Below are 57274 nucleotides of genomic sequence, written 5' to 3' on the forward strand. Positions count from 1 at the left end.
AGGCGCATTCTACAGCGTTGAAAGTCGCTGTCAACACCTCGGCGATCATCTTCTGGCCGACCTTCTCGGAAGACCGAAGCGACAAGCACTACCACCGCCTGCCGATCACCCCTCCCCGCACCTAACTACAGCTAAGTGCTTGATTTTCAAGCATTTCCGCTGCTTCGTCGCTGGGAGAGGTGCGCATTATAGGGATGCAGAATCTGCCGTCAACACCTTTCTGAAACCTTTTTGTCATTCCGCCTGAAAGACGCGAACACCCTAGGCAGAAAACGCACTACCAGCGGGAGCCTCAACAGCATCAACGAAGTACCAGCAATTGCGTAGCCAGCCCATTCGGCCATGTCGGCACGAACAACCCAGAGCATGTGCAGCAGCGCTATAGCCAGGATGGCGTAAGCCAGCCGGTGCAATTGCTTCCAGCGCTTGCCAAGGCGCCGAATACTGAAACGGTTGGAGGTTACCGCCAGGACGAGCAGACCACTGAACCCCAAGGCGCCCACGAATATATAAGGACGCTTACCCAGATCGATCAGGAGTTGCTGCATGTCCAGACCAAGCAGGAATACGGCATAACCAGTGATGTGCAGCACCACATAGGTAAAGCACCAGAGCCCCAGCTGGCGGCGAACTGCGATCCACCCGCCCCAGCCGCTCAGTTTTTGCAGGGGCGTCATGGACAGGGTCAAGAGCAGCAACCAAAGCGCCGCCAACCCTAGGCGATCGACCAGTACTTTCCCCGGGTCCGGGCCCAGGGCAAATATCCAGGCCTGATAGAGCCACAAACCGACCGGGATCGGCGCTATCAGGAAGACGAACGATCGCCAAAGTCTGAATCGCATCAGTAGTACTTCCTCAGATCCAGCCCGGCGTAGAGGCTGGCCACCTCGTCATAGCCGTTGAACATTCGCGTCGGCACTATGTTTGGACTGAACAGCCCACTAGGAAGTCGTCGCTCATGGGCCTGACTCCAGCGAGGATGGTCCACCTCAGGATTGACGTTCGAATAGAAGCCATATTCCTCGGGGGCGATAGATTGCCATGTAGTTGGCGGTTGCTCGCTGACGAGACTGATCCGCACGATCGACTTGATACCCTTGAAGCCGTACTTCCAGGGCACCACCAACCGAAGCGGTGCTCCGTTCTGATTAGGCAGGACCCGACCGTACATGCCCACCGCAAGGATGGTCAGCGGATGCATTGCCTCGTCCAGCCGCAATCCCTCCACGTACGGCCAGTCGATCAGGGAGAACCCCGAGCGCACCCCAGCCATCTCATCCGGTGCCAGCCGGGTTTCGAAACTGACGTATTTGGCATTCCCGGTAGGTTCGACTCGCTTCAGCAAATCCGCCAAGGGGAAACCCAGCCATGGAATCACCATGGACCAAGCCTCCACGCATCGCAGCCGATAGATGCGCTCTTCCAGTCCGTGGGGCTTCACCAGATCCTCTATCGAGTAAGTACCCGGTTTAGCCACTTCGCCATCTATACGCACCGTCCACGGTTCAACCAGCATCTTACCGGCGTAGCGCGCCGGATCGCCCTTGTTGGTCCCGAACTCGTAGAAGTTGTTGTAGTGGGTCGCATCTTGAAAGGGAGTAATCGACTCATTCCCCGGCATCACCGCCTGCCAATACGTGCCCGCTAACTTTTCGCTAAACCAGGCAGGCCCTTGGGCAGCTTCAACATCAGGATAGGTCGACGCCGCCAATGCATGACCTGGCAATGCAGCCATTGCGGCCAAGCCACCGGCAGCGGCAATCAACTTACGTCGGGAGAGGTAGATGGACTCAGGAGTGACTTCGTGCTCGGGGCACGCGGAGGAAGGGGGGATCTGGATCAGCATGGCGGCTCCGCAATTCGGGCTGGGATGCCCAATGGACTGCGGAGCCGCGAAGAAATTACATCACTCGACCTGCTTGCGACGACGCAGCTGGAGCAAGTATTGCACCGGACCAGATGCGGCGTAAGCCAAGAAGATTAGCAGGAGAATGCGCGGCGGGTCGCTGAAGACGACTGCAAAGGCCAGTACAACAATCAGGATGGCCACGAAGGGTACGCGACCTTTCAGGTCCAGGTCCTTGAAACTGTAGAACTTGATATTGCTCACCATCAGCATGCCTGCGAGGGCAACCAGCAGGGCAACGATGAACGACATGTTCGAACCCTTGATGCCGAAATCGCTGAAAGCCCAGACGGTACCAGCCACCACCCCAGCTGCAGCAGGGCTGGCGAGGCCGATGAAGAATCGCTTGTCCACCTTGCCGATCTGGGTATTGAAGCGAGCCAAGCGCAAAGCCGCACCGGCAACATAGATGAAGGCCACGGTCAGGCCCACACTACCCAAACCGCTCAGTGCCCACTCAAATGCCAGCAGCGCGGGAGCGACACCGAATGCGACCATGTCCGACAGCGAGTCGTACTCGGCCCCGAAGGCGCTCTGAGTATTGGTCAGACGAGCAACCCGTCCATCGAGACTGTCCAGCACCATGGCAACGAAGATAGTGGCGGCGGCCACCGAGAAATTGCCGCTCATGGCATTGATGATGGAATAGAAGCCGGCGAACAGGTTCGCGGTGGTAAACAAGTTGGGCAACAGGTAAATGCCGCGATGCCTAACTTTACGACCCTCAGCGTCCTGGCCTTCCTCGACATGTTCATCGATGGGCAGCAGGCTGTCGTCTTCGAGGGGCTGATTCGGCTCTTCGGGACGTTCACTCATGAACAACATCCTTGCAACGAATACGATATGTGGTGGGCGACCCATATGATGCGTCGCCCGGCAGACAGGCTTTATACCAGAACCGTGCCGCCATAACGAAAGAACGCGGCCAAGGCCGCGTTCTTCATGATCGCATCAGACCTTAGTTCTTGGTCTTGTCGACGATCTTGTTAGCAGAGATCCACGGCATCATCGCGCGCAGACGCTCGCCAACCTGCTCGATCGGGTGAGCAGCGTTGTTGCGGCGGTAGGCGGTCATCGAAGCGTAGTTCGACGCACCTTCCTGGATGAACATCTTGGCGTACTCGCCGTCCTGGATTCGCTTCAGAGCGTTGCGCATGGCCTGACGGGATTCGGCGTTGATGACCTCCGGACCGGTTACGTACTCACCGTACTCGGCGTTGTTGGAGATCGAGTAGTTCATGTTGGCGATGCCGCCTTCGTACATCAGGTCGACGATCAGCTTCAGCTCGTGCAGGCACTCGAAGTAGGCCATTTCGGGCGCGTAGCCAGCTTCGACCAGAGTTTCGAAACCGGCTTTCACCAGCTCTACGCAGCCACCGCAAAGAACAGCCTGCTCACCGAACAGGTCGGTTTCGGTCTCGTCCTTGAAGGTGGTTTCGATGATGCCGGTACGACCACCGCCCACGCCGCAAGCGTAGGACAGGGCGACGTTCTTGGCGTTGCCGGAAGCGTCCTGGTAGATCGCGACCAGATCAGGGATGCCACCGCCCTTGACGAACTCAGAGCGAACGGTGTGGCCCGGAGCCTTCGGCGCAATCATGATCACGTCGAGGTCAGCGCGCGGTACGACTTGGTTGTAGTGGATGGCGAAGCCGTGAGCGAAGGCCAGGGTCGCACCCTTCTTCAGGTTCGGCTCAACCTCTTCCTTGTACAGTTTGGATTGGAATTCGTCCGGGGTCAGGATCATTACCAGGTCAGCCGCGGCAACGGCTTCCGGCACGCTCTTGACGGTCAGGCCGTGGGCCTGGGCCTTGGCAACGGTGGCGGAGCCAGAACGCAGACCAACAGTCACGTCCACACCGGAGTCTTTCAGGTTGCACGCGTGGGCGTGACCCTGGGAACCGTAACCGATGATGGCAACTTTCTTGCCTTGGATGATCGAGAGGTCACAGTCTTTGTCGTAATAAACTTTCATGTTCCTGACTCTTTTATAACGAAAGGGATGGGGTGCGCGCACCGCGACAAGGGCACATTAAGCGATCTGATCCATTGCGTAAAATGATATATTCGCAACGCAATGTGCCGACAGATGAAATGCTCATGGACAGCCAATCCCTCAGGCTCTTTCTTTCGCTGGCAGACAACCTGCACTTCGGCAAAACCAGCCGCGAGCAGCATGTCAGCCCCTCCGCACTCAGTCGCAGCATCAAGCAACTCGAGGACGAACTCGGCGCACCATTGTTCGTGCGCGACAGCCGCTCAGTCCAGCTGACCCGCGAGGGGCGGCAGTTCCGCGAATACGCGAGCGAGGTCATGAGCGGTTGGCATGCCATCCGCCAACGACTCATGCAGGACCAATTGGACCTTCACGGCGAACTCTCCCTGTATTGCTCGGTGACGGCGAGCTACAGCTTTCTCTATGACATCCTGAGCAGCTTCCGCCAGGACTACCCCCGCATCGAAATGAAACTGCACACCGGCGACCCCGCAAAGGCTGTCGAGCGGGTGCAACAAGGGCTGGAGGATCTCGCCATCGGTGCCCGACCCGACAACCTGCCAGCCGGCGTCGACTTCCAGTCGATTACCCGTTCGGAGCTGCGCTTCATCGGGCCACAGTCACCTCAACTGCTGACAGAAGAACAACTGAGGCAGCCCACGGCGCAAAGCTGGAAGGACGTGCCGATGATTCTCTCGGAAGAAGGCCTGGCCAGGACCCGGACCGACCGTTGGCTGAAAAACCACGGCATCAAGCCGCGCATCTATGCCCAGGTGAGCGGCAATGAGGCCATCGTCAGCATGGTGAGCCTGGGATTCGGCATCGGCGTGGTTCCGCAGATTGTGCTCGACAACAGCCCACTGACCGCACGCATCCGCATCTACGATATCCAGCCGCCATTGGCCGCCTACGACATCGGCCTGTTCGCCCTGGAAAAACGCCTCAAGGACCCGCTGATCGCAGCCTTCTGGAATCGCCGCCAGTAAAATCCGGGCAATAAAAAACCCCGCACAAGGCGGGGCTTTTCATGACTGCGATCAGATAGTCAGCACTTTGTCGCCACGGGAAATCCCGGTGACGCCACTGCGCACGGTTTCCAGGATCGAACTGGTACCGATGGCCTGGATGAAGCTGTCCAGCTTGTCGCTGGTGCCCGCCAGCTGAATCGTGTAGACGCTGGAAGTCACGTCGACGATCTGACCGCGGAAGATATCGGTAGTGCGCTTGACCTCGGCGCGCTGGGCACCGGTGGCCTTGACCTTGACCAGCATCAGCTCGCGCTCGATGTGAGCACTTTCCGACAGGTTTACCAGCTTGACCACTTCAATCAGCTTGTTGAGGTTCTTCGTGATCTGCTCGATCACCTCATCGTGGCCGATGGTGGTCAGGGTCAGACGCGACAGGGTCGGGTCCTCGGTCGGAGCAACCGTCAGGCTTTCGATGTTGTAGTTGCGCTGGGAGAAGAGGCCGACCACGCGGGACAGAGCGCCCGGCTCGTTCTCAAGCAGCAGGGAAATGATATGTCGCATGTTCAGGTCCGCTCCGTCTTGCTCAGCCACATGTCGCGCATGGCGCCATCCCGAATCTGCATCGGGTAGACGTGCTCGCTGGAATCGACCTGGATATCAAGGAACACCAGACGGTTCTTCAGCGAGAACGCTTCTTCCATCTTCGCCTTCAGATCCTTCGGATCAGTCACGCGAATGCCGACATGGCCATAAGCCTCGGCCAGCTTGACGAAGTCAGGCAGCGATTCCATGTAGGAGTGCGAGTAACGGCTGTTGTACTGCATGTCCTGCCATTGGCGGACCATACCCAGCGCACCGTTGTTGAGGTTGATGATCTTCACCGGCAGGTCGTACTGCAGGCAGGTGGACAGCTCCTGGATGTTCATCTGGATACTGCCCTCGCCCGTTACGCAAGCGACGTCGGTTTCCGGGAAGCTCAGCTTGATACCCATGGCCGCCGGGAAACCGAAGCCCATGGTGCCCAGGCCGCCAGAGTTGATCCAGCGATTGGGCTTGTTGAAGCGGTAGTACTGTGCCGCGAACATCTGGTGCTGACCCACGTCGGAGGTGACATAGGCGTCGCCCTTGGTCACTTCCCAGAGGGTCTCGATCACACTCTGCGGCTTGATGATGCTGCCGTCGCCCTTGTCGTAGGGGAACAGGTCACCACCAGCACGCCACTCATCAACCTGCTTCCACCATGCAGCGACCGTTTCCTTGTTCGGGGTTTCGCCGATCTCCTTGAGGATGGCAACCATCTCGGACAGCACGCTGTCTACCGGCCCCACGATCGGGATGTCGGCCTTGATGGTCTTGGAGATCGAAGCCGGGTCGATGTCGATATGGATGATCTTGGCGTTCGGGCAGAACTTGGCTGCGCCGTTGATTACGCGGTCATCGAAGCGCGCGCCGACGGCCAGGATCACATCAGAGTGATGCATCGCCAGGTTGGCGGTGTAGCTGCCGTGCATGCCAAGCATGCCAACGAACTGGCGATCGGTTCCCGGGAAGGCACCCAGCCCCATCAGGGTGTTGGTAACCGGCAGGTTGAGCATCTTGGCCAGTTCGGTGAGCTGCTCGGATGCGTTGCCCATGATCACGCCACCGCCTGCGTAGAGGATCGGGCGCTTCGCCGCCAGCAGCATCTCCGCAGCCTTACGGATCTGGCCGGAGTGACCACGAACAGCAGGGCTGTAGGAGCGCAGCTTGACCTTCTTCGGGTAGCTGTATTCGAACTTCTGGGTCGGATCGCCCATGTCCTTCGGAATGTCGACGACCACAGGCCCAGGACGGCCGGATTGCGCGATGTAGAAGGCCTTCTTGATCACCTCAGGGATTTCCGAGGGATGCTTGATGATGAAGCTGTGCTTCACAATCGGGCGGGAAATACCGACCATGTCGGTTTCCTGGAAGGCATCGGTGCCGACCATGTTGCTCGGCACCTGGCCAGACAGGATCACCATCGGAATGGAGTCCATGTAAGCGGTGGCGATACCGGTGACGGCGTTGGTCGCACCTGGGCCGGAGGTCACCAGCACCACACCGGGTTTGCCGGTGGCGCGGGCATAGCCGTCAGCCATATGGGTAGCAGCCTGTTCATGACGGACCAGGATATGGGTCACTTCATTTTCTTTGAACAGGGCATCGTAGATGTGCAGGAGGGCACCGCCCGGGTACCCGTAAATGTACTTAACGCCTTCGTCACGCAGCGAGCGGACGACCATTTCAGCGCCAGATAAAAGCTCCACGTTTATCACCTCTAGAACGCCAGATAACCGCCCGCGACCGGACGGCCTGATTAGGTTTGCCTGCAATCAGCGCGTGAGCGACTGGTGGTCGCCGACTACGTCAGCTACTGACTGAACAAGCATCGGGTCGGCCCCTGAGAGTTGTTGCGGGGCTTTCCCACCCAGCGCGAGGTAACGCGTTGCGGGTGAAACAGGTCGGCGCGGGTATGCACCTCATCGACTGCTACAGCTTCCGACTTGCGGCCGGCCCACTGGAACAGCGAACCTTGGATTCTTCGGATTACCACCGTACAAGTCAAGTAATCCGTTACGGAATCTTGCATGGATTGCTGTGACGCGACGCAGGATCAAGACCCACGGCTTTGGTTATAGTTAGCGGAGGATTCTCCGCCACCAGAAGGAAACCGCATGCACCGCATGATTCTCGCCGGCAGCCTGCTGCTGGCAGTGAGCACGTCCGCCACGGCCGGCCAGGTCTATAAATGGGTCGACGCTCAGGGCATCACCCACTTCGGCGCGCAGCCGCCCGAAGGCCAGCAGGCCACCAGCGTCAACACCTCGGTGCCGAAGCCGCGCCCCGCCCTGCCGCGCTTCGATAGCGAAAACGCCCAGCCGCAGGCGCCACTTCCCGAGAGCGCGCCGGTAGGCGATCAGAAGGCCATTGATGAGAAAGTGAAGGCAGAAGTCGCAACCCAGGAAGCGGAACGTCGCAAGTACTGCGACACCATACGTACCAACCTGGCACAACTACAAAACAACCCGCGCCTTCGCGCAGAGGTCAATGGGGAAGTTCAGCGGCTGACCGAAGAAGAGCGTCAGTCCCGCATCAAGGAAGCCGAGAAGGCAATCGGCGAGAACTGCAACTGAGGCAACGCCTCAGTTCGTCCCACCAATCAACCGGTCGAACGCCCCCAGGGCGTCGAGCAGCCTGCCGACTTCGACGAGCCGCTCCCGGTAAACCTCTTCCGCCATGACGCGGATCCCGGATGCGTGCGGCAACTCCAGGCCATTCTCGAGAATGACCTTCATGCGCGGCAGGAAGATCCACTGAAGCCACTGCTCAAACGCCAGGGTATCGACACAGAACGGTGTCTGGCTGGCAAGTGCTTCCGCACTGGGCGGCGTCTCGACCCACCAGCCCAGCGCACGCAGCTCCCGCTCGATGAGCAGGAGCTGATCAGCCAGGTCAACGCAACGCGGATCCATCAGAGATTGACCTTTGCCTTGTCACGCGCAAGCGCGGCACCGGACGGGTCGCCTTGGCGATCACGGGAACGTGCGATCAAATCCCACAAGCTGGCCTGCAAGGCCGGACGACCATTGGCGTAGGTCAGTGCACGACGAGCGAACTGCTCGGCCTGGGCGGCATCGCCCTGCGCAAGGCGCACTTCGGCCAATCGGTAAAGCACCTGCGGCTCGCGGGGAGCGATACGCTGCGCACGCTCCAGGCTAGCAGCGGCGCCATTGAGGTCGCCGCCGCCCTGTTGCTGCTGGGCAGTGGTCAGCAGCGCCAGCACTGGGCCGTCGAGCTGCTCGTCGGCCGACAGACCGCCTGCGCTGCTCGGGATACCGGTCGGAGCGGCGGGTGCCTGGGTGCTGTAGCTGGGCGAGCTGTAATTGGTTGAGCCATAGCCCGGTGCGCCGGACGCGCCAGGTGCAGTGGCAACTGGTCCGCCGACCATGGGACCAGGGGTGATCCCACCGCTGGTGATACTGCCGCTGATGGGCGCGCTGGATGCCGGAGCGGCGATGGGCGCACCGGAGCTGGCACCCGGTACCATCACAACCACACCGGAGTCTTCGGGGATGCTGCGCGGCGCTGCGGATGCCTGATTGTAGCCGCCGCGATTGGAGGTCCCCTGTTCCAGCTCGGACAGGGGCGCACCGGAGTCGACCACGGGAATGGCGCCTCGCTGCGGGGTAGAACAACCAGCCAGCAAGGCGGCTGCCGCAAGGGCGGGAATCCAGGCTTTACTCACGTTTCATCCTCTCGGTTCATTGCATCCAACCGCGAACCCAGTCCATTACCGAGTCCACGGGTGCTCCAAGGCCGCAAGGCGCGCCTGGGGCGGGTTCGCTGCCACGAATGTACGGCATCTGGACTGCACCGGGGCAGCTCGGGTCAGAACCCTGGCCGCTGTGCGGATCAATCCACGCCTGTGTCACGTTATCCGGCATCGGCATGTCCAGGGGCAGCGGGTCTGCCTTGCGCATGAAGCTGGTCCATACCTGCAACGCACCTGTGGCGCCGGTCAACGGCGTCTTGCCGTTATCATCGCGTCCCAGCCAGACCACCGCCAGGAGGTCCTGACTGAAGCCTGCAAACCAGCTGTCACGCGAGTCGTTCGTCGTGCCCGTTTTGCCAGCCAGTGTCAAGGACGACGGCAACTGGCTATAAACTGAGCGGGCCGTACCTTCGCGCATAACCCGCTGCATCGCATTCTGCACCAGGTAGATGGCGCCCGGATCGAAGCGTTGCTGGATCTGGAAGGGGTAACGCTTGAGCGGCTCACCTTCGGAGGTCAGCACGCTACGAATCGCCCGCAACGGCGTATTGAAACCACCATTGGCCAGCGTCTGGTACATGGTCGCCACTTCCATCGGGCTCAACGCACCTGCGCCGAGCAACATCGAGGGATAAGCCGGCCACTCGCGCGAAACGCCAAGCCTCTCAAGGGTTTTGAGCACATTGGGAACGCCCAGTTCCAAGCCCAGCTTGGCGGTCGACAAGTTGTAGGAGTTGGCCAGCCCCTGGTACAGGTAAATGGTCCCGTGGGCGCGGCGATCATAGTTCTGTGGACGCCACACCTGGCCATCTTGTCCCTTCACCGAGAAGGGCTCGTCAGCGACCCAACTGGTCAGGGTGTACTGACTCGGACGCTCAAGTGCTGTGAGGTAGACAGCTGGCTTGATCAACGAGCCGATGGGGCGTACTGCATCCACGGCGCGATTGAATCCGGCGAAGCGAGGTTGACGGCTACCGATCAGCGCCTGGATTTCACCAGTTTCGGGATTGCTCACGACCATGGCCGACTCAACCTGATCTACGCCCTTGCGCCCAGCCAGACGCTTGAGGGTCTCGTCCAGCGAGGTTTCTGCCTTGGACTGCAGAATAGGGTCGAAGCTGGTGAAAATGCGCAGACCTTCCTCTGTCAGGTCCTCTTCTCGGTAATCCTCGCGCAGCTGGCGCTTCACCAAGTCGAGGAAAGCCGGGTAGGAGCTGTCGGCCAGACTGCCGCGCTTGGATACACCCAGCGGCTTCTCCTTGGCTGCGACGGCTTCCGCTGGCGTGATCACGCCCTGTTCGGCAAGCAAGTCGATCACCAGATTACGACGCTCCAGTGCACGTTCCGGGAAGCGACGGGGGTTGTAATAGGAAGGACCCTTGACCATCCCCACAAGCAGAGCGATCTGATGCACTTTCAATTCAGCCAGGGGCTGACTGAAGAAATACTGGCTGGCGAGGCCAAAACCGTGAATGGCGCGCTGACCATCCTGGCCAAGGAACACCTCGTTGAGGTAGGCCTCCAGGATTTCGCGCTTGTCGTAGTGCAGCTCCAGCAGCACCGCCATCATGGCCTCGGTGGCCTTGCGCGAAATGCTGCGCTCGCTGGTCAGGTAGAAGTTCTTCACCAACTGCTGGGTCAGCGTACTGCCGCCCTGACGCAACTCACCGGCGGTGGCATTGATCCAGAAGGCTCGGGCGATGGACTTGAGGGAAACACCGTGGTGATTGAAGAACTCACGATCCTCCGTCGCTACCAGGGTTTCCACCATATAGGCCGGCACCTGATCCAGCTTGATCAGTACACGGTCTTCATGATGGGCGGGATACAGCCCGCCGATCAGCAGCGGCTCCAGGCGAGTCACCGCAAGGTCGGCGCCACTTGCCTGAGTCAGGCCAGCCACATAGTCGCCGGAAAAACGCACGCGTACCCGCTGCGCCGGCTCGGCACCTTCATAGAACTGGAAGCCACGGGTGTTGAGGTCCACGGCATTGCCGGACACCGAAGCGGCACCCGGGCCGTTGGACACGCTCTCGCGTCGGTAGCCCAGGGCGTCGAGTTCCTTCAGGAAATCGTCCTTGGACAACTTCAGCCCGACGAACAGTTCCAGCGGACGGGCATAGACCTTCGCCGGCACTGTCCAGCGCTTGCCGGAGAATTTCTCCTGCACCACGGCGTCGAGATAGATGGCGAAACCGGCCAGCACTACCAGGCCTACCAGGCCCAGTTTGACGGCCCAGCCCAACCAGGGGCGAAGGCCGCTGGAACGGCGTTTAGAGCGGGATTTGGGAGATCGGGGACGAGTCATGGCGGCGCATTATACGCACTTTGTCCACAGCCAACAGGCACGCCCTGACGGTTTGCAGGGCCGCCCACAGAGGCGATAATGCCGGCCTTCCACAGCGACAGAACAAGGAACGCCCGTGAGCCAGTCCCTGATAGCCGCCCTGCAGAACCCCGCCCTCTACCCCCACTCGGTGGACGGGTTCCAGGTCATCGAGACGCACATCTCCTGGGTGCTGCTGACCGGTAGTTACGTCTACAAGGTGAAGAAGCCTGTGAACTTCGGCTTCCTCGACTTCACCGACCTCGAACGCCGCCGCCACTTCTGCGAGGAAGAACTACGCCTCAACCAGCGCCTGACACGCGACCTCTACCTGGAAGTCCTGCCGATCACCGGCAGCGTCGAGGCTCCCCAGATCAATGGAGACGGCGCGGCCATCGAGTACGTGCTGAAGATGCGCCAGTTTCCCCAGGAAAACCTGCTGAGCGCGTTGCAGGCCCGCGGCGAACTGACCCCTGCCCACGTCGATGCCCTGGCCGGGCAGATCGCCAGTTTCCATCAGGGCGCTCCGCAAGTGGCCATTGACCACCCGCTGGGCACCGCCGATGCGGTGATGATGCCCGTCCGGCAGAACTTCGAGCAGATTCGCCCGTTGCTCAGCGACAAGGCCGACCTGCAACAACTGGATGCGCTCGAAGCCTGGGCCGAGAGCAGCCATGAGCGACTCAAGCCGCTGCTGGCACGACGCAAGCAGGAAGGTTTCATTCGCGAGTGCCACGGTGACATCCACCTGGGCAACGCCACGCTGATCAACGGTGAAGTCGTGCTTTTCGACTGCATCGAGTTCAACGAACCCTTCCGCTTCACCGACGTCTACGCCGACATCGGCTTCATCGCCATGGACCTTGAAGACCGAGGCCTCAAGTCCCTTTCCCGCCGACTGGTCAGCCAGTATCTGGAACACAGCGGCGACTACGAGGGCCTGGAGTTGCTCAACTTCTACAAGGCCTACCGCGCACTGGTTCGCGCCAAGATCGCCCTGTTCAGCCTGGCGCACCAGGCCGATGCGGTGCAGAAGGCCGCCACCATTCGCCAGTACCGCAACTATGCGGGCCTCGCGGAAAGCTACAGCGCCATCCCCTCGCCCTTCCTGGCCATCACCAGTGGCGTGTCCGCCTCCGGCAAGAGCCACGTCGCGTTGCGTCTGGTGGAATCCCTGGGCGCTATCCGCCTGCGTTCGGACGTCGAACGCAAGCGCCTGTTCGGCGAACAGCAATCGGGGGCGCAAGGGCTGCAGGATGGCATCTACAACGCAGACGCGAGCCAGGCGACCTACGAGCGCCTCAACGAACTGGCGCGCGTGATCCTGCATGCCGGCTTCCCGGTAGTAATGGATGCCACCTTCCTGAAACGGGACCAGCGCAAGGCCGCCCGCCAGGTTGCTGAGGAGACCGGAACACCGTTCCTGATCCTCGACTGCCACGCGCCGGAGGCGGTGATCGAAGCTTGGCTGGAACAGCGCCAGACCGAGGGCAATGACCCGTCCGACGCCACCATGGACGTGGTGCGCGCGCAACTGCTGAGCCGCGAACCGCTGGATACCGTCGAGCAGGCGCAGAGCAAGCGGATCGATACCGATCAGGCCGCCAGCCTCGACGGTCTGGTGGAGCTCATCCGCCAGCACCTGCCGGGCGTCTGACCGCACCCTCTCCACGCCGGGCAACATCTGCCGCGGCTTCTATACTGCCGGCTGGGTCGCACTCAGCCGGCAGCTGCAATTTCCCCCTGCTGGTACCCCAGCAGCCGCTTGAAACCTGCGCCGGGAAAAGCGTCCCACTCTATCGTCAGCAGTGATCGTTTTCCGTGCAGGGAGTGCACGAGGATTGAGCGATAGCACAAGGCTACGCCCCGCGATTGGCCGCTACACTTATCCATAGCCCCTCTCGTGCCATTCCATCGCAAGGAGGCTCGATGAACGACGAACTGCAACACATGAAGAATCTGGGCAAGACTTCAGCACAGTGGCTGCATGCCGTCGGCATCCACAGCGCCTCCGACTTGCGCAGACTAGGCGCCGTGAGTGCCTATAAAGCTGTCCGGGCACGGGGTTTCCGGGCCTCCAAGGTCCTGCTCTATGCTATCGAGGGTGCCCTGCTGGACATCCACTGGAACGACCTACCACCCGGCCACAAGGCAGAGCTGAACCACCAACTGGATACTTCGGCCGCCCACAACAAGAGCTAGCTCACAACCTCCACCAAGAGAGATTTACGAGCCGGTCACAGGTCCCTATTGTTTCAGGGACCTTCGTGTGCGACGCCATTCCAGACAGTTCAAGGAATTACTGCCATGTACCTACTCGGGGAGCAACCGGCCTACGCCGACCTGCTGATCAACAGACTGCAAAGCATCCCCGGGCAGTTGCTCGACGGGCTTGAACCCAGCGGCCCCGCACTGCGACTGGACCAGGTCGAAGACCTTTCACCGCTGATGCCAGGCAACCAACTGTTCCTGATCGAGAACGGTCTGATCCACGCCATCGTCGACGAGCGCCCGCTTTTCTATCTCCAGGAGGGCGACCTTATCGGCCTGCGCCAGGGCATCGATCTGCCATCCTGCCGCTATAACAGCGACGAACCCATCAGCCTGCTGCCGTTCAGCCGCAGCGAAGTGTTCAAGCACATCTACGGCAACGAGAAGCGCCAGGAACTGTTCATCCAGTACCTGGTAGGCCACACCGCCCTGCTTTCGGATGCCGTGGCGCGCCTGAAACAACCGGACGTGCGCCCGTCGACCGGTTTCCAACACTTCTCCGCTGGCGAGGAACTGATTCACCAAGGCGACGAAGCCGACCACGTCTTCATCATCATCGAAGGCCATGCGGAAGCCTTCGTCGACGGGCAAAAAGTAGGCGACGTGCAGAAAGATGAAATCTTCGGCGCCATGGCCGTTTTCACCCGCGAACGCCGCAGCGCCACCGTAGTGGCGAGCGAGGCATGCACCGTGATGGTGATTCCCAAGGAGCAGTTCCTCAGCCTGATGCAGAGCAATCCGCGTATAGCCCATAGCCTTATCGAGAGCATGGCGCGCCGCATCGACCTGCTGAACAAGGAAGTCACCCAGCTTCGGCTGTCATCCGAGCGGAACTGATGCAGATAGCAGAAACCCCGGCGAAGGCCGGGGTTTCTGCTTTTGGAGCGGGAGGAATCAGCTTGCGAAGAAAACCCGGAATCCACGCTTGACACGAAAATGATAATCGTTATTATTACAGCAACTGGTCGCGAGATCAGCCGGTAAGCTGGGATTCCAAGCAGTCGGACTCTTCAGATTATCTCCTCATCAGGCTAATCACGGTTTTCGACCCGGCAAATTGCCGGGTCTTTTTTTGCCCGCGACTTTTATCCGACGCGCCTCAGCGTGCCGGTGCCATCTGCTTCTTCAGGTTGGCGCAATGATCGATAGGTGGGAGCGCCGCGGTGTACCAGACGTAGTCGGCAGCGCCCTGCCCCACTGGCTTACCCACCTCGGAGAGGACCAGTACCGCATTGCCATCAGCCTTGCCCAGGTCAGCCAGATGCAGGGGCACGCCCAGATCGCGGCGCACATGGAACGCCCCAGCGAACAACATGGCCGGAGCAGGCGCCGCCAGCAGCCTCTCGGCCATGCGGCGGTCACGTTGCTGCTGCACCGCCAGCATCGCCGGCGTCTGCGATTCAGGCAGCATGCCGCAGTGCGATTCGCGAATCTGCTCCAGTAGCGGTCCACGTACGGAATCAGCAGTGGATAACTTGCCTTTCAGGACCGGGCGATCCTTATAGATGCGCTTGATTTCGCTGCGATCGAGGTTTGCCGCCAGCAGCGGATAGGGCTGCATCAGGGCATGCTGGACAATCGGACCGTACAGCTCCCAACTCCAGTTCTTCTGCCAGGCCAGCGCCTGAGGCAAATCGCTGGGCAACGGCCCCCGGCGCACGGCATCGATCTTGGCCTGCTGTTCGGGTTCGAGCATCTCCAGCAGCAGGCCGCCCTGTTCACGACGAGTTTCAAGAGCCCGCAGCAACCAAAGCTGCAGGGCATGGTGATCCGGATTGTCATGCTGCTCGCCAACCAGCACGCGCGGCTGTGCAGCGAGTCGCTCGACCAGTTGCTCCGGCGTCAATTGCTCCCCGGTGTTCAGGTCACGGATAACACCCAGTTCCGGTCGATTTCGCCCCTCGGGGCTCTGCCAGGCTGGCGGCGGTGGCAGGGTCTGGCAGGCAGCCAGCAAGCTGCAGAGAACAAGCAGGAAAACACGCATGGAAGATCCTTGTTTGATTCAGCGAGCAACAATCAGGGGATGGCCCCGCTCAGGATGGCGCTGCACCAGCACTTCAAGGCCGAATACTGCCTTGAGCGGTTCGGCCTGGAGCACCTGCTCCGGCGAGCCCAGCACATGGGGACGACCGTCGGCGAGCAGTAGCAGGCGATCGCAGTAGCGCGCGGCCAGATTCAGATCATGAAGGATCACCAGCACCGCCACGCCGCGCTCGGCAAAGGTCCGCACAGCCTGCAGGGTCGTGTGCTGGTGCAAGGGATCGAGTGCCGAAGTGGGTTCGTCCAGTAACAGTATCTGCCCGGCACTTCCTGGCCAGAGCTGCGCCAGAACCCGAGCCAGGTGCACCCGCTGGCGCTCGCCTCCGGACAGCGCCACATAGCTGCGACCTGCAAGGTGGCTGGCATCCGCTGCCTCCAAGGCCTGCGCGACTACCTCGGCATCTCGTTCCCGCCCGGTGTCGTGAGGCATGCGTCCCATGGCCACGACTTCTTCGACACGAAACGCGAAGCTCAGCGTCGAGCTTTGCGGCAACACCGCAAGACGCCGAGCACGCTGCGGGCCGCTCCAGTCCGCGAGCGCACGATCATCGAGACTTACTCGCCCTCCCGCGGCCGACACCTCGCCGCAAAGGGCAGCGAGCAGCGTGCTCTTGCCCGCTCCGTTGGGTCCGAGCACACCCAGCACCTCGCCAGGCTGCAGCTCCAGGTCAATGCCCGTCAGCACTTGTTTGCCGCCGCGCAGCACGTCCAGCCGTTCAACGCGCAGCATCAGCTACGACCTCGCACCAGCAGATAAAGGAAGAACGGCGCGCCGATCAGCGCCGTGACGATACCGATGGGCAACTCTGCCGGCGCCAGCACCAGGCGCGCAGCCAGGTCCGCCAGCAGCATCAGGCTGGCCCCGGCCAATGCCGAGGCTGGCAGCAGGACGCGGTGATCGGGCCCCGAAACCAGGCGCACCAGGTGCGGCACGACCAGGCCGATGAAGCCGATCAGGCCGGCCGCCGCCACCGCGGCACCTACGCCAAGGGCGGTGCAGAACACCAGCTCGCGCTTCAGGCGCTCCACATCGAACCCCAGGTGACGGGCCTCAGACTCGCCCAGCAACATGGCATTCAGCGCCTTGGCCCTGCGCGGAAGCCAGACGATGACAAACACAGTGACGATGAGCAGCGGCCACAGCCGCGAGTAGCTGGCGCCATTGAGGCTGCCCATGTTCCAGAAGGTCAGGCTGCGCAGGGTGGCGTCGTCGGCCAGGTAGGTAAACAGGCCTATCACCGCGCCGGCCAACGCCGTCAGGGCGATGCCTGCGAGCAGCATGGTGGCCACACTGGTCTGACCATCGCGACGTCCCAGGCGATAGACCAGCACCGTCACTCCCAAGCCGCCGGCAAAGGCGCACATGGATAGCAGATAGGGCGCGAATGCATCCGGCAATCCACCCAGCGCAGAACCTCCGACGATGGCGGCGGCGCCCCCCAAAGCGGCGCCACTGGAAACCCCAACCAACCCAGGGTCCGCCAGCGGATTGCGGAACAGGCCTTGCATCGCGACACCAGACAAAGCCAGCACCGCACCCACCGCCAGGCCGAGCAAGGCGCGCGGCAGACGGATCTGGCCAACGATCAGCTCAGCCTGCTCGAGACCCTGAGCGGAAAACGGCAGGCCAGCCATGCGCAGGGCCGCGCGCAGGGTGTCGCCCAGCGGCAGGCTGACTGGACCTAGCGCCAGCGACAACCAGAGTGCCAGGAACAGCAGAACGCCCAGGGCAATGAACAATGGGCGGGAAGGGACAGACGCGATCATGGTTGGCTCAGGCTTTTCTCGGTAAGGGCCGGAGCCGAAGGATAGAAGCCTGCGGAAAGCGCAGCCATGCCATCAGGCAGGCGTGGACCCAGCCCGCCCACCAGCAAGGTCGGATCGAGGCTGAGCAGGCGGCCCTCACGAGCGGCACGGGTCGCAGCCAGGGCCGGATTCTGCTTGAGCAGCGCCTCGCGGGCGGCATCACCTTCCAGGCGGCGATCAGCGATCACCACTACGTCCGGGTCCAGCGCAGCAAGCGCTTCATTGGAAATCGCCTTGTAACCCTGATGATCGGCAAGGTTCTGCCCACCGGCACGCTCAATCAGCCACGCTGCGGCCGTGTCCTTGCCGCCCGCCATCGGGCTGCTACCGGAATGCCCCAGCAGGAAAAGTACCCGTGGCGACCTCTGTGTCTGCTGTGCCTTGGCGACCCAGTCAGCCTGGCGCTGCAGTCGCTGGCGGTAATCTGCAAGGGCCCTGGCGGCACGAGCCTCATTGCCCAGCAGGCTACCGATCAGCTTGAGATTCTTTTCAAGGGTGGAGAGGTCGGGAGTGGACTGCAGGCGCTCGATACGCACCCCGGCCGTGCTGATTTGCGCCAGCACCGGCGGAGGCCCCATCTCCTCGGTACCTACCAGGATGTCTGGACGGAGCGAGAGTATGCCCTCCGCCGCCAACTGTCGCTGATAGCCGATGCTGGGAAGGCTTTTCAGTGCCTCTGGATGCTGACTGGTGGTGTCCACGCCCACGAGCTTTTCCTGCCCACCCAGTACCACCACCCACTCGCTGACGGAACCACCGGCGCTGACCCAGCGCTGGGGCAAGGCCCCGGCCGCAGCGGCCTGGTGAGAAAGCAGGATGCCTGCGCAAAGGCTGGCCAGACCGACAACTAGACGCATCGAAAACAACTCCATCGCTGAATGCGGGAAACGCCAACGCCCTGTTAAAACAGGGCGTTGGCCTGGATCTGGGCGCCGTGCTCCCCTGGATGCTCGACCTCAGAGTGCCGGCGCGGCTTCCGCCAGCGCTCGCCAGTCGTCACGCTCAGGAATACCGGGTTTGCGCGCGCCGAACAATTGCACAACCAATTGTCCTTCGGCATCGAAGGCCTCCCAGCTGGTGATCACGCCATCGGTGCTGGGTTTGCGCACACGCCACAGTTCGGTCACGCCGGCGGTTTGCAGGTGCAGGTTGAACTCCGGATCGAGAACATTGAACCAGGTGTCCAGCCACTTCAGGTTGCTAACCGGGCCGCTGTGAATCTGGATGCAGTGGCGGTTTCCAACGAACACCATGATCGGCACTTCACGCGTACCGGCTTCTTCCAGCAGGCGCGGCAACTCGACGGTGTCCAACTGCTCGGCCCACTCAGTACCGGCCAGACGCAGCGCCTGGGTACGCTCGGCTCCATGCTTTTTCAGCAGAGCGAAGAAGTGGTGAGTGTCCTTCAGCGCTGCCCAGCCGTCGCGCAGGGCGTCGACATCGATCTCGGCATCGGGCTTGGCCTGCACCTGTTCTGGCTGCGGGTGCAGATCGATCTCGTCGCTTTGCTCCTCAGCACGGAAGCGCTCCACCAGCGGCTCCCAGGCGGCCAGCTCACTGTCGTCAGTGAGGAAGACCTTATGCACGGCAGTGCCTTGCTGATCGAAGATCTGCACGCTGCGCCGGGTACCACGCGGGGATTCCTCAGCCACGGCGAAAACGCTGGCCCAGCCGCTCATGAAGAGGCGCAGGTCGATATCGGCGGATACCACCAAGCCCATCTGGCCGTTAGCCATGACCGAGACTTCGCGGTAGTAGCCCTTGCGCTCATGCACGCAATGCTCGTTGCGGGTCAGCGCCATGATGTAGCCAAGCTCGCCCAGGGCCGGCAGCAGGCCTGCCCAGTCCGGACGCAGGCGCACGGTATCGACGCCGAGGCGACTGGCAGTCAGTTCGGCCTCGCTCACGGACAGGAGCTGGGCGGCATCGCGGGCGCGCAGTCGCGGCTGCTCGGATCGCAGCGTCTGCCATGCCTGGTAGAGAGGAGAAGCCGGGCTGGTGGTCGAAGTTTGCAGGCTCATCTGAAGCTCCTTGTGATTCAGCGACTCGCCGAAAGGGCGAACTCAATGGGAATGTGCACGCGGCTAGGCACTGGCTGGCCATTCTGGGTTTCGGCGCGGAAGCGCCACGCAGCTACCGCATCCATGGCCGATCTATCAAGGCTCTCCACTCCAGAGGAGCGAAGGAGCCGTATCTCGCGAAGCAGGCCTTTCTCGTCCAACCGCACCTCGACCAGGACAAGGCCCTGCTGGTTACGACGCCGGGCCTGAGCCGGATAAATCGGAGGTTTGGGCGACGTGAGGAACGAAGGTTCACGACTGAAAACCTCGGTGACGACCGGCTTGGCCGTTGCCGCGGGGGCACTGGCAGCGGCTGACGACTCGGAATGACTGAGTGCCGGGCTCGCCGCCACGGCCTGCGGTTGCGCTGGTGCAACGGCTTTGGCTTTTGCGGATTCGACTGGCGCTACAGGCTTGGCAGGTGTCGGGCGCGGCTTGCTCGCCAACACAGGCTTGGATACTGGCCGCTGGACCTTCACCGACTGCGCTGGCTTGGAAGGGAGCACCGGCCGGCGCATTACCGAGGCAAGAGGTTGAACAGGCGCGGGGGCAGGCTCGGGGCTGACCAGCCGGACCATCATCGGCGCAGACGACTGCAATGCCATGCCCGGCTCTTCCTGCAGGTCATGCAGGAGCCAACCCGCGACAAAGTGCAGGGCCAGGACAATCGAAAAGCAGAACAGGAAGCGCGGCATCGCAACGGTCAATTTCTAAATACGAATGCATTTGATTATTATTTGAATTTATCTGTCAACGCCATTATGGTTCTGCACCGATATCAACCTGCGATCACCAGTAAGACCTGACGAACGAGCCCCGAGAAAGGCGGAAAAAATCGCTGGAAACGGATGCCACCACGCCGGAAAGCCACGGCGTTTCCCAGTCAGGGGACTAGTACGCCTTGCTAACAGGAGCCTTGCCATGCCGTTGCGTCCTCCCTTTGCCCGCCGTACCGGGCTAGCCCTGATGCTGCTCTGCCCCTCCCTCGTACTGGCAGCCGAAAAGGCCGCAACTCAGTTCGACACCATGACGGTGACGGCCACCCGCAGCGAGCAGCGCCTCGATGAGGTCCCCAGCACGGTTTCGGTTCAGACCGAGCGCGACATCGACCATAAGAATGTGAACAACATTCGCGACCTGGTGCGCTACGAGCCGGGGGTTTCGGTGAGCGGTACCGGTAGCCGCTTCGGCCTGTCCGGTTTCACCATTCGCGGCATCGGCGGCAACCGCGTGCTGACCCAAGTGGATGGCGTGTCCGTACCGGACGCTTTCAACTTCGGCCCCTTCCTGAATGCCCAGCGCAATTACATCGACCCGGATATCGTCAAGCAGGTGGAAATCATCCGTGGCCCGGCGTCCTCGCTGTACGGCAGCGATGCCATCGGTGGTGCGGTGAGCTTCCTGACCAAGGATGCCGCCGACTATCTGGATGAAGGCGATGACGCCTACGCCCGCCTGAAGACCGGCTACAGCAGCGCCGACAACAGCTGGCTGCGCAGCGCGACCTTCGCCGGCCGCCAGGGCGTGGTTGATGGCTTGCTTCATCTGGGCCGTCGCAGTGGCGACGAAGTCGAGACCTTCGGTGGTCGTGGCGGTACTGGCGCCGGCCGCGAGGAAGCGAACCCGCAGGACTTCACCACCGACAACCTGCTGGCCAAGATCGGCTGGAACTATGCAGGCAACGATCGCCTGCAACTGAGTTACGAGCGCTTCCAGGACGACGTGGACACCCGTGTACTCAGCGAAGCCTCGACCCTGACTTCCACGTCCCTCGGCGGCGGCATGTTCAGCAACGCCCTGATCGCGGCGAGCAATGCCACTGACAGCACCGACCGCGAGCGCATCAGCCTGGAACACCAACTGGAGCTGGATACCGTCTTTGCCGATCAACTGAAGTGGCAGCTCAATCACCAGGACAGCAAGATTCGTCAGCAGACCGATCAGAGCCGCTACAGCTGGGTAGCCTTCAACCGCAACCCGACGCCGCCGGCCTCGGCCTTCGAACGCCTGCGCACCCGTGACTCGACCTACGAAGAGAAGCTCTGGTCATTCAACGGCCAGCTCGACAAGAACTTCGCCATCGGCGATACCCAGCACCATCTGATCTACGGCGTCGATCTCAAGCGCCTGGAAAGCAGCGACCTGCGCAAGGGCAATGAGATTCGCGTCAGCACTGGCCAGCCCCTGCCACCGGCCTTCGGCGCGGAAACCTTCCCGCTGAGCGACTTCCCCGATCCGGTCACGCACGAATACGCCCTGCTCGTCCAGGACAGCATCGAGATCGGCCGCTGGACTCTGCTGCCGGGCCTGCGCTACGACTACTACGAACTCAAGCCCGACGTGACCGCGGAATACCTGAACAGCAATCCGGTGAACCGCAACCCCTCCGACTTCAGCGACAACCAACTCTCGCCCAAGCTCGGTGTCACCTACCGCCTGGACGACGCCCACAGCATTTACGGTCAGTACGCTGCAGGCTTCAAGGCGCCGGAACCTGTGGATATCTTCGGCGAGTTCGTCAACGCCGGGATGGGCTACCAGACCATCGCCAACACCAGCCTGAAGCCGGAAACCAGCGACAGCTACGAGATCGGCCTGCGTGGCAAATACGACGTCGGCGGTTTCGGCGTGGCGGTGTTCTACAACCGCTACGAGGACTTCATCGACCAGGTGACCATCCCCGACCCGACCGGCAACAACCTGCTTACCTTCCAGTCGCAGAATCTAAACAAGGTGACCATTCGTGGCGCCGAAGCGAAAGGCGAGCTGTTCCTCAACCAATTCGGCCTACCCACCGGCACCCGCCTTATCGGTTCCATCGCCTATGCACGGGGCAAGAACGAGGAAACCGGCGAGCCGATCAACAGCATCGACCCGCTCAAGGCGGTCATTGGCCTGGGTTATGCCGAGCCGACCGGAAAGTTCGGTGGCGAACTGGCCTGGACCCTGGTCAAGGGCAAGGACCGCATCGACCAGACGAACAACGCCAGTCTGCGCATCACCGAGCAGTTCGCCACGCCTGGCTACGGCACCCTGGACCTGAACACCTGGTGGCAGGTTACCGACGCCTTCTCGGTCAACGCCGGCCTGTTCAACCTGACCGACAAGGAATACTGGCAGTGGGGCGACGTCCAGGGCCTGGACGCCAGCAGCCGCAGCCTCGGTCGCTACACCCAGCCGGGGCGCAACGCATCGGTCAACCTGGTCTGGGAAATCTAAGAACCGGTTTACGATTTTGCGAGCTAGCGAGGAACAAGGCGAAAAAGGCTGAGGAGGCGGAGTTTACGGCCTGTAAATGAGCATTCAGAAGCCATTTTCAACACAGTCACTGCGACGCGCTGCAGATCGTGAATGGGCTCTATCCCGCTTCAGCACAAGGACGTGCCCCTCTTGGCAATCCACAGCGGCGCGCGATAATGCGTGCCTGCTGTGGAGAAGCCGATGATCCTTCTTTGTCGCCCCGACGAACTGCCTGAAGGCCAGAGCCGGGGCTTTGTCGTTGATGGCCTGAATATCCTGCTGGTGCGCCGGAATGGGCAGACCCATGCCTACGAGAACCGCTGCCCGCACCGGGGAATTCCTCTGGAATGGACGCCGGACCAGTTTCTCGACCACAGCGGCAGCCTCATCCAATGCGCTACCCATGGCGCACTGTTCCTGATCGAGTCCGGCGAATGCGTCACGGGCCCCTGTGTCGGCGAGGTACTGGAGCCGGTGGGCATTTTCGAAGATGCCGACGGCATCTGGCTGCTGGACGCAGCCTGAGGCTCAGATCCTCACATCAAGACGGCGGCAGACGCGCACCTCTTCCGGCGTCAGTTCGACACCGTAGGCCAGCACTTCGACGCCGGCAGAAACGGCCTCACGCAGGGCCGCCGAATAAGCCGGATCGATTTCTTCGGCCGGGCGCACTGCATCGATACCCGAGAGGTTCACGCAATACAACTGCACGGCCCGCACGCCATCACGGGCGAGCGCAGCCAGTTCGCGCAGGTGCTTGCTGCCCCTCGTGGTCACTGCATCGGGAAAAGCGGCGACCGACGTGCCGTCGAACCCCAGCGTGACACTCTTCACTTCGATGAAGGCCGGCCCCGCAGCGAAGTCCAAGCGGAAGTCGGCACGGCTGTTTTCCTGCCCGTAGGCTACTTCGCGCCTGAGGCTGGAGAAACCCGCAAGTTCCTTGATCACGCCCGTCTGCAATGCCTCTTCCACCAATGCATTGGCGCGGGCAGTGTTGACGCAGGCCAGACGCCCCTGTGGCGTCTCGGCGATTTCCCAGGTACCGGGCAGCTTGCGCTTGGGATCGTTGGAGCGACTGAACCATACCCGGCAGCCCTCGCTCATGCAGTTCAGCATCGAGCCGGTATTGGGGCAGTGGATAGTCAATTGCTCCCCCGAAGCGGTCTCGATGTCCGCGAGGAAGCGCTTGTAACGCTTGAGCAGCCTGCCCACTTCCAGGGTCGGGGCGAACTTCATTGGCCCGCCCAGGTCTTCAAGCCGCGCGCCAGGCGCTGCACCGCCTCGTCCAGGCGCGGCAGGCTCTGCGTATAGGCAAAGCGCACATGGTGACCGGCCTGATAGCGGCCGAAATCCAGACCTGGGGTGAAGGCCAGGTGCTCGGTTTCGATGAAGTGCCTACAGAAGGCATAGGCATCGCCGCCAAAGGCGGAAATATCCGCGTACAGATAGAAGGCGCCTTCTGGCTCGACTGCGATGCGGAAACCCAGTTCACGCAGGGCTGGCAGCAGGAAGTCGCGACGGCGAGCGAACTCTTCGCGGCGCTGTTCGAAGATTTCCAATGTGCGCGGCTCGAAGCAAGCCAGAGCCGCATACTGCGCCATAGAAGGCGCACTGATGTAGAGGTTCTGCGCCAGCTTCTCCAGTTCGGGCACGGCATCGGCAGGCGCCACCAGCCAGCCAAGACGCCAGCCGGTCATGCCGAAGTACTTGGAAAAGCTGTTCAGCACGAAGGCGTCATCATCCACTTCCAGCACGCTGCTGGCGTCCATCCCGTAGGTCAGGCCGTGGTAGATCTCGTCCACCACCAGGTGGCCACCGCGGGCCCTGAGGGTCTGCGACAGCGCGGCCAGGTCATCGAGGTGCAGCACGGTGCCCGTGGGATTGGCCGGCGAGGCGACCAACGCCCCCACGCTGTCGGCGTCCCAGTGCCGCTCGACCAGTTGCGGGGTCAGCTGATAGCGGGTTTCCGGCCCGACCGGCACCAGTTGTGCGCCCCCCTCCACAAGACGGAGGAAGTGGCGGTTGCAAGGATAGCCGGGGTCGGCCAGCAGCCAGTGCTTGCCCGGGTCCACCAGCAGGCTGCTGGCCAGCAGCAAGGCGCCCGAGCCACCGGGGGTGATGAGAATGCGATCTGGGTCTATGTTCAACCGATAGCGCGATGCGTAGAAGCCGGCGATAGCTTCGCGCAGTTGCGGCAATCCGCGAGCGGCGGTGTAACGGGTATGCCCGGCGGCCAAGGCGGCCTGTCCGGCCTGGATGATGGGTTCGGCGGTGGTGAAGTCCGGCTCGCCGATTTCCAGGTGGATCACATCATGACCCGCCGCCTGGAGTTCGTTGGCGCGAGCCAACAGGGCCATGACATGGAAGGGTTCGATGGCGCGGCTGCGTGCACTGTAGGACTGGGCCATTGGCCTTCCTTTATTAAGGCAAAGAGAGGATTCTAACCAATGGTCCCTGGACGCTGCAGCATGTACGACGCCGGGGAGTGGCGTACCCGGATTTGATCTGGTAAGTTCGCCCGCTTGCAGCCGCAGGGCCGGCACCGCCGGCGATGGACCATAATCCTGCGCAATGGATTAAGAAAGTGAGAGGCGGCCATCCATGCCCACCAATGCAAAACAACAGAACAGCCAGTTGATTCGTGGCTTCGTGCCCTACCAAGAGACCAAGGGCGAGGAGTACATGAGCGACCGCATGCGTGCTCACTTCACCAACATCCTCAACAAGTGGAAGCTGGAGTTGATGGAAGAGGTGGATCGTACCGTGCACCACATGCAGGACGAAGCTGCCAACTTCCCCGACCCGGCCGACCGCGCCAGCCAGGAAGAAGAATTCAGCCTGGAACTGCGCGCCCGTGACCGTGAGCGCAAGTTGATCAAGAAGATCGACGAGACTCTCCAGCTGATCGAAGACAACGATTACGGCTGGTGCGACTCTTGCGGCGTCGAGATCGGCATTCGCCGTCTGGAAGCCCGCCCCACCGCCACTCTCTGCATCGACTGCAAGACCCTGGCGGAGATCAAGGAAAAGCAGCTCGGCTCCTGATGCCGATACGGGGCGCCAATGGCGCCCCGTTGCTTTGTCCGCAACATGATGTCCCCTGCCTATATCGGGCGTTTCGCCCCAACGCCCAGCGGCTATCTGCATTTTGGTTCGCTGGTCGCCGCCCTCGCCTCCTACCTCGATGCCCGCTCAGTCGGCGGTCGCTGGTTGCTGCGCATGGAAGACCTTGACCCTCCGCGCGAGGTGGAAGGTGCCCAGGCGGCAATCCTCCGAACCCTGGAAACCTACGGCTTTGAATGGGACGGCGAAATGGTGCGCCAAAGCGATCGCCAAGAGGCTTACGCCAAGGTCATCGACCGTCTCTATGAGATGGGGCTTGCCTATGCCTGCACCTGTTCACGCAAGCAGCTGGAGGGCCACCTGGGCATTTATCCGGGCTCGTGTCGCAACGCCCAGCATCCCCCGCACGATGCCGCCATACGCATCCGTGTACCGGAGTTGGAATACCACTTCGTAGACCGCGTCCAGGGCGAATACCGGCAACACCTGGGCCGGGAAGTGGGCGACTTCGTCATCCGCCGCCGCGACGGTCTCTACGCCTATCAATTGGCCGTAGTGCTGGACGATGCCTGGCAAGGCATTACGGACATTGTCCGCGGCGCCGACCTGCTGGATTCCACGCCGCGCCAGCTCTATCTGCAGGAGCTGCTCGGGCTCAGCCAGCCACGCTATCTGCATGTGCCCCTGATCATCCAGCCGGATGGGCACAAGCTGGGCAAGTCCTATCGTTCTCCGCCACTGCCAGCCGACAGTGCCGGACCGCTACTGGCACGCGCGCTGCGCACCCTCGGCCAGGAGCCGCCGGCTGAACTGGCCGATGGCAGCCCCCGCGAAGCACTGGACTGGGGGATCGCCCACTGGGATGCCACGCGCATACCGCGTTGCCGAACACTGGCCGAAACACAGCTGCGCTAGCCACTCGCCGCCGTACCGGGCATTCGCTACCATCGCGACAGACACGACGAGAATTGCGGCATGTACATCTATCGACTGGTCCTGCTCCTGGTGGTGGGAATCTACCTGTTCTCCCCCGCCATCATGGATTGGTGGATCGACCCCAACGGCGCCTGGTACCGCCCCTACCTGCTGTGGCTGATCCTGATCGTGGTGACCTTCATTCTGCAGAGTCAACGCGATGCTGATGAGCTTTAGCCTCACCCAGCTGATCCTGATCAGCGCTGCCTACCTACTGGCCCTGTTCGGCGTGGCCTGGCTCAGTGACCGGGGCTTCGTCCCGCGCTGGATCATCCGCCACCCGCTGACCTACACCCTGTCCCTGGGTGTGTACGCCAGCGCCTGGGCCTTCTACGGCACCGTTGGGTTGGCCTACCAGTACGGCTACGGTTTCCTCGCCAGCTACCTCGGCGTTTCGGGTGCCTTTTTGCTGGCCCCTGTATTGCTCTATCCGATTCTGCGAATCACGCGCACCTACCAGCTTTCGTCCCTGGCCGACCTCTTCGCCTTCCGCTTCCGCAGCACCTGGGCCGGCGCGCTCACTACGGTGATCATGATCATCGGCGTACTGCCACTTCTGGCTCTGCAAATCCAGGCGGTAGCCGACTCCATCGGCATCCTCACCCGCGAACCGGTGCACAATCGCGTCGCCTTCAGCTTCTGCGCCCTGATCACGCTGTTCACCATTCTCTTCGGAGCACGCCACATCGCCACCCGCGAGAAGCACGCTGGCCTGGTGTTTGCCATCGCCTTCGAATCGGTGGTCAAGCTGGTGGCCCTGGGTGGTATCGGCTTCTACGCGCTCTATGGCGTCTTCGGCGGCCCGCGCGAACTGGAGTTGTGGTTGCTGCAGAATCAGGCAGCCCTCTCCACCCTGCACACGCCTTTGCAGGAAGGTCCGTGGCGCACGCTGCTGCTGGTGTTCTTCGCTTCGGCGATCGTCATGCCGCACATGTACCACATGACTTTCACCGAGAATATCAACCCACGCGCCATGGTCAGCGCGAGTTGGGGCCTTCCCCTCTTCCTGCTGCTGATGAGCCTGGCCATTCCGTTGATTCTCTGGGCCGGCCTCAAGCTTGGAGCCACCACCAACCCTGAATACTTCACCCTCGGTCTCGGTATCGCAGTCGATAACCCGGCGCTGGCCCTGCTCGCCTATGTCGGCGGACTGTCGGCGGCCAGTGGCCTGATCATAGTGCTTACCCTGGCGCTCTCCGGGATGGCCCTGAACCACCTGGTGCTACCGCTCTACCAGCCACCGGCAGAAGGCAACATCTACCGCTGGCTGAAGTGGACCCGCCGCGCGCTGATCGCCTTCATCATCATGGCCGGCTACGGCTTCTACCTGCTGCTGGGCGCCGAGCAGGACCTGTCAAACCTTGGCATCGTCGCCTTCGTCGCCACCCTGCAGTTCCTGCCTGGTGCGCTTTCGGTGCTCTACTGGCCGACCGCCAACCGCCGTGGCTTCATCGCTGGCCTGCTGGCGGGCTTCATCGTCTGGCTGTTCGCCATGCTGTTGCCACTGGTGGGCAACCTGCAAGGCGTGTACCTGCCGCTGTTCAATGCCATCTACGTCCTGGACGACACCAGTTGGCACATCGCAGCGATCGCCTCCCTGGCGGCCAACGTGCTGATCTTCACCCTGGTCTCGCTCTTCACCGAAGCCAGTCCGGAAGAGATCAGCGCCGCTGAAGCCTGCACCGTGGACAACGTGCGTCGCCCACAACGCCGCGAACTGGTGGCCAGCTCGCCGCAGGAGTTCGCCAGCCAACTGGCCAAGCCGCTGGGCGCCAAGACAGCACAGAAGGAAGTGGAACAGGCGCTGCGCGACCTGCACCTGCCCTTCGACGAACGTCGCCCCTACGCCCTGCGTCGCCTGCGCGACCGCATCGAAGCCAACCTCTCCGGCCTGATGGGGCCGAGCGTTGCCCAGGACATGGTGGAAACTTTCCTGCCCTACAAATCGGGCAGCGAAGGCTACGTCACTGAAGACATCCATTTCATCGAAAGCCGGCTGGAGGACTATCACTCGCGCCTCACGGGCCTGGCCGCCGAGCTGGACGCCCTGCGCCGCTACCACCGTCAGACCTTGCAAGAACTGCCCATGGGCGTCTGCTCACTGGCCAAGGACCAGGAGATCCTGATGTGGAACCGAGCCATGGAGGAACTGACCGAAATCCCCGCGCAACGCGTCGTCGGATCACGCCTGTCCACCATCGCCGAGCCTTGGAAAGGACTACTGGAAGGCTTCATCAACCTGCCCGACGAGCACCTGCACAAGCAGCGCCTGACCCTGGAGGGGCAGGTGCGCGCCCTCAATCTGCACAAGGCGGCGATTGAAGAACCTCTGGCCCCCGGTAGCAGCGGCCTGGTACTGCTGGTGGAGGATGTGACCGACACCCAGTTGCTGGAGGACAAGTTGGTGCACTCCGAGCGCCTGGCGTCCATCGGCCGCCTCGCGGCAGGGGTTGCTCACGAAATCGGCAATCCCATCACCGGCATCGCCTGCCTGGCGCAGAACCTGCGCGAAGAGCGCGAGGGTGATTCCGAGATCAAGGAACTGAGCAGCCAGATCCTCGAACAGACCAAGCGCGTCACCCGCATTGTCCAGTCACTGATGAGTTTCGCCCATGCCGGCGGCCGCCAGCAGGCCAGCGAGCCAGTGTGTCTGGCGGAGGTTGCGCAGGATGCCATCGGACTGCTTTCGCTGAACAAGCGCAGCATCGAGGTGAGTTTCTTCAACCTCTGCGATCCGCAGCACGTCGTCGAAGGCGACCCGCAGCGCCTTGCCCAGGTCCTGATCAATCTGCTGTCCAACGCCCGTGACGCTTCCCCAGTGGGTAGCGCCATCCGCGTGCGCAGCGAAGCCTCGGAGCACACTGTCGATCTCGTCGTGGAAGACGAGGGCAGCGGCATTCCAAGGGCAATCATGGACCGCCTGTTCGAACCCTTCTTCACCACCAAGGACCCAGGGAAAGGGACCGGCCTTGGCCTTGCACTGGTCTATTCGATCGTGGAAGAGCATTATGGACAGATAACCATCGAAAGCCCGGCCGACTCCGAGAGCCAGCGCGGCACCCGAATCAGGGTGACGCTGCCTCGTTTTGTCGAAGCGACATCCGCCGTGAGCTGAGACCGTCTAGAGAGCCGAATTAATGCCACATATTCTGATCGTCGAAGACGAAACCATCATTCGCTCCGCCCTGCGACGCCTACTGGAACGCAACCAGTATCAGGTCAGTGAGGCTGGCTCCGTACAGGAAGCCCAGGAGCGCTACAGCATTCCCGGTTTCGACCTGATCATCAGCGACCTTCGCCTGCCTGGCGCTCCCGGTACCGAACTGATCAAGCTGGCCCAAGGCACCCCCGTGCTGATCATGACCAGTTACGCCAGCCTGCGCTCGGCAGTGGATTCGATGAAGATGGGCGCGGTGGACTACATCGCCAAGCCCTTTGACCATGACGAAATGCTCCAGGCTGTCGCGCGCATCCTCAAGGAGCGCCAGGAAGCCAGATCGACTCCGAGCGAGCGCCCCAGTGCCGGCCGCGGCGGCGAGAAGGCCGCAGCTGCCAACGCCGATGGCGAGATTGGCATCATCGGCTCCTGCTCGGCGATGCTCGAGCTCTACAGCAAAATCCGCAAGGTCTCCCCGACCGACTCCACCGTGCTGATCCAGGGCGAGTCCGGCACCGGCAAGGAGCTGGTGGCCCGCGCCCTGCACAACCTTTCCCGTCGCGCCAAGGCGCCGCTGATTTCGGTGAACTGCGCGGCCATCCCGGAAACGTTGATCGAGTCGGAACTCTTCGGCCATGAGAAAGGCGCCTTCACTGGCGCCACCGCCGGCCGTGCCGGTCTGGTGGAAGCCGCCGACGGCGGCACCCTGTTCCTCGACGAGATCGGCGAGTTGCCGCTGGAAGCCCAGGCGCGTCTGCTACGGGTTCTGCAGGAAGGCGAAATCCGCCGCGTTGGCTCGGTGCAGTCGCAGAAGGTCGACGTGCGCCTCATCGCCGCCACCCACCGCGACCTCAAGACCCTGGCCAAAACTGGCCAGTTCCGCGAGGACCTCTATTACCGCCTGCACGTCATTTCCCTGAAACTGCCCGCCCTGCGTGAGCGCGGCAACGACGTACTGGAGATCGCTCGCTCTTTCCTGGCTCGTCAGTGCTCCCAGATGGGGCGCGAAAGCCTGCGCTTCGCAGCGGATGCCGAACAAGCGATCCGCCACTACAACTGGCCGGGTAACGTACGCGAGCTGGAAAACGCCATCGAGCGTGCAGTGATCCTGTGCGAGAGCCCGGACATTTCGGCGGAGCTGCTGGGTATCGACATCGAGCTGGACGATCTGGACGACCTCGACTTCAACGAAGCCGCGGCGCCAGCCCAGGCCAACAACACAGCCCACGAGCCCACCGAAGACCTTTCGCTCGAGGACTACTTCCAGCACTTCGTGCTGGAGCACCAGGACCACATGACTGAAACCGAACTGGCCCGCAAACTGGGGATCAGTCGCAAATGCCTATGGGAGCGCCGCCAGCGTCTGGGTATCCCTCGCCGCAAATCCGGCGCCGCAGCCGGGCCTTGAGCCCCCGACGAGGGTGACAGTACGGAAACACAACTGGTTCCGTGCGCTGTTACCCCGCCAAACATCGCGTAACAAAGCCGGGTTTAAAGGTAACGAAAACCCGGCTTTTTTTTGCCCTCCGATCCGCCACCGTCGCTCGCAAAGCCTTGATTTACAAGGAATCACAAAAGTTGGCACGACATCTGCTTTATCTCTGGCACAACAACAATAAGAAATGCTGAACCCCACAATAAAAACAAGACGTATCGACTCCAGCACAACAAAAACAAGACAGCGGAGGCGCAGCTAACTGATTCTTTTGGAGAGGAGTTGCCCTTGGGGCTCGCCCCACAGCCAGACCGAGAACAATAAAACTGTCCTGAGACAGCGCCCGTACTGGTTGGGTCATGGAATGATCAAGGCACCATCAGCGTCCAAAGCAATCCGTTTGCTATTAACCCTCGATTGGAGGGCATATCCAGAGGCGAAATGCCTGCTGGACCGGGTCGAACAACAAAAACACCAAGCCCGAAACAATAAAAACAAAGCACGCACCAATTTGGGGGGGAGCTTCGGCTCCCCCAGTAGCTTTGCCTCCTTTCAGACCTTTTCTTCTCCATCCCCCCTCCCAGTGCTAGAATCCGCGGCCATCGTGCGCCCATATCCTTTTCTGGCCGTCCATCCCGCAAAACAGTGCATCCCATGCTGAAGAAGCTGTTCCAGTCTTTCCGATCCCCCCTTCGCCGCGCTCAGCATCCGCGCAGCACTCCCGAAGTACTGGGCAATAATCAGCACTCGCTGCACCGCTCGGGTATCAGCCGCAACGCCGTGGTGGTGGTCGAGCGCCTGCAGAAGGCGGGTTATCAGGCCTACCTCGTTGGTGGCTGCGTCCGCGATCTGCTGCTAAACCTGCGCCCCAAGGATTTCGACGTGGCCACAAGCGCCACCCCGGAACAAGTGCGCGCCGAATTCCGCAATGCCCGGGTGATTGGCCGCCGCTTCAAACTGGCCCATGTGCAGTTCGGCCGGGAGATCATCGAAGTCGCCACCTTCCGCGCCAACCACCCGCAAGGTGAAGACGAGGAAGACAGCAACCAGGCCTCGCGTAACGAAAGCGGCCGCATCCTGCGCGACAACGTCTATGGCAGCCTGGAAGACGACGCACAGCGCCGCGACTTCACCATCAATGCGCTGTACTACGATCCGACCACCGAGCGCATCCTCGACTACGCCCACGGCGTGCACGACATCCGCAATCGCCTGGTGCGCCTGATCGGCATTCCAGAGCAGCGTTACCAGGAAGACCCGGTGCGCATGCTGCGCGCCGCGCGGTTCGCCGCCAAGCTGGACTTCGAGATCGAGAAACACAGCGCCGCTCCCATTCGCCGTCTGGCACCGATGCTGCGCGAAATTCCATCAGCGCGCCTGTTCGACGAAGTGCTCAAGCTGTTCCTCAGCGGCAAGGCCGAACGCACCTTCGAATTACTGGTGGAGTTCGACCTCTTCGCTCCGCTGTTCCCGGCCAGCGCCGCTGCGCTTGAACGAGACCCCGAGTACACCGGTAGACTGATCCGCCAGGCGCTGATCAACACCGACGAACGCATCCGCCAGCACAAACCCGTTACCCCGGCGTTCCTCTTCGCTGCACTGCTGTGGCCGGCCTTGCCCGCCCGCGCGGCGCAGCTGCAGGAGCGCGGCATGCCGCCGATCCCCGCGATGCAGGAAGCTGCCCACGGTCTGATCACGGAGCAGGTCCAGCGCACCGCCATTCCCAAGCGTTTCAGCATCCCGATCCGTGAGATCTGGGACATGCAGGAGCGCCTGCCGCGCCGAAGCGGGAAGCGCGCCGACCTGCTGCTGGAAAATCCGCGTTTCCGCGCCGGCTACGACTTCCTGCTGCTGCGCGAAAGCGCCGGCGAAAAAACCGATGGTCTGGGCGACTGGTGGACCGATTACCAGGACGCCAGCGACAGCCAGCGCCGCAATATGATCCGCGAACTGAGCGCCAAGGATGATCAGCAGCCGTCCGGCCAGCGTCGCCGTCGCGGTGGCAGCCGCCGCCGTCGCGGCCCACGCAGCGACAACACCCCCGGTACTCCGGGCGAGTAATCATGGAACGCGTGTACATCGGCCTCGGCAGCAATCTCGCCGACCCCGTCAGCCAGCTGCGTGGAGCCCTCGCGGCGATGGGCGACCTGCCCCGCACCCGGCTTGCTGCCGTGTCCTCGCTCTACGCCAGCGACCCGCTCGGCCCGGCGGACCAGCCCCGCTACGTCAACGCCGTCGCTGCTCTGGAAACAGAGCTCGCCCCGCTGGACCTTCTGGACGCCCTGCAAGTCATCGAGCTTGCGCAAGGGCGCGTACGCAAGGACGAGCGCTGGGGGCCACGCACCCTGGACCTGGACATCCTCCTGTTCGGCCAACACCGGATCGACGAGCCCCGGCTGCAGGTTCCGCACTACCACATGCATGCCCGTGCCTTTGTGCTCTACCCCCTGGCGGAGATTGCCGGCGACCTGCAGCTGCCCGATGGGCGCCCGTTGCAAAGCCTGCTGAGCGCCTGCCCCTTCGAAGGCCTCGAACGCCTGCCCGACTTGGCGGTAACGCCGTAACAGGTCGGTAACACCTGCAATTGACTTCATGCCCCCCCATCGGGACTATAAGCGTCCCGTTGCCCCGCGCCGGTGCAAACTGGCGCCGCTGAGGACGTTTTCATGCCTGATGTGACCCTGACCACCCTGCAAGAGCTCAAGCTGAAAGGCGAGAAGATCGCCATGCTGACAGCCTACGACGCCACTTTTGCCCGGGCCGCCTGCCAGGCCGGCGTAGATGTGCTCCTGGTGGGTGATTCTCTTGGCATGGTCCTGCAAGGCCATGACAGCACCCTGCCGGTCAGCGTGAGCGAAATGGCCTATCACACCGCGGCTGTGAAACGCGGTAACCAGGGCGCGCTGATCATCAGCGACCTGCCGTTCATGGCCTATGCCAACCTCGACCAGACCTTCGCCAACTCCGCCGCACTGATGCAGGCCGGTGCCCACATGGTGAAACTGGAAGGTGCCGCCTGGCTGGCCGAACCCATCCGTCTGCTGGCCGAGCGCGGCGTACCGGTATGCGCCCATCTGGGCCTGACCCCGCAAGCCGTGAACATCCTCGGCGGCTACAAGGTCCAGGGACGCCAGGAGGCTCAGGCGCGCCAACTGCGCGCCGACGCCATGGCCCTGGAACAAGCTGGCGCAGCGATGCTGCTGCTGGAATGTGTGCCCAGCGAACTGGCCGCAGAAATCACCCAGTCGGTGAAGATCCCGGTAATTGGCATCGGTGCCGGTAGCGCCACCGATGGCCAGGTTCTGGTCCTGCACGACATGCTTGGCCTGTCCCTCACCGGCCGTGCACCCAAGTTCGTGAAGAACTTCATGGAAGGCCAGACCAGCATCCAGGCAGCGATCGCTGCCTACGTCCAGGCCGTCAAGGACGTCTCCTTCCCCGCCGCCGAACACGGATTCTCCGCATGAACACCGTAAAGACCGTCCGAGAATTGCGCGCAGCCGTCGCCCGCGCGCGCAGTGAAGGCAAGCGCATCGGCTTCGTGCCGACGATGGGCAACCTCCACGCCGGACACGTCGCCCTGGTGGAAAAAGCCAGCCAGCGAGTCGACTTCGTGGTAGCAAGCATCTTCGTCAACCCGCTGCAGTTCGGCCCCAGCGAAGACCTGGCCAAGTATCCACGCACGCTGGTGTCCGACCAGGAAAAGCTGGTGGCCGCTGGCTGCCATCTGCTGTTCCATCCGGACGTGGAAGAGATGTACCCGGACGGGATGGACGGCCAGACCCGTGTAAATGTCCCGCTGGTGTCCGAAGGACTCTGTGGCGGTAGCCGCCCTGGCCATTTCGAAGGCGTCGCCACCGTGGTGAGCAAGCTGTTCAACATGGTCCAGCCCGATCTCGCGGTATTCGGCGAGAAGGATTTCCAGCAGTTGGCGGTCATCCGCAAGCTGGTGCGTGATCTGAACATGCCGATCCAGATCATGGGCGAGCCCACGGTGCGCGCCGAAGATGGTCTGGCCTTGTCGTCGCGCAATGGCTATCTGGACGACGCTCAGCGGGCGGCTGCTCCGGCGCTCTACCGCACCCTGCAGCAACTGGCATCTGCCATCCGCGCAGGACGCCGCGATTTCGCCGCACTGGAGCAGGAAGGCCAGGCCGAACTGACCAAGGCAGGTTTTCGCCCGGACTACCTCGAAGTCCGCGAAGCGCTGAACCTGCGCCCCGCAGGTGACAAGGACCAGCAGTTGGTCATCCTGGGCGCCGCCTTCATGGGCAACACCCGCCTGATCGACAACCTTGCCTTCAACCTCGAAGCGCAAGCCTGACCAACGCCCGTCATAGCCTTGAACCCCCTCGGGGGTTCGGGCAAACTCTGCCGCCGCCCGCATCCTGACGAGGAAAAGCCATGCACGCCATCATGCTCAAGGCCAAACTGCACCGCGCCGAAGTTACTCACGCCGTGCTCGACTACGAAGGCTCCTGCGCCATCGATGGTGAATGGCTCGATCTCTCTGGCATCCGCGAGTACGAACAGATTCAGATTTACAACGTCGACAACGGCGAGCGCTTCACCACCTACGCCATCCGCGCCGAGAATGGCTCTCGGATGATTTCGGTCAACGGCGCTGCGGCGCACAAGGCCAAGGTGGGTGATCGTGTGATCATCTGCGCCTACGCTCACTACAGCGAAGCCGAACTGGCCAATTTCAAACCGCGTATGCTGTACATGGCTCCGGGCAATGAACTCAGCCACACCAGCAACGCGATTCCGGTACAGGTCGCCTGAGACCGGGATACAGAATGACCCGAAGCCCGGACTTTTCCGGGCTTTTTCATAAGTCGCACACAGGTACGCCATGGATCACCACCTGACGCCGCTCGATGTCACTCAACTGCCCACCTGGACCGTGCTCCGCCAGCATCGCCAGGAACTTGCCGGTTTCAGCCTGCGCCAGGCCTTCGCCGAAAACCCTGAGCGCTTCAAGCAGTTCAGCCACAGCGCCTGCGGCCTGCTGCTGGACTTCTCGAAGAACCTGATCCGTACCGACACCCTGAACCTGCTGGTCAAGCTGGCGGAAGAAGCCCAGCTCGGCGACGCCATCAAGGCCATGTTCCGTGGTGATGTGATCAACGCGTCCGAGCAGCGTCCGGTATTACACACGGCGTTGCGTCGTCCCATTGGCGACAAGGTGCGGGTAGAAGGCGTCGACGTGATGCCGGAGGTGCATCGCGTCCTGCACCAGATGACCGAACTGGTGGGCTACGTGCACAACGGTCTGTGGCGTGGCTACACCGAGAGACCCATCACCGACGTGGTGAATATCGGTATCGGCGGTTCGTTCCTCGGCCCGCAACTGGTCTCCGAAGCACTGCTGCCCTTCGCCCAGAAAGGTGTGCGCTGCCACTACCTGGCGAACATCGACGGCAGCGAGTTCCGCGAACTGGCCTGCCGACTGAACGCCGAGACCACGCTGTTCATCGTCTCCAGCAAGTCCTTCGGCACCCTGGAAACCCTGAAGAACGCCCAAGCCGCCCGAGCCTGGTACCTGGCCCAGGGCGGCAGCGAAGAGGAGCTGTACCGGCACTTCATCGCGGTTTCCAGCAACAAGGAAGCTGCGGTGGCATTCGGCATCCGCGAAGAAAATATCTTCCCCATGTGGGACTGGGTCGGCGGTCGCTATTCGCTTTGGTCCGCCATTGGCCTGCCGATCGCCATGTCCATCGGCATCTCCAACTTCAAGGAACTGCTCTCCGGCGCCTACAGCATGGACCAGCACTTCCAGAGCACACCGTTTGATCGCAACATCCCGGTGATCCTCGGCCTGCTTGGTGTCTGGTATGGCGATTTCTGGGGCGCCCGCAGCCACGCGATCCTGCCCTACGACTACTACCTGCGGAACTTCACCGACCACCTGCAGCAGCTGGACATGGAATCCAACGGCAAGAGCGTGCGTCAAGATGGCACCCCGGTCACCGCTGGCACTGGCCCGGTGATCTGGGGCGGCGTCGGCTGCAACGGCCAGCACGCTTATCACCAGTTGCTGCACCAGGGCACCCAGCTGATTCCGGCGGACTTCATTGTCCCGGTGTCCAGCTACAACCCGGTGGCCGACCACCACCAGTGGCTTTTCGCCAACTGCCTGTCCCAGAGTCAGGCGCTGATGCTCGGCAAATCCCGCGAGGAGGCTGAGGCCGAATTGCGCGCCAAAGGATTGCCGGAAGACGAAGTGCAGCGCCTGGCGCCGCACAAGGTCGTGCCCGGCAACCGGCCGAGCAATACCCTGGTGGTGGAACGCATCAGCCCTCGCCGTCTGGGCGCACTGATCGCCATGTACGAGCACAAGGTCTACGTACAGAGCGTACTCTGGGGCATCAATGCCTTTGACCAATGGGGCGTGGAGCTCGGCAAGGAACTGGGCAAGACGGTCTACTCGCGCCTCACTGGCCAGGACGAAGCCCAGGCCGAGGATGGCTCGACTCAGGGCCTGATCGACTTCTTCCGCGCACGCCATCGCGGTTAACCCATATCGCTCCCACAAGCCGTATCGTGCCTTGTGGGAGCGAAATCATTCGCAAATCCACCCTTACCGGCAAAACCGCTGCCGATACTCGCTCGGCGTTACTCCCAAGGCCTGAACGAAGGCCCTGCGCAGGTTGTACTCGCTGCCGAACCCGGTCTTCTCCGCCGTACGCTTGAGCGATGGCGCCCCCGCCTCCAGCAGTCGACAGGCCTCTTCAAGACGTAGCTGGAACAGTAGCTTCGCCGGCGTCATGCCCAGTTCCGCCTGGCAATGCCGGTGCAAGGTGCGTGGAGAGACCGCGGCCCTCGCCGCCATAGCTTCGATATCCAGCTCCTGGTGCAGTCGACCACGAAGCCAATGGACCAATTGCTCCAGCAAACCACCTTCAGGCGCCTGCTGCGCCAACAGTTCGGCGCTGAACTGCCGCTGTCCTCCCGGCCGGCGCAGGTACATGACCAGCCCCTTGGCCACCTGCAACGACAGTGCGCGGCCATGATCTTCCTCCACCAGGCTCAGGCAGAGGTCCATTCCAGCGGTCACGCCCGCTGAGCTGTAGAAGTCCCCGTCACGGACGAACAGTGCGTCCTGCTGCACCCGCAATTTCGGGAATAGCCGCTGCAGTAGCGAGGCGTACTTCCAGTGAGTCACCACGGAGCGGTCATCCAGTAGCCCGGCCTGCGCCAGCAGGAAAGCCCCTGTACAGACCGAACAGCAACGCGCCGCAACAGGTCCGGCCTCCCTCAGCCAACGCGCCAGCACGCCCTGTCCCATCACCCGCTGTATGCCGAAGCCGCCCGCCACCACCAACGTGCACCCGGCCAGGCTGGTTGGTTCGGGCAAGGCTTCGGTCATCAACTCGAGCCCAGTGCTGGAACGCACCAGTCCACCATTGGCGGAAATGCCCCGCAGCACGTAGGGCACGCCCAACTGCTTCGGAAGGTGCTCGGCCACCGCAGCGAATACGTCCGCCGGACCGGTGGCATCCAGCAACTGGAATTCGGGAAAAACCAACAGCAGTACGTTATGAGGAGGCTGCATGCGGGGGCGCTCGACGGCAGGATTGGCAGATATTCACTCATAGCTGTCATTCAGGACACCTGCCCGCGCGCCAGACTGGAATCCCCGTCTCGGAGAAGGCCCATGCGAGCGCTACTGCTGATCTTGCTGCTGCACATCCCCCTGCTTGGGCTGGCGGAAACGCTCCAGTCCTACCACCCGCATGCCGGACGCGAGCAGCCGCTGGTGGCTGTGGTCGGCGAGAACCGCATGACCGAGCTGGTGGACTTCATGGTGCCCTTCGGACTGCTCAGCCGCGCCGGAGTAGCCAAGGTGGTCGCCCTGTCCACCCGCAAAGGGCCGCTGCAGTTGATGCCGGCGCTGAAGGTCGAAGCCCAGGCGACCACTGCCGAGTTTGAACAGGACTACCCGGAGGGGGCGGACTACCTGATCGTCCCTGCCGTGCACCATAGCGACGATCCCATACTCACTGCTTTCGTCGCCGATCAGGCCGCCAGGGGGGCCACCATCGTCGGCATTTGCGACGGTGTACTGGTATTGGGCCACGCCGGCCTGCTCCATGGCCGTCGGGCCACCGGTCACTGGTATTCGAAGGCGCAGCGCGAAGAGGACTTCCCCGACACCCGTTGGCAGGTCAACCGCCGCTACGTGGTGGATGGCAAGCTGGTGACCAGCTCAGGCGTCAGCGCCGCACTGCCTGTGTCCCTGGCCCTGGTACAAGCGATTGCCGGTGAGGCGAAGACGATCGCCTTCGCACGCGAGATCGGCCTGGCCGGCTGGTCCGCCGAGCACCAGAGCCAGACATTTGCCTTTGGCCCCGGCGGTTACCTGACGGCGGTGGCAAACTACCTGGCCTTCTGGCGCCACGAAACCCTGACCTTGGCGCTGCGGCCAGGACTCGATGAAGCCTCCCTCGCATTGCGCGCCGATGCATGGGCCCGCAGTTTCCGCACCGACGTGCTGGCCGTCGGCGATGGGCCGGTTCGCACTCGTCACGGCCTGGTGCTGCTACCCGATGCGTCCATGGGAGGAAAATCGGCCCTCCCCGACAGCAACGCGCCGCCCGGTCAGGTGCTGGACGAAACTCTGGACGACATCGTCGCGCGCTACGGCGGCGCCACTGCCACCTTCGTCGCCGCCCAGCTGGAATATCCGCGTCGCTGAACGATCTGGCGGGCACCGGGTTCAAAACTCCATGGACAACCCTTGAACCCGGCGACGGCTTGGATGCACCCTTGTCGCCATCTCGGCTCTACAACAACAAGGACCCGCCATGTACGAGATCAGCCTTCACCCCGTGCCGGACGCCGTGCGCAAGCACGCCCTCGTCGACAACGATGCCTACCTGCGCCTGTACCAGCAGTCCGTGGAGCAGCCCGAGCTGTTCTGGAGCGAGCAGGCCACCAGCTTCCTCACCTGGTTCAAGCCCTGGGACCAGTTGCATCATAGCGACCTTGCGAAAGGCGAGGCCGAGTGGTTCAAGGGCGGCAAGCTGAACGTCGCCTACAACTGCATCGATCGCCACCTGGAGCAGCGAGGCGAGCAGGTTGCCATCATCTGGGAAGGTGACAATCCCAGCGAATCCGCGCAGATCACCTACCGCAAGCTGCACAGCCATGTGGCCCGCCTGGCCAATGTGCTGAAGAGTCGTGGCGTGAAGAAAGGCGACCGGGTCTGCATCTACATGCCGATGATTCCCGAGGCGGCCTACGCCATGCTCGCCTGTGCGCGCATTGGCGCCGTGCACTCGGTGGTGTTCGGCGGCTTTTCCCCGGATGCCCTGCGTGACCGCATCCTTGATGCCGACTGCCGCACAGTGATCACCGCCGACGAAGGTGTTCGCGGCGGCAAATACGTCCCGCTGAAACAGAACGTCGACAAGGCCCTGAAAGACTGCCCGAACGTATCCTCGGTGCTGGTGGTCCAGCGCACCGAAGGCAAGATCGACTGGCAGGACGGGCGCGACCTCTGGTACCACGAGGCCCTGCGCGGCGCCAGCGAGGATTGCCCGCCGGAATGGATGGATGCCGAAGACCCGCTGTTCATCCTCTACACGTCCGGTTCCACCGGAAAACCCAAGGGCGTGCTGCATACCACCGGCGGCTACCTGCTGGGCGCAGCGATGACCCACAAGTACGTGTTCGACTATCACGAAGGCGAGATCTACTGGTGCACCGCGGACGTGGGCTGGGTCACCGGCCACAGCTACATCGTCTATGGCCCGCTGGCCAACGCCGCTACCACCCTGATGTTCGAGGGAGTGCCCAACTACCCCGACGCCTCGCGCTTCTGGCAAGTGATCGACAAGCACCAGGTGAATATCTTCTACACCGCTCCCACCGCCATCCGCGCCCTGATGCGCGAAGGCGAGGAACCGGTGAAGAAGACCTCCCGGTCCAGCCTGCGCCTGCTTGGCAGCGTCGGCGAACCGATCAACCCGGAAGCCTGGGAGTGGTATTACAACGTAGTGGGCGACTGCCGCTGCCCCATCGTCGACACCTGGTGGCAGACCGAAACCGGCAGCATCCTCATTACCCCGCTGCCCGGCGCCACTGCCCTGAAGCCCGGCTCGGCCACTCGCCCCTTCTTCGGCGTGCAGCCGGTGCTGCTGGATGATAAAGGCAAGGAAATCGACGGCGCCGGCTCGGGCGTACTGGCGATCAAGGCCAGCTGGCCGAGCCAGATCCGTAGTGTCTACGGCGACCACAAGCGAATGATCGACACCTACTTTGCAGCCTATCCCGGCTACTACTTCACCGGTGACGGCGCCCGGCGCGATGAGGACGGCTACTACTGGATCACTGGCCGCGTCGACGACGTCATCAACGTTTCCGGCCACCGCATCGGCACCGCCGAAGTGGAAAGCGCCCTGGTGCTGCATGACGCCGTGGCAGAGGCCGCCGTAGTGGGTTACCCGCACGACCTCAAAGGACAGGGCATCTACGCCTTCGTTACGCCAATGAAGGGCCTGGAACCGACCGAGGAACTGAAGAAAGAACTACTGGCCCTGGTCAGCAAGGAAATCGGCAGCTTCGCCAAGCCCGAACTGATCCAGTGGGCGCCGGGCCTGCCCAAGACCCGCTCGGGCAAGATCATGCGCCGCATTTTGCGCAAGATTGCCTGCAACGAGCTGGATAACCTCGGCGATACCTCCACCCTGGCCGACCCGTCGGTGGTGCAGAACCTGATCGACAAACGCCTCAACCAGTAAGCCCTGTCAAGGCGCCAGTCTCCTCGGGGGCTGGCGCCTTTCGCTTGGAAGCCCTCGCTGCATGGAATTCATTCGCCGCCGCATCGAAAGCCAGATCATCGGCCTCACCGGTCTAGCCCTCGGCCAGCTCGATTTCGAAAACCCCAAGGGTGATCCAGGCCTCTTCGGCCCAGACTCTGTGACCTGGAAGGTTCACGGCGATTTCACCTCGATGATGATCGGCGGCATCAGCGCCTTGCTCTTGCAGATGCTGCATCCCCTGGCGCTTTCCGGCGTATGGGACCACTCCAATTTCCGCGCGGACATGCTCGGCCGCCTGCGCCGCACCGGCCAGTTCATCTCCGGTACCACCTATGGCACCCGCAAGGACGCCGACTGGCTGATCGACAAGGTCCGCACCATCCATATGCAGGTGGTCGGCACCGCTCCGGACGGCCGCTCCTATGCCGCCAGCGACCCGGCTTTGCTGACCTGGGTGCACGTGGCCGAAGTGAGCTGCTTCCTCAAGGCTCACCTGCGCTACCTGAACCCTCAGCTTTCCGGTGAAGAACAGGACCGCTACTACGCTGAGATCGCCCTGGTGGCTGAACGACTCGGTGCGCAGGACGTACCGAAGTCCCGCCAGCAAGTGGCGGACTATCTGGAGGCGATGCGCCCGCAGCTTGCCTGCGATGACCGCAGCCGGGAAGTAGTGCGAGTTCTCCTCGGCGCCCCGTCACCCAGCGCGGTGGCCAAACCCTTTGGTGTGCTGATGATGCAGGCCGGCATCGACCTGATGCCGGACTGGGCCAGTGCCATGCTCGGCCTCTACCAGCGCCCCTGGCAGCGCCGCGTGGTGCGTGATCTGGTCTGGCGGGTAGCACCGCTGCTGCGCTGGGCCATGCGCAATGGCGCTGTCCATCGTGCGCGCCGCCGTATGGGGCTGCCCCCCCGTTGAGAGTGTGGTCCGACCAAATTCCCTGTGCGACGATTGCGGCTTGCTCGGTCATTGCCTGCCCCAATTCACAGCTGTGAGGACAGATCCATGCAAGACGTCGTAATCGTTGCCGCCACCCGCACCGCCATCGGCAGCTTCCAGGGCTCCCTGGCGAACATTCCTGCGCCCGAGCTGGGAGCCGCCGTGATTCGCCAGTTGCTGGCGCAAAGCGGCCTCAAGGGCGAGCAGGTCGATGAAGTGATCCTGGGCCAGGTGCTCACCGCCGGGTCCGGCCAAAATCCGGCACGCCAGGCTGCTATCCTCGCCGGCCTGCCCCATGCGGTTCCAGCCATGACCCTGAACAAGGTCTGCGGCTCCGGCCTAAAGGCGCTGCACCTGGCAGCCCAGGCCATCCGCTGTGGCGACGCCGAGGTGATCATCGCTGGCGGCCAGGAAAACATGAGCCTGGCGCCCTACGTCATGCCAGGTGCCCGTACCGGCCTGCGCATGGGTCACGCCAAGCTGGTGGACACCATGATCCAGGATGGCCTTTGGGATGCCTTCAACGACTACCACATGGGCATTACCGCCGAGAATCTGGTGGAGAAGTACGGCCTGAACCGCGAACAGCAGGACAGCTTTGCCGCCGCCTCCCAGCAGAAGGCCGCGGCCGCTATCGAGTCCGGGCGCTTCAAAGATGAGATCACCCCCATTCTGATCCCGCAGAAGAAAGGCGATCCGGTTGCCTTCTCCACCGACGAGCAGCCACGCGCCGGCACCACTGCCGAAGCCCTGGCCAAACTCAAGCCTGCGTTCAAGAAAGACGGCAGCGTCACCGCCGGCAACGCGTCGACCCTCAACGACGGTGCCGCCGCCGTACTGCTGATGAGTGAGGAAAAGGCCAAGGCCCTGGGCCTGCCGGTGCTGGCCCGCATCGCGGCCTATGCCAATGCTGGTGTCGACCCGGCGATCATGGGCATCGGCCCGGTATCTGCCACCCGCCGTTGCCTGGAAAAGGCGGGCTGGAACCTGACCGACCTGGACCTGATCGAGGCCAATGAAGCCTTCGCCGCACAGTCCCTTTCGGTTGGCAAGGAGCTGGGCTGGGACACCACAAAGGTCAACGTCAATGGCGGCGCCATCGCCCTCGGCCATCCCATCGGTGCCTCCGGCTGCCGCGTACTCGTGACCCTGCTGCACGAAATGCTCAAGCGCGATGCGAAGAAAGGCCTGGCGACCCTCTGCATCGGCGGCGGCCAAGGCGTGGCCCTGGCCATCGAGCGCTGATCCAACTCGTAGGTTGGCGCGCAGGGCGAAGCCCAACATATCGCCCCCTATCGGGGCGCCAACCTACGAAAGCCCAACCCGCTCTCGTTTGTTAAACTGCGCGCCCCTTTTTGCGAGACGCCGCGCATGTCCTCCGCTCTCATCCAGGCGCTGCGCGCCGCCCTCGATGCCCGCCAGCCGCTGCTGGCCGAGCTCCATGCCCAGGACACCGATTGCTACCGGCTGTTCCATGGCAGCCAGGAAGGCGCACCGGGCCTGACCGTCGACCGCTACGGCCCCCAGCTGATGGTGCAGAGCTTTCACCAGCCACTGGAGCGCGGCCCCTTGCTGGATCTGGCTGCCGCGGTAAACGAGGTTCTCGGCGAGAAGCTGCTGCTGGTCTACAACGACCGCTCCCAGGGCAATTCACGCGTTGATCGCCACGACCCGGTTTATCAGGCTGAACCGGCTGCCCTGGAAGACCTCGTGGGTCGCGAGTGGGGCCTGAACTACCGGGTACGCGGCCGCCATGCGGGGCAGGACCCGCTACTCTTCCTCGACCTGCGCAACGCCCGTGGCTGGGTCAAGGACAACAGTGCCGGCAAGTCCGTGCTCAACCTTTTCGCCTACACCTGCGGAGTTGGCGTCTGCGCTGCCGGCGGCGGCGCAAGCGAGGTGTGGAACCTGGACTTCGCCGAGGGCAATCTCGCGGTCGGCCGTGAAAACGGAGCCCTGAACCCGAGCCTGGCCCCCATGCGCTTTGTGCAATCGGACTACTTCCCGGCGATCCGCCAACTGGCCGGGCAGCCCATCGCCCGCCGCCACGGCCAGAAACTGCCCAGTTACCCGCGCCTGGAGCAGCGCCAGTTCGACCTGGTATTCCTCGACCCGCCCGCCTGGGCCAAGAGCGCCTTCGGAACCGTGGACTTGCTGCGCGACTATCAGAGCCTGCTCAAGCCGGCCCTGCTGGCCACCGAGGATGGCGGCGTGCTGGTGTGCAACAACAACCTGGCCAAAGTGGATATGGAGGACTGGCGCGAACTGGTGCTGCGTTGCGCGAGCAAACTGGGCCGCCCAGTCCGCGACTGCCAGCAATTGGCACCCGCCGCCGACTTCCCCTCCCGAGATGCGCGCCCACCGCTCAAGACCTTGATCCTGCAGCTCTGAAAGCCGTTCGGTAACGAGAGCCAGCCGTCAGGCGGAACCCTGAGGCCGTGCCATAATCCAAGGCATTCTTCGCCGGGATAGTTGACGCCTCATGTACAAAGGATTGAAACGGGCCGTTTGCGCCCTGCTGATCGTCGTAGCCCTCTACAGCCTGCTTGGCTTTCTGATCATCCCGGGGATCGCCCTGCGGGTGGCCAACCAGCAACTGGCCCAGTACGCCACGGTTCCCGCACGGCTGGAGCGCATCCAGCTCAACCCCTTCAGCCTTGAACTGACGCTATGGGGGCTGCACATCGGCGAAGACAAGGCCGAGCAAATAGGCTTCGAACGGCTCTATGCCAACCTGGAACTGGACAGCCTGTGGTCTGGTGCCCTGCACCTGGCGGACGTGGAGCTCGACAAGTCGACCACCGAGGTGCTGTTCGCCAAGGACGGGAAGCTCAACCTGGCCCAGCTGTTCAAGCTGCCGCCCAGTGAGCCCAAGCCGGAAGAGCCCGCCGGCGATCCTTTCCCGCTGCGCATCGACCGCATCAAGCTGACCGAGGGCGGCCTGCATTTCGAGGACCTCCGCCCGAGCGAACCCATCGAGTTCGTCTATGACTCGCTGAATCTGGAACTGCGCAATCTCAGCACCCTGCCCGATGACAGTTCGGAGATGTCCCTGGTCGCCACCGGTCCATACGGTGGGCGGATCGACTGGGAAGGCCAGATCAGCCTGGTGCCTTTCAGTTCCAGCGGCACGCTCAAGCTCACAGAAGGCAAACTCAAGGGCGTCTGGCCCTATGTCCGCGACGCGGTACCGCTGGTGCTGGAAAAAGGCGTGATCAGCCTGTCCACCGAGTACAAGCTGAATCTGGCCAAAGGCACCCAGCTCAACCTGGACAAGATCTGGATCAAAGTGGCGCCCTTCGCCATCAAAGCGCCCGATAACCGCCCCCTGGTCAACCTGGAGACGCTGGAGGTCAGCGACAGCTCCCTCGACCTGGTCAAGCAGGAAGTGGTGATTGGCAAGATCCAGAGCCAGAACCTGGAGACCTGGGCAGCACGTGAGTCCGATGGCCAACTCGACTGGCAGAAACTGTTTGCCAGCGAGGCCAAACCGGCAGCCAAGGCTGACGAGAAAGCCGCCAGCGAGTCTGCCGACACCAAAGCTGAACCGAGCAAGCCCTGGCTGGTTCTGCTACGCGAAACCCAGCTGCGCGGCTACAAGGTGCACCTGGCCGACCGAGTGCCCAAGGAGCCTGTGCAACTGGAGCTGGGCCCCCTGAACCTGGATCTCAAGGACTTCGACAGCCGGGGCGAATCGCCTTTCAACCTGAGCCTCGACACCGGCCTCGGCAAACAGGGCAAGTTGCAGGCGGTGGGCCAGGTCCAGCTCAAGCCAACCACCGCCAAACTGCAGGTGCAGACTCGGGACATCGACCTGCGTGTGGCCCAGGCCTACCTCAGTCCATTCGTGCGCCTGGAAGTGCGCAGCGGCATGCTCGATAGCGACCTCAATGTCGACCTCAAGGGCACTGAGCCACTGGCCCTTGGCATAACCGGCCGCGCCCTGGTGAACCAGATGCACACCCTGGACACGATCAAGGAGCGCGACTTCGTCAAATGGCAGCAATTGCTGGTGGAAGGTCTGAATTACCAACACGGCGACAGCCTGAATATCGACAAGGTGAGCCTGAGCCAGCCCTACGCGCGCTTCATCATCAACGAAGACCTCACCACCAACGCCAGTGAGCTGGTGATCAAGCAGTCCGCAGAAGCCGGCGCCCCAACCACCGCCCCTGCCAAACAGAAACCCGCTGCCAAGCCCCTGGGCATCCGCATTGGCGGCATCGAGATAAAGGACGGCTCGGCCAACTTCGCCGACTTCAGCCTGACGCCGAACTTCGCCACCGCCATCCAACAGCTGAACGGCGAAATCGGCACTCTCGACAACCGCAACCCCAAGGCGGCCAAGGTCGCGATCAACGGCAAGGTGGATCGTTACGCACCAGTCACCATCAAGGGCAGTCTGAACCCCTTCGATCCGCTAGACAGCCTGGATATCGCCACCAGTTTCAAGCGCGTCGAGCTGACCACCCTGACGCCCTACTCTGGCAAATTCGCTGGCTATCGCATCCGCAAGGGTCGACTGAACCTGGACCTGCACTACCAGATCGAGAAGGGTCAGTTGAAAGCCGACAACCATCTCGTCCTGGAGCAGTTGCAGCTCGGTGAACAGGTCTCAAGTCCCGACGCCGTGGACTTGCCGGTGCGACTGGCAGTCGCACTGCTGAAGGACACCGAAGGCAAGATCGACATCAAGCTGCCCGTGGCCGGAAATCTCAACGACCCGCAATTCAGCGTTGCCCCCATCGTCTGGCAGACCCTGCGCAATCTAGTGCTGCGAGCCGTGCAGGCGCCCTTCAACTTCGTCGCCGGCCTGGTAGGTGGCAGCAGCGAAGATCTCGGCCAGGTTCCCTTCCCGGCCGGTAGCAGCGAGCTCGACACTGATGCGCAGAAGGCCCTGGACACCCTGGCCGAGGCACTCAAGAAGCGCCCGGCACTGCGCTTGGAGGTGGAAGGCGCTAGCGCCAAGGCCGCCGACGGTCCGCTCCTGGCCCAACAACGCCTGGAACGGGAATATCAGAGCACCTACTACAAGATCGCCCAGCGCCGAGGCGACAAAGTGCCAGCCGAGGCCAGCCAGATCGAGGTTCCGGACGACGAGAAAGCGCCTATGCTGGAAGGCATCTACCGCACCCGCCTGAAACAGCAGCCACCTGCCGAGTGGACGGAGCTGGACAGCGAGCAGCGCACGGTCAAGCTGCGCGACGCGGTGCTGGCGTCCTGGGCGCAGAGCGACCTGCTGCTGCGCCAGCTGGGTCAGGCCCGCGCCGCCACCATCAAGGACTATCTGGTGGACCGTGGCGGTCTCGCCGATGATCGCATCTTCCTGCTCGACATCAGCCTGGTGGACCCAAACCAGGCCGGTGAAGTGATCACCCCGCTGCATCTGGACAGCGAGTAGGAGTCTTCCATGCGTACGCTGCCGCTCGCCGTGCTGACACTCGTCCTGGCCGCCCCGGCCGGGGCCGAGACCATGCGCTGCGGCAGCAAGCTGATCAGCCTCGGCGACCGCACCTTCGAGGTCCTGCAGAAATGCGGCGAGCCGGTACACCGTGACCTTGTCGGCTACACCCTCGGCTCCTACGACCGGCGCGAGTTCAACGTCGAGGAATGGGTCTACGGCCCCAACAACGGCATGCTCAGCATCCTCACTTTCGAAGGCAACCGCCTGGTACGTATCGAAACCCGGCGCAGCCGCTGACGGTCCTCAGCGCCGGGTGTAGGCTGTAGCCACCTCTCGCCATTCGGACATCCCCGTGAAGCTCCGTGTCCTTTTCCTTGCTTCGCTGCTATTGGCTCTGGGCAACGCCCAGGCCTCCTCCACTTTGCGCTGCAACAGCAACCTCATCAGCCTCGACGACACTACCAGCGAGGTCCTCGATAAGTGCGGCGAGCCGATCAGCCGTGCCGACCTGGGCTTCAAGGAAGTGATCGACGAGTATTACCGGCGCAACGAAGTCCGGGTCGAGGAATGGGTGTACGGACCACGCAATGGCATGTACCAGTTCCTTCGTTTCGAAGGCAATCGGCTGCGCAATATCGACAGCAAGCGGGGCAACTGACAGCCGCTCGGACGGAATGCTAGGCTCTGCGCATTCTTACCCCCAGGACAGGATGCCCGCCCCCATGAAAGCCCTCACCTGCGCCGTCGCAGCCCTCCCTCTGCTTGTCTTCGACGCCACGGCCAACACCTTCCGCTGCGAAAGCAAACTCGTCAGCGTTGGCGATCGCAGTGTCGAGGTTCAGCGCAAGTGCGGCGAACCGGCCTCGCGCAGTTTCATCGGGTATTCGGTAACCACCGGCGGGCGCCAGGAGATGCAAGTGGAAGAATGGGTCTACGGCCCCAGCAACGGTATGTATCACTACCTGAAATTCCTCGGCGGGCGCCTCGACGAAATCGACAGCAAGCGCAACTGAGGCGCGCGCGATGATCATCCTTCCTGCTGATCAACCCCTGGACTGGCGGCGACCGCCCGTCATCACCTTGCTGCTGATCCTGCTCAATACCCTGATCTACATCGTCTACCAGGGCGGCGACCAGGCACGCGTCGAAGAAGCGCAGCAGCTCTACCTGGACGGTGGCCTGCTCAACCGCGAGCGCGCCCTGTTCATCGACCATCTGGTGGAGCGCGAGAAGTTCGACGCTGACCAGCGCCGTGGCATCGATGCCATGCGTCGGCAGGACCTGGCGACAATCATCCTCCGCGATCTGGAGTTCGAGGACTGGCTGCACCGACTCCCGGCCTACCAGGCCGATCCCGCCTGGCAGCAGTTACGACAGAAAGCCGAAGCGGCACGGGACCGCATCAGCGCACAGCGATTCGGCTTCATCCCCAACAAGTTCAGTGTCCAGGGGCTGTTCGGCGCCATGTTCCTGCATGGCAGCTTCGATCACCTGCTGGGCAACATGATCTTCCTCTTCATCTGCGGATTCGCCCTGGAAGCGGCGCTGGGGCGCTGGGTCTACCTTGGCCTCTACCTGGCGAGCGGCCTCGCGTCGCATCTGCTCTGGTGGGCCATGGACCCGGTCTGGGTAGCGGGTATCGGTGCCTCGGGGGCGGTCTCGGGGTTGATGGGCATGACCATTGGTGTCTACGGCCTGCGCAAGATCCGTTTCTTCTACTGGCTGGGTCCCCTCATCGGCTACTTCAAGGCGCCAGCCCTGTGGATATTTCCCGCATGGCTCGGCAAGGAGCTGTACGGCGTGCTGTTGGCCGATGACCACGTCAATTACTACGCGCACCTCGGCGGACTGGCCTTCGGCTTCCTCTCGACCTGGCTGTTGCACAAGGTGGGCTTCCTCAAGGTTGATGAGGCCTACCTGAACAAGGAAGACCCGGACGCACCCTTCAAGCGAGAACTGACTGCCCTTGACCAGTTGATCGGTCGTTTCGCCCTTGACCAGGCAGCGCCGCGCGGCCTCGAGCTGCTGCAGCGCTACCCCGGCCGACTGGCGCTCCTGGAGCGCCTCTACCCCGTGGCCAAGGGGCGCCAGGACAAGCCGTTACTGACCGCTGTGCTGAAGCAGCTTTTCAGCCTGCCCGAACAGACGGCTGCCCTGCCACTGCTGCAGAAGCTGGCCGATGACGTCGCCGACCCGCAGCAACGCATGCTGCAGCACCCCGCTGTCTTGCTGCACCTGCTGCAGCGCCTGATCAAGGCCGGGGACTGCACCCGCGCCCTGGCGCCGTGGCGTCGACTGTGCGAGGCGAGCCCAGTGCCGCCGCAGCTTCCCGGCCTGACACTGCAACTGGCCAAGCAACTGGGCCAGCGCCAGGATCTACGCGGAGTTGGTGAGCTGGGACAGTACCTGCGCCGCGCCTTCCCCGAGGCGGAACAGACCCGCCAACTGGTGCTGTATCAGCAGCACCTGGCGCGCTGACAGAAAAAGCCCCGCAATTGCGGGGCTTTTCCTCTCCGGCAGGCATCAGAGCCGACTGCTGAAATCGCGGACTTCCTGCTCCGCCCGATCCTTGCTCCAGCCGTAGCGCTCCTGCAGCTTGCCGACCAGATACTCACTATGACCTTCGGCCACGTCGAGATCGTCATCGGTCAGGTGGCCCCACTTCTCCTTGATTCGGCCGCTTAGCTGCTTCCATTTGCCTTTGATGATGTCAGCGTTCATAGGACGCTCCTTTACTGTAGCTGGGCCGCCCGGAAAGGGCGGAACCAGCCGAGGGTCAATCGGCGGACTTCAGGCCGTCGGCAGAAACCGCAGTGACACCCTTGATGTTCTTGGCGGTTTCGATGGCCAGGTCACGTTCGGCATCGGTTTTCACCATGCCGGACAGTGCAACCACGCCCTTGTTGGTTTCGACCTTGATGTCCATGCCGCTGAGGTTTTTGTCAGCCAGGAATGTCGATTTGACCTTGCTGGTGATCCAGGTGTCCGAGACAGCCTCTTCGGCCTTCTGAACGGTGTCGCTGGCTGCCAGCATGGTTTGTCCGCTGGTTTCTGCGTAAGCGCCGGTAGCGAACGGCAGGCTGATGGCGGCAGCAGTAACAGCGGCAAAGGTCCACTTGGTGAAAGACTGTTTCATGAGGGGTTCTCCTCTTTACTTCGGAACATCTGCAGCAAGTTCCCGGCTGCAGGGTCACGAGAAATGTCGCAAGGCCTGTGCCAGCTTCCGAATTAAGATAAAAACCAACAAAATCAATCAGATAAATACATCACCGAAGAACCTGCCACATGCAGTCTGCAAGTTCTCCCCTAGGAGGCCTTGCAGACTGCACGATCAAACCCGTCTCAGCGTCCAGCGTTACCCAACCTGGCGATGGTGCCTTCCAGGGCAGTGACCTGGTCCAACAGAGGCGAAGCCGGATAGCGTGCGCGGATGTATGCCAGCAGCTTCTGCGCCGGCTCCACCTGACCGAGGCCTTCGGCGAAACCACGAGCCGCCAGCAGGTAGGCACGCGGAATATGTGGATAGTCGGGGAAGCGTTGGTGCAGGTTGCGTAGCAGACTCAACGCTTCGCGCACCTTGTGGCGATCGAGCAGGGCACCCGCGACCTGCTCGCACACCAGCGCATCGCCGGGCAGGAAGTCAGCCTGGAACTGGCGGGCATTCAGCAGCGCAGTCGCGGCCTGCGCAGGGTTCTGGCGGGCGACCAGGGGCAGGTAATGATCCAGGTGGCGAAGGCAGCGCTCCCGCGCGCCCAACCCGAACAGCAACTGGTGGAAACGTTCGTTGAGGCGCAAGTCCTCGGGGTCGCGCTGCAGAGCGTTGGAGAGAATCTCCAGGGCACCATCGCTTTGGCCTTCCTTGAGACGAATCTCTGCTTCGGCGAGAGCCTTGCGTCGGCGCCATTCGTTTTCCGGCAACCCCTGCTGGGTGCCTTCCTCGGCAATCGCAAAGCCCAATGCCCCCTGATACTGGAACACGGCATAGCCCATCATGCTGCACATCACCACGCCGAAGTACCCGAACAGGAAAGTGGCGATTGGCATCAGCACCACCTTGGGCAAACCACCGGAAAGCATCCAGGCCACGTAGCTGGGGGATTGCCAGAGGATGAAGAGAAAAGCGCATAGGATCAGGTAACGCCAGCCCATCGCCTTGATCACTTCACCCACCTGGTCGGGGCTCAACGCAGCACCGAGTTCTTTGCTCAGCGCCAGACGGATAATGCTTGCCGGCAGCAGGAGCACAATGGCGATGTTCACCACCCAGAAGATCGTCTCGCTGTTGAAATCGGCTGCCAGCCAGAGTGCCCCAAGCGCGATGGCAAAGACCGCCATCTGCTTGAAGAACAATGAAAAGCCTTCGCCAGCGAAGGCACTGACCAGTGACGGCGACTCTCGCACGCCCTCACTGCTGGCCTCGATCACGCTGTGGAAGTACTTGGTGGCGATGCTCAGCAAGATGATCCAGAGGATCAGCGAGCGCGGCATGAACAGGCCTGCCAGGGCCAACAGGGCGCTGAAAGCGAGTGGCCCGGTCTGCAGGCCGTAAGCGAAGAATTGAGGCAGACGTTCCCAGAAGGGTTGGGCGGTGTTGGCCGCACCGAGGAAGGTCAGCTGGCTGCGGCATAACGGACAGGCCGGGCTGTCGTCGGGAACGTCAGCATTCAGGGGAATGCAGCAATCACCGAAATGGCGCTGACATGGCACACAGTGCCAGGTTGCGGGTTGGGCGGGATGGTACTGGCAGAGCGTCTTGTCCATGACTGTTCCAGGCACGATGGCGGTTCGCCATTGTCCGGGCAAAAAAAGAGGGCCCGCAAGGGGCCCTCTCTTTCATCGTGCGGCAATTATCAGACGCCCGAAGCCTCGGCGGCTTCTACATCCTTCATCGACAGCTTGATGCGACCACGGTTGTCGACATCAAGGACCAGGACTTTGACTTCCTGACCTTCCTGCAGAACGTCGGTGACCTTGTCGATGCGCTTGTCGCTGATCTGCGAGATGTGCACCAGACCGTCCTTGCCCGGCAGGATATTGACGAAGGCGCCGAAGTCGACGATGCGCTCGACCTTGCCCACGTACACCTTGCCGATCTCGGCTTCAGCAGTGATGCCCAGAACGCGCTGGCGCGCAGCCTCGGCCGCTTCCTTGGTCTCGCCGAAGATCTTCACGCTGCCATCGTCTTCAATGTCGATGGAAGCCTTGGTCTCTTCGCAGATACCACGGATGGTGGCGCCGCCCTTGCCGATGACGTCGCGGATCTTGTCCGGCTCGATCTTCATGGCAATCATGGTCGGGGCGTTGGAGGACAGCTCGCTGCGGGACTCGGCGATCACCTGGTTCATCTGGCCGAGGATGTTCAGGCGCGCTTCCAGAGCCTGCTCCAGAGCGATCTCCATGATTTCTTCGGTGATGCCGTTGATCTTGATGTCCATCTGCAGCGCGGTTACGCCCTTGGCGGTACCGGCTACCTTGAAGTCCATGTCGCCCAAGTGGTCTTCGTCACCCAGGATGTCGGTCAGGACGGCGAACTTGTCGCCTTCCTTCACCAGGCCCATGGCGATACCGGCAACCGGCGCCTTCATCGGCACGCCGGCATCCATCAGCGCGAGGGACGCGCCGCAAACGGAAGCCATGGAGCTGGAACCGTTGGATTCGGTGATCTCGGAAACCACACGAATGGTGTAGGGGAACTCGTCGCCCTTCGGCAGCATGGCGGAAACGCCACGACGGGCCAGACGGCCGTGACCGATTTCGCGGCGACCAGCACTGCCCATACGACCACACTCACCTACCGAGAAGGGCGGGAAGTTGTAGTGCAGCATGAAGGCGTCCTTGCGCTCGCCTTCCAGGGTGTCCAGCAGTTGGGCGTCACGGGCGGTACCGAGGGTGGCAACGACCAGGGCCTGGGTTTCGCCACGGGTGAACAGGGCGGAACCGTGGGTCTTGCCCAGCACGCCGACTTCGATCTTCAGCGGACGTACGGTGCGGGTGTCGCGGCCGTCGATACGCGGCTTGCCGTTGACGATGTTCTCGCGAACGGTGCGGTATTCCAGCAGGCCGAAGGCGTCTTTCACTTCACCAGCCGGGAACTGACCTTCTTCTTCGCCAACGAAGCGGGCGACGACCTGGTCACGCAGCTCGTCCAGGCGGTTGTAGCGGTCCTGCTTGATGGTGATGGTGTAGGCCTGGGAGATGGCCTCGCCGAACTCGGCCTTGATGGCGCTGAGCAGGGCGGTGTTTTCGGCCGGGGCAGTCCAGTTCCAGGTCGGCTTGCCAGCTTCGGCAGCGAACTCCTTGACGGCCTGGATCACGGCCTGGAATTCCTGGTGGGCAAAGAGTACGGCGCCCAGCATCTGGTCTTCGGTCAGCTCTTGGGCTTCCGACTCAACCATCAGTACGGCGTCTTGAGTACCGGCAACCACCATGTCCAGGCTGGAAGCCTTGAGCTGTTCGTAGTTGGGGTTCAGCAAGTAGCCAGTCTCTTCGTGGTAAGCCACGCGAGCGGCGCCGATCGGGCCGGCGAACGGAATGCCAGAGATGGCCAGGGCTGCGGAAGTACCGATCATGGAAGCGATGTCCGGATCGGTCTTCTTGTTGGTGGAGACCACGGTGCAGATGACCTGCACTTCGTTCAGGAAACCTTCCGGGAAGAGCGGACGGATCGGACGGTCGATCAGACGCGAGGTCAGGGTTTCTTTCTCGGACGGACGACCTTCACGCTTGAAGAAACCACCGGGGATACGGCCGGCAGCGTAGGTTTTTTCCTGGTAGTGCACGGACAGCGGGAAGAAACCCTTGCCCGGATCAGCTTGCTTGGCGCCGACCACGGTCACCAGCACGGTGACGTCGTCGTCCATGGTGACCAGTACGGCACCGGAGGCTTGACGGGCGATACGGCCAGTCTCGAGGGTTACGGTCGATTGACCGAACTGGAACTTCTTGATTACCGGGTTCACGGTGTTTTCCTTCTCTGTGTTGCCTTGGGGGAAATCGGGGGAGTGGCGGGAGTCGGACCCGTTTCAATCCCTTAAAAAACCAGAAGCTGGAAAGCCGAAAGCTGGAACGATGTCCAGCTTCCGGTTTCCAGCTTCCAGCTCGTCTGTGTCGCTTAGCGACGCAGACCCAGACGACCGATCAGGGCGCTGTAACGAGAGGTGTCCTTACCCTTCAGGTAGTCCAGCAGCTTACGGCGCTGGTTAACCATGCGGATCAGACCACGACGGGAGTGGTGGTCTTTGCCGTTGGCCTTGAAGTGATCCTGCAGCTTGTTGATGTTGGCGGTCAGCAGGGCAACCTGCACTTCCGGAGAACCGGTATCGCCTTCAGCTTGCTTGTACTCGTTAACGATCTGGGCTTTTTCAGTAACGCTCAGTGCCATGATGGGCTTCCTCTGAGAGTAATAGGCCGGGACCTTCGCCCCGTGTTCTAAAAAGAGGATTGACCGTGCCTATTAACAGCCATCCTCGGATCGGTCATTCCGACCGAATCAGTCGACGCGGCGCAACGCGCCCGTCATCGCTCACTTCACCGATACCGATGAAGCGACCGGTATGATCCTGAACTCGCATCATGCCGAACTTCGGCGCTTCCGGGGCTCGTACCGGTTGGCCATGCAGCCAGTAGTACGCGCTGTGCTCGGTAAGCTGGATCAGCGGCCAGTGTTCCAGTCCGCTGTCGACCGGCAGGAGGAACTGATCGAGTGCCTCGCTACCGCCTTCGGCGTGGACCTTCTCCAGGGTCTCCAGGCTGATTGCCTGGGCCAGCACGAAGGGGCCCGCCTGGGTCCGGCGCAGCTCCGCCACATGGGCTCCACATCCCAGGGCCTGGCCAAGATCCTCGACCAGTGTACGGATATAGGTGCCCTTGCTGCAGGCTACCGCCATTCTTGCCTGACTGTTTTCACAGGCCAGTAAATCCAGGCGCGCAATAGTAACAGAACGCGCCTCGCGCTCCACTACTTCGCCAGCACGCGCCAGCTTGTAGAGGGGCTGGCCGTCCTTCTTGAGAGCGGAGTACATCGGTGGTATCTGCTTGATTTCGCCACGAAAACGCGGCAGCAGAGCTTCTATGTCCTCGCGACCAACGGTCACTTCGCGACGCTCGGTCACTTCACCTTCGGCATCGCCGGTGGAGGTGGTAATGCCGAGCTGGGCCAGGGTTTCGTAACCCTTGTCGGCATCCAGGAGGTACTGGGAGAACTTGGTCGCCTCGCCGAAGCACAGCGGCAACACACCGGTAGCCAACGGGTCGAGGCTGCCGGTATGGCCGGCTTTCTCGGCATTGAGCAGCCAACGCACCTTCTGCAGCGCAGCGTTGGAACTCATGCCGCGCGGCTTGTCGAGTATCAGCACACCGCTGACATTACGGCGAATACGTTTTACCTGGGCCACGCCATCACTCCTCGTCGCTGCCCTGGTGCTTGCGGTCTTCCGCGACGGCACGCTCGATCAGCGCCGACAGTTCGGCGCCACGCCGGATGCTGGCGTCGTAGTGGAAGTGCAATTGCGGCACGCTGCGCAGTTTCATGGCCTTGCCGAGCTGCATACGCAGGAAGCCCGCGGCGTCCTGCAGAATGTCGAGGTTGAGCTTGACCTTCTCGGCGTTGTCATCCTGGCCCATCACGG

53 protein-coding genes (1 of these 53 cut by a window edge) are annotated in these 57274 nt (G+C 62.3%); 28 read left to right on the plus strand and 25 right to left on the minus strand.

Features of this window, described 5'->3' with window-relative positions; genetic code table 11:
* Positions 1-209 precede the first annotated feature (209 nt).
* From msrQ to ilvC, 4 genes are all read right to left on the minus strand, one after another.
* Positions 210-842 carry a protein-methionine-sulfoxide reductase heme-binding subunit MsrQ gene (msrQ, locus tag E8E75_RS03250; protein ID WP_153920482.1) on the minus strand — a complete coding sequence of 211 codons (633 nt, stop codon included), beginning with the start codon at positions 840-842 and terminating at the stop codon, positions 210-212.
* Complete coding sequence (msrP, locus tag E8E75_RS03255) at positions 842-1846, minus strand: protein-methionine-sulfoxide reductase catalytic subunit MsrP (protein ID WP_120654558.1); 1005 nt, start codon at positions 1844-1846, stop codon at positions 842-844. Before msrP ends, msrQ begins: the two co-directional genes overlap by 1 nt.
* 60 nt (positions 1847-1906) lie before the next feature.
* Positions 1907-2722, minus strand: a complete 816-nt coding sequence (gene pssA / locus E8E75_RS03260; RefSeq protein WP_120654557.1) for a CDP-diacylglycerol--serine O-phosphatidyltransferase — start codon at positions 2720-2722, stop codon at positions 1907-1909.
* A 142-nt stretch (positions 2723-2864) separates the two neighbouring features.
* A complete protein-coding gene (ilvC, locus tag E8E75_RS03265; protein WP_256660915.1) occupies positions 2865-3923 on the minus strand; it encodes a ketol-acid reductoisomerase in 1059 nt (352 codons plus the stop codon).
* An 83-nt stretch (positions 3924-4006) separates the two neighbouring features.
* On the opposite strand from ilvC, the gene ilvY reads away from it, so the two are divergent.
* Positions 4007-4888, plus strand: a complete 882-nt coding sequence (ilvY, locus tag E8E75_RS03270) for an HTH-type transcriptional activator IlvY (RefSeq protein ID WP_120654555.1) — start codon at positions 4007-4009, stop codon at positions 4886-4888.
* 51 nt (positions 4889-4939) lie between these two features.
* On the opposite strand, the gene ilvN is transcribed toward ilvY, so the two are convergent.
* Complete coding sequence (gene ilvN / locus E8E75_RS03275) at positions 4940-5431, minus strand: acetolactate synthase small subunit (RefSeq protein WP_028630051.1); 492 nt, start codon at positions 5429-5431, stop codon at positions 4940-4942.
* Between the two features lie 2 nt (positions 5432-5433).
* Positions 5434-7158, minus strand: a complete 1725-nt coding sequence (locus E8E75_RS03280; protein ID WP_120654554.1) for an acetolactate synthase 3 large subunit — start codon at positions 7156-7158, stop codon at positions 5434-5436.
* A 408-nt stretch (positions 7159-7566) separates the two neighbouring features.
* Here E8E75_RS03280 and E8E75_RS03285 point away from each other — a divergent pair, with 408 nt between their 5' ends.
* On the plus strand, positions 7567-8025 hold the full coding sequence (locus tag E8E75_RS03285) for a DUF4124 domain-containing protein (RefSeq protein WP_120654553.1): 459 nt from the start codon (positions 7567-7569) through the stop codon (positions 8023-8025).
* Positions 8026-8034: 9 nt separating this feature from the next.
* On the opposite strand, the gene E8E75_RS03290 is transcribed toward E8E75_RS03285, so the two are convergent.
* From E8E75_RS03290 to mrcB, 3 genes are read right to left on the minus strand one after another with little or no spacing between them, the layout of a single operon-like run.
* Positions 8035-8364 carry a YqcC family protein gene (locus E8E75_RS03290; RefSeq protein ID WP_120654552.1) on the minus strand — a complete coding sequence of 110 codons (330 nt, stop codon included), beginning with the start codon at positions 8362-8364 and terminating at the stop codon, positions 8035-8037.
* Positions 8364-9137 carry a tetratricopeptide repeat protein gene (locus E8E75_RS03295; protein WP_120654551.1) on the minus strand — a complete coding sequence of 258 codons (774 nt, stop codon included), beginning with the start codon at positions 9135-9137 and terminating at the stop codon, positions 8364-8366. The genes E8E75_RS03290 and E8E75_RS03295 overlap by 1 nt, the downstream gene beginning before the upstream one ends.
* Before the next feature lie 16 nt (positions 9138-9153).
* Entirely contained in the window at positions 9154-11472 is a 2319-nt protein-coding gene (mrcB, locus tag E8E75_RS03300) for a penicillin-binding protein 1B (RefSeq protein ID WP_120654550.1), read from the minus strand.
* A gap of 115 nt (positions 11473-11587) precedes the next feature.
* On the opposite strand from mrcB, the gene E8E75_RS03305 reads away from it, so the two are divergent.
* From E8E75_RS03305 to E8E75_RS03315, 3 genes are all read left to right on the plus strand, one after another.
* The gene (locus E8E75_RS03305) at positions 11588-13147 is read left to right on the plus strand and encodes an AAA family ATPase (RefSeq protein ID WP_280358016.1); all 1560 of its coding nucleotides are present in this window, start codon (positions 11588-11590) and stop codon (positions 13145-13147) included.
* 272 nt (positions 13148-13419) lie between these two features.
* Positions 13420-13692: a TfoX/Sxy family protein gene (locus tag E8E75_RS03310; protein ID WP_120654548.1), complete on the plus strand. Its 273-nt coding sequence runs from the start codon at positions 13420-13422 to the stop codon at positions 13690-13692.
* A 105-nt stretch (positions 13693-13797) separates the two neighbouring features.
* On the plus strand, positions 13798-14598 hold the full coding sequence (locus E8E75_RS03315) for a cyclic nucleotide-binding domain-containing protein (protein WP_120654547.1): 801 nt from the start codon (positions 13798-13800) through the stop codon (positions 14596-14598).
* 262 nt (positions 14599-14860) lie between these two features.
* Here the strand turns inward: E8E75_RS03315 and E8E75_RS03320 are convergent, their stop codons facing one another.
* From E8E75_RS03320 to E8E75_RS03345, 6 genes are all read right to left on the minus strand, one after another.
* Positions 14861-15745 carry a ChaN family lipoprotein gene (locus E8E75_RS03320; RefSeq protein WP_153920484.1) on the minus strand — a complete coding sequence of 295 codons (885 nt, stop codon included), beginning with the start codon at positions 15743-15745 and terminating at the stop codon, positions 14861-14863.
* Between the two features lie 18 nt (positions 15746-15763).
* Positions 15764-16531 carry a heme ABC transporter ATP-binding protein gene (locus E8E75_RS03325; protein ID WP_120654545.1) on the minus strand — a complete coding sequence of 256 codons (768 nt, stop codon included), beginning with the start codon at positions 16529-16531 and terminating at the stop codon, positions 15764-15766.
* Positions 16531-17568, minus strand: a complete 1038-nt coding sequence (locus E8E75_RS03330; RefSeq protein WP_153920486.1) for an iron chelate uptake ABC transporter family permease subunit — start codon at positions 17566-17568, stop codon at positions 16531-16533. The genes E8E75_RS03325 and E8E75_RS03330 overlap by 1 nt, the downstream gene beginning before the upstream one ends.
* The gene (locus E8E75_RS03335) at positions 17565-18464 is read right to left on the minus strand and encodes an ABC transporter substrate-binding protein (RefSeq protein ID WP_153920488.1); all 900 of its coding nucleotides are present in this window, start codon (positions 18462-18464) and stop codon (positions 17565-17567) included. Before E8E75_RS03335 ends, E8E75_RS03330 begins: the two co-directional genes overlap by 4 nt.
* Before the next feature lie 99 nt (positions 18465-18563).
* Positions 18564-19628, minus strand: a complete 1065-nt coding sequence (locus E8E75_RS03340) for a ChuX/HutX family heme-like substrate-binding protein (protein WP_153920490.1) — start codon at positions 19626-19628, stop codon at positions 18564-18566.
* A gap of 17 nt (positions 19629-19645) precedes the next feature.
* Positions 19646-20362, minus strand: coding sequence for an energy transducer TonB (locus tag E8E75_RS03345; protein ID WP_153920492.1), 717 nt, complete (start codon positions 20360-20362; stop codon positions 19646-19648).
* 226 nt (positions 20363-20588) lie between these two features.
* On the opposite strand from E8E75_RS03345, the gene E8E75_RS03350 reads away from it, so the two are divergent.
* Positions 20589-22886, plus strand: a complete 2298-nt coding sequence (locus E8E75_RS03350; RefSeq protein WP_153920494.1) for a TonB-dependent hemoglobin/transferrin/lactoferrin family receptor — start codon at positions 20589-20591, stop codon at positions 22884-22886.
* A 222-nt stretch (positions 22887-23108) separates the two neighbouring features.
* Positions 23109-23432: a Rieske (2Fe-2S) protein gene (locus E8E75_RS03355; protein WP_153920496.1), complete on the plus strand. Its 324-nt coding sequence runs from the start codon at positions 23109-23111 to the stop codon at positions 23430-23432.
* Between the two features lie 3 nt (positions 23433-23435).
* Here E8E75_RS03355 and sfsA read toward each other — a convergent pair whose 3' ends face one another.
* Positions 23436-24143 carry a DNA/RNA nuclease SfsA gene (gene sfsA / locus E8E75_RS03360; RefSeq protein ID WP_120654538.1) on the minus strand — a complete coding sequence of 236 codons (708 nt, stop codon included), beginning with the start codon at positions 24141-24143 and terminating at the stop codon, positions 23436-23438.
* Positions 24140-25315, minus strand: a complete 1176-nt coding sequence (locus E8E75_RS03365) for a pyridoxal phosphate-dependent aminotransferase (protein WP_120654537.1) — start codon at positions 25313-25315, stop codon at positions 24140-24142. The genes sfsA and E8E75_RS03365 overlap by 4 nt, the downstream gene beginning before the upstream one ends.
* Positions 25316-25508: 193 nt before the next feature.
* On the opposite strand from E8E75_RS03365, the gene dksA reads away from it, so the two are divergent.
* The 11 genes from dksA (at position 25509) to pgi (ending at position 38057) form a co-directional block, all read left to right on the plus strand.
* Complete coding sequence (gene dksA / locus E8E75_RS03370) at positions 25509-25952, plus strand: RNA polymerase-binding protein DksA (RefSeq protein ID WP_120654536.1); 444 nt, start codon at positions 25509-25511, stop codon at positions 25950-25952.
* A gap of 48 nt (positions 25953-26000) precedes the next feature.
* Entirely contained in the window at positions 26001-26885 is an 885-nt protein-coding gene (gene gluQRS, locus E8E75_RS03375) for a tRNA glutamyl-Q(34) synthetase GluQRS (protein ID WP_120655351.1), read from the plus strand.
* Between the two features lie 60 nt (positions 26886-26945).
* Positions 26946-27122 carry a hypothetical protein gene (locus E8E75_RS03380; RefSeq protein ID WP_003095129.1) on the plus strand — a complete coding sequence of 59 codons (177 nt, stop codon included), beginning with the start codon at positions 26946-26948 and terminating at the stop codon, positions 27120-27122.
* Positions 27106-30060, plus strand: a complete 2955-nt coding sequence (locus E8E75_RS03385) for a sensor histidine kinase (RefSeq protein WP_162945871.1) — start codon at positions 27106-27108, stop codon at positions 30058-30060. The genes E8E75_RS03380 and E8E75_RS03385 overlap by 17 nt, the downstream gene beginning before the upstream one ends.
* A gap of 22 nt (positions 30061-30082) precedes the next feature.
* Complete coding sequence (locus tag E8E75_RS03390) at positions 30083-31510, plus strand: sigma-54 dependent transcriptional regulator (protein ID WP_153920498.1); 1428 nt, start codon at positions 30083-30085, stop codon at positions 31508-31510.
* A 681-nt stretch (positions 31511-32191) separates the two neighbouring features.
* Entirely contained in the window at positions 32192-33598 is a 1407-nt protein-coding gene (locus E8E75_RS03395) for a polynucleotide adenylyltransferase PcnB (protein WP_153920500.1), read from the plus strand.
* 2 nt (positions 33599-33600) lie between these two features.
* Complete coding sequence (gene folK, locus E8E75_RS03400) at positions 33601-34101, plus strand: 2-amino-4-hydroxy-6-hydroxymethyldihydropteridine diphosphokinase (RefSeq protein ID WP_120654533.1); 501 nt, start codon at positions 33601-33603, stop codon at positions 34099-34101.
* A gap of 102 nt (positions 34102-34203) precedes the next feature.
* Positions 34204-35004, plus strand: a complete 801-nt coding sequence (gene panB / locus E8E75_RS03405) for a 3-methyl-2-oxobutanoate hydroxymethyltransferase (protein WP_120654532.1) — start codon at positions 34204-34206, stop codon at positions 35002-35004.
* Positions 35001-35861: a pantoate--beta-alanine ligase gene (gene panC / locus E8E75_RS03410; RefSeq protein WP_153920502.1), complete on the plus strand. Its 861-nt coding sequence runs from the start codon at positions 35001-35003 to the stop codon at positions 35859-35861. The genes panB and panC overlap by 4 nt, the downstream gene beginning before the upstream one ends.
* Before the next feature lie 80 nt (positions 35862-35941).
* Positions 35942-36322 (plus strand): aspartate 1-decarboxylase, encoded by a 381-nt coding sequence (panD, locus tag E8E75_RS03415; protein WP_028630028.1) that lies wholly within the window; start codon positions 35942-35944, stop codon positions 36320-36322.
* A 70-nt stretch (positions 36323-36392) separates the two neighbouring features.
* The gene (pgi, locus tag E8E75_RS03420) at positions 36393-38057 is read left to right on the plus strand and encodes a glucose-6-phosphate isomerase (protein WP_153920504.1); all 1665 of its coding nucleotides are present in this window, start codon (positions 36393-36395) and stop codon (positions 38055-38057) included.
* 63 nt (positions 38058-38120) lie between these two features.
* Here the strand turns inward: pgi and E8E75_RS03425 are convergent, their stop codons facing one another.
* Positions 38121-39095, minus strand: coding sequence for a helix-turn-helix domain-containing protein (locus tag E8E75_RS03425; RefSeq protein WP_120654529.1), 975 nt, complete (start codon positions 39093-39095; stop codon positions 38121-38123).
* Positions 39096-39197: 102 nt separating this feature from the next.
* Between E8E75_RS03425 and E8E75_RS03430 the strand changes: the two genes are divergently transcribed.
* The 10 genes from E8E75_RS03430 (at position 39198) to E8E75_RS03475 (ending at position 51125) form a co-directional block, all read left to right on the plus strand.
* Positions 39198-40238 carry a DJ-1/PfpI family protein gene (locus E8E75_RS03430; protein ID WP_280358028.1) on the plus strand — a complete coding sequence of 347 codons (1041 nt, stop codon included), beginning with the start codon at positions 39198-39200 and terminating at the stop codon, positions 40236-40238.
* 109 nt (positions 40239-40347) lie between these two features.
* Positions 40348-42285 carry an acetate--CoA ligase gene (gene acs, locus E8E75_RS03435; RefSeq protein WP_120654528.1) on the plus strand — a complete coding sequence of 646 codons (1938 nt, stop codon included), beginning with the start codon at positions 40348-40350 and terminating at the stop codon, positions 42283-42285.
* A gap of 61 nt (positions 42286-42346) precedes the next feature.
* On the plus strand, positions 42347-43222 hold the full coding sequence (locus E8E75_RS03440) for an oxygenase MpaB family protein (protein WP_153920508.1): 876 nt from the start codon (positions 42347-42349) through the stop codon (positions 43220-43222).
* A gap of 87 nt (positions 43223-43309) precedes the next feature.
* A complete protein-coding gene (locus E8E75_RS03445) occupies positions 43310-44488 on the plus strand; it encodes an acetyl-CoA C-acetyltransferase (protein ID WP_153920510.1) in 1179 nt (392 codons plus the stop codon).
* Positions 44489-44614: 126 nt separating this feature from the next.
* Positions 44615-45634: a class I SAM-dependent methyltransferase gene (locus E8E75_RS03450; RefSeq protein WP_153920512.1), complete on the plus strand. Its 1020-nt coding sequence runs from the start codon at positions 44615-44617 to the stop codon at positions 45632-45634.
* Between the two features lie 91 nt (positions 45635-45725).
* The gene (locus tag E8E75_RS03455; protein ID WP_153920514.1) at positions 45726-48644 is read left to right on the plus strand and encodes a DUF748 domain-containing protein; all 2919 of its coding nucleotides are present in this window, start codon (positions 45726-45728) and stop codon (positions 48642-48644) included.
* 9 nt (positions 48645-48653) lie between these two features.
* Entirely contained in the window at positions 48654-48944 is a 291-nt protein-coding gene (locus E8E75_RS03460) for a DUF2845 domain-containing protein (RefSeq protein ID WP_120654523.1), read from the plus strand.
* Positions 48945-48999: 55 nt separating this feature from the next.
* A complete protein-coding gene (locus tag E8E75_RS03465) occupies positions 49000-49305 on the plus strand; it encodes a DUF2845 domain-containing protein (protein WP_120654522.1) in 306 nt (101 codons plus the stop codon).
* A 64-nt stretch (positions 49306-49369) separates the two neighbouring features.
* The gene (locus E8E75_RS03470; RefSeq protein ID WP_120654521.1) at positions 49370-49660 is read left to right on the plus strand and encodes a DUF2845 domain-containing protein; all 291 of its coding nucleotides are present in this window, start codon (positions 49370-49372) and stop codon (positions 49658-49660) included.
* 10 nt (positions 49661-49670) lie between these two features.
* A complete protein-coding gene (locus tag E8E75_RS03475; RefSeq protein WP_153920516.1) occupies positions 49671-51125 on the plus strand; it encodes a rhomboid family intramembrane serine protease in 1455 nt (484 codons plus the stop codon).
* 45 nt (positions 51126-51170) lie between these two features.
* On the opposite strand, the gene E8E75_RS03480 is transcribed toward E8E75_RS03475, so the two are convergent.
* The 7 genes from E8E75_RS03480 to rbfA all read right to left on the minus strand — a co-directional run.
* Positions 51171-51368 carry a CsbD family protein gene (locus E8E75_RS03480; protein ID WP_120654519.1) on the minus strand — a complete coding sequence of 66 codons (198 nt, stop codon included), beginning with the start codon at positions 51366-51368 and terminating at the stop codon, positions 51171-51173.
* 55 nt (positions 51369-51423) lie between these two features.
* Complete coding sequence (locus E8E75_RS03485; RefSeq protein WP_120654518.1) at positions 51424-51783, minus strand: BON domain-containing protein; 360 nt, start codon at positions 51781-51783, stop codon at positions 51424-51426.
* Between the two features lie 206 nt (positions 51784-51989).
* Entirely contained in the window at positions 51990-53408 is a 1419-nt protein-coding gene (locus E8E75_RS03490; protein ID WP_120654517.1) for a hypothetical protein, read from the minus strand.
* Positions 53409-53497: 89 nt separating this feature from the next.
* Positions 53498-55606, minus strand: coding sequence for a polyribonucleotide nucleotidyltransferase (pnp, locus tag E8E75_RS03495; protein ID WP_120654516.1), 2109 nt, complete (start codon positions 55604-55606; stop codon positions 53498-53500).
* Positions 55607-55758: 152 nt separating this feature from the next.
* On the minus strand, positions 55759-56028 hold the full coding sequence (gene rpsO, locus E8E75_RS03500) for a 30S ribosomal protein S15 (protein ID WP_016494768.1): 270 nt from the start codon (positions 56026-56028) through the stop codon (positions 55759-55761).
* Between the two features lie 94 nt (positions 56029-56122).
* Positions 56123-57040: a tRNA pseudouridine(55) synthase TruB gene (gene truB, locus E8E75_RS03505; protein ID WP_120654515.1), complete on the minus strand. Its 918-nt coding sequence runs from the start codon at positions 57038-57040 to the stop codon at positions 56123-56125.
* Positions 57041-57044: 4 nt separating this feature from the next.
* A protein-coding gene (gene rbfA, locus E8E75_RS03510; RefSeq protein ID WP_120654514.1) for a 30S ribosome-binding factor RbfA crosses the window boundary here: on the minus strand, positions 57045-57274 show its 3' portion. 160 nt of this gene lie beyond the right edge of the window; only the last 230 of its 390 coding nucleotides appear in the window; its start codon lies beyond the right edge, outside the window — the gene reads right to left on this strand; the stop codon is at positions 57045-57047.

Origin of the sequence: Pseudomonas sp. BN606, assembly GCF_029873115.1 — a bacterium.
Taxonomy (GTDB): Bacteria; Pseudomonadota; Gammaproteobacteria; order Pseudomonadales; family Pseudomonadaceae; genus Metapseudomonas.

Excerpts from the sequence above, each read along its gene's own strand:
- E8E75_RS03390 (WP_153920498.1), top strand. The coding sequence starts at position 30,083 with ATGCCACATATTCTGATCGTCGAAGACGAAACCATCATTCGCTCCGCC.
- acs (WP_120654528.1), top strand. The coding sequence starts at position 40,348 with ATGTACGAGATCAGCCTTCACCCCGTGCCGGACGCCGTGCGCAAGCAC.
- E8E75_RS03485 (WP_120654518.1), bottom strand. The coding sequence starts at position 51,783 with ATGAAACAGTCTTTCACCAAGTGGACCTTTGCCGCTGTTACTGCTGCC.
- msrQ (WP_153920482.1), bottom strand. The coding sequence starts at position 842 with ATGCGATTCAGACTTTGGCGATCGTTCGTCTTCCTGATAGCGCCGATC.
- E8E75_RS03490 (WP_120654517.1), bottom strand. The coding sequence starts at position 53,408 with ATGGACAAGACGCTCTGCCAGTACCATCCCGCCCAACCCGCAACCTGG.
- E8E75_RS03440 (WP_153920508.1), top strand. The coding sequence starts at position 42,347 with ATGGAATTCATTCGCCGCCGCATCGAAAGCCAGATCATCGGCCTCACC.
- E8E75_RS03355 (WP_153920496.1), top strand. The coding sequence starts at position 23,109 with ATGATCCTTCTTTGTCGCCCCGACGAACTGCCTGAAGGCCAGAGCCGG.
- E8E75_RS03330 (WP_153920486.1), bottom strand. The coding sequence starts at position 17,568 with ATGATCGCGTCTGTCCCTTCCCGCCCATTGTTCATTGCCCTGGGCGTT.
- E8E75_RS03380 (WP_003095129.1), top strand. The coding sequence starts at position 26,946 with ATGTACATCTATCGACTGGTCCTGCTCCTGGTGGTGGGAATCTACCTG.
- E8E75_RS03460 (WP_120654523.1), top strand. The coding sequence starts at position 48,654 with ATGCGTACGCTGCCGCTCGCCGTGCTGACACTCGTCCTGGCCGCCCCG.
- pgi (WP_153920504.1), top strand. The coding sequence starts at position 36,393 with ATGGATCACCACCTGACGCCGCTCGATGTCACTCAACTGCCCACCTGG.
- rpsO (WP_016494768.1), bottom strand. The coding sequence starts at position 56,028 with ATGGCACTGAGCGTTACTGAAAAAGCCCAGATCGTTAACGAGTACAAG.
- E8E75_RS03425 (WP_120654529.1), bottom strand. The coding sequence starts at position 39,095 with ATGCAGCCTCCTCATAACGTACTGCTGTTGGTTTTTCCCGAATTCCAG.
- E8E75_RS03320 (WP_153920484.1), bottom strand. The coding sequence starts at position 15,745 with ATGCGTGTTTTCCTGCTTGTTCTCTGCAGCTTGCTGGCTGCCTGCCAG.
- dksA (WP_120654536.1), top strand. The coding sequence starts at position 25,509 with ATGCCCACCAATGCAAAACAACAGAACAGCCAGTTGATTCGTGGCTTC.
- E8E75_RS03480 (WP_120654519.1), bottom strand. The coding sequence starts at position 51,368 with ATGAACGCTGACATCATCAAAGGCAAATGGAAGCAGCTAAGCGGCCGA.
- E8E75_RS03395 (WP_153920500.1), top strand. The coding sequence starts at position 32,192 with ATGCTGAAGAAGCTGTTCCAGTCTTTCCGATCCCCCCTTCGCCGCGCT.
- E8E75_RS03345 (WP_153920492.1), bottom strand. The coding sequence starts at position 20,362 with ATGCCGCGCTTCCTGTTCTGCTTTTCGATTGTCCTGGCCCTGCACTTT.
- sfsA (WP_120654538.1), bottom strand. The coding sequence starts at position 24,143 with ATGAAGTTCGCCCCGACCCTGGAAGTGGGCAGGCTGCTCAAGCGTTAC.
- E8E75_RS03340 (WP_153920490.1), bottom strand. The coding sequence starts at position 19,628 with ATGAGCCTGCAAACTTCGACCACCAGCCCGGCTTCTCCTCTCTACCAG.
- E8E75_RS03430 (WP_280358028.1), top strand. The coding sequence starts at position 39,198 with ATGCGAGCGCTACTGCTGATCTTGCTGCTGCACATCCCCCTGCTTGGG.
- E8E75_RS03365 (WP_120654537.1), bottom strand. The coding sequence starts at position 25,315 with ATGGCCCAGTCCTACAGTGCACGCAGCCGCGCCATCGAACCCTTCCAT.
- pssA (WP_120654557.1), bottom strand. The coding sequence starts at position 2,722 with ATGAGTGAACGTCCCGAAGAGCCGAATCAGCCCCTCGAAGACGACAGC.
- E8E75_RS03450 (WP_153920512.1), top strand. The coding sequence starts at position 44,615 with ATGTCCTCCGCTCTCATCCAGGCGCTGCGCGCCGCCCTCGATGCCCGC.
- panD (WP_028630028.1), top strand. The coding sequence starts at position 35,942 with ATGCACGCCATCATGCTCAAGGCCAAACTGCACCGCGCCGAAGTTACT.
- E8E75_RS03335 (WP_153920488.1), bottom strand. The coding sequence starts at position 18,464 with ATGCGTCTAGTTGTCGGTCTGGCCAGCCTTTGCGCAGGCATCCTGCTT.
- E8E75_RS03385 (WP_162945871.1), top strand. The coding sequence starts at position 27,106 with ATGCTGATGAGCTTTAGCCTCACCCAGCTGATCCTGATCAGCGCTGCC.
- E8E75_RS03350 (WP_153920494.1), top strand. The coding sequence starts at position 20,589 with ATGCCGTTGCGTCCTCCCTTTGCCCGCCGTACCGGGCTAGCCCTGATG.
- E8E75_RS03315 (WP_120654547.1), top strand. The coding sequence starts at position 13,798 with ATGTACCTACTCGGGGAGCAACCGGCCTACGCCGACCTGCTGATCAAC.
- E8E75_RS03290 (WP_120654552.1), bottom strand. The coding sequence starts at position 8,364 with ATGGATCCGCGTTGCGTTGACCTGGCTGATCAGCTCCTGCTCATCGAG.
- folK (WP_120654533.1), top strand. The coding sequence starts at position 33,601 with ATGGAACGCGTGTACATCGGCCTCGGCAGCAATCTCGCCGACCCCGTC.
- gluQRS (WP_120655351.1), top strand. The coding sequence starts at position 26,001 with ATGTCCCCTGCCTATATCGGGCGTTTCGCCCCAACGCCCAGCGGCTAT.
- E8E75_RS03325 (WP_120654545.1), bottom strand. The coding sequence starts at position 16,531 with ATGCTGCGCGTTGAACGGCTGGACGTGCTGCGCGGCGGCAAACAAGTG.
- E8E75_RS03455 (WP_153920514.1), top strand. The coding sequence starts at position 45,726 with ATGTACAAAGGATTGAAACGGGCCGTTTGCGCCCTGCTGATCGTCGTA.
- E8E75_RS03310 (WP_120654548.1), top strand. The coding sequence starts at position 13,420 with ATGAACGACGAACTGCAACACATGAAGAATCTGGGCAAGACTTCAGCA.
- panC (WP_153920502.1), top strand. The coding sequence starts at position 35,001 with ATGAACACCGTAAAGACCGTCCGAGAATTGCGCGCAGCCGTCGCCCGC.
- E8E75_RS03445 (WP_153920510.1), top strand. The coding sequence starts at position 43,310 with ATGCAAGACGTCGTAATCGTTGCCGCCACCCGCACCGCCATCGGCAGC.
- panB (WP_120654532.1), top strand. The coding sequence starts at position 34,204 with ATGCCTGATGTGACCCTGACCACCCTGCAAGAGCTCAAGCTGAAAGGC.
- ilvN (WP_028630051.1), bottom strand. The coding sequence starts at position 5,431 with ATGCGACATATCATTTCCCTGCTGCTTGAGAACGAGCCGGGCGCTCTG.
- ilvY (WP_120654555.1), top strand. The coding sequence starts at position 4,007 with ATGGACAGCCAATCCCTCAGGCTCTTTCTTTCGCTGGCAGACAACCTG.
- E8E75_RS03475 (WP_153920516.1), top strand. The coding sequence starts at position 49,671 with ATGATCATCCTTCCTGCTGATCAACCCCTGGACTGGCGGCGACCGCCC.
- mrcB (WP_120654550.1), bottom strand. The coding sequence starts at position 11,472 with ATGACTCGTCCCCGATCTCCCAAATCCCGCTCTAAACGCCGTTCCAGC.
- E8E75_RS03470 (WP_120654521.1), top strand. The coding sequence starts at position 49,370 with ATGAAAGCCCTCACCTGCGCCGTCGCAGCCCTCCCTCTGCTTGTCTTC.
- msrP (WP_120654558.1), bottom strand. The coding sequence starts at position 1,846 with ATGCTGATCCAGATCCCCCCTTCCTCCGCGTGCCCCGAGCACGAAGTC.
- E8E75_RS03285 (WP_120654553.1), top strand. The coding sequence starts at position 7,567 with ATGCACCGCATGATTCTCGCCGGCAGCCTGCTGCTGGCAGTGAGCACG.